General features: G+C 45.8%; 37 protein-coding genes and 2 pseudogenes (2 of these 39 only partly in view). 7 read left to right on the top strand and 32 right to left on the bottom strand.

Features of this window, described 5'->3' with window-relative positions; genetic code table 11:
• The 7 genes from glmU to I2494_RS08780 all read right to left on the bottom strand — a co-directional run.
• Positions 1-1,284: the 5' portion of a bifunctional UDP-N-acetylglucosamine diphosphorylase/glucosamine-1-phosphate N-acetyltransferase GlmU gene (gene glmU, locus I2494_RS08810; protein ID WP_218468323.1), read on the bottom strand. 87 nt of this gene lie to the left of the window's left edge; 1,284 of the gene's 1,371 nt are visible here — the first part of the coding sequence; its start codon is at positions 1,282-1,284; the stop codon falls past the left edge of the window.
• A 585-nt stretch (positions 1,285-1,869) separates the two neighbouring features.
• A complete protein-coding gene (locus I2494_RS08805; protein ID WP_218468322.1) occupies positions 1,870-3,126 on the bottom strand; it encodes a lipase/acyltransferase domain-containing protein in 1,257 nt (418 codons plus the stop codon).
• 1 nt (position 3,127) lies between these two features.
• Positions 3,128-4,546, bottom strand: a complete 1,419-nt coding sequence (gene amrS, locus I2494_RS08800; RefSeq protein WP_218468321.1) for an AmmeMemoRadiSam system radical SAM enzyme — start codon at positions 4,544-4,546, stop codon at positions 3,128-3,130.
• A 76-nt stretch (positions 4,547-4,622) separates the two neighbouring features.
• The gene (locus I2494_RS08795; protein WP_218468320.1) at positions 4,623-6,854 is read right to left on the bottom strand and encodes a penicillin acylase family protein; all 2,232 of its coding nucleotides are present in this window, start codon (positions 6,852-6,854) and stop codon (positions 4,623-4,625) included.
• Between the two features lie 10 nt (positions 6,855-6,864).
• On the bottom strand, positions 6,865-7,893 hold the full coding sequence (locus I2494_RS08790) for an NAD-dependent epimerase/dehydratase family protein (RefSeq protein ID WP_218468319.1): 1,029 nt from the start codon (positions 7,891-7,893) through the stop codon (positions 6,865-6,867).
• Complete coding sequence (locus I2494_RS08785) at positions 7,890-8,900, bottom strand: acyl-CoA reductase (RefSeq protein WP_228350901.1); 1,011 nt, start codon at positions 8,898-8,900, stop codon at positions 7,890-7,892. The genes I2494_RS08790 and I2494_RS08785 overlap by 4 nt, the downstream gene beginning before the upstream one ends.
• A gap of 65 nt (positions 8,901-8,965) precedes the next feature.
• A complete protein-coding gene (locus tag I2494_RS08780) occupies positions 8,966-10,024 on the bottom strand; it encodes a LuxE/PaaK family acyltransferase (RefSeq protein ID WP_228350900.1) in 1,059 nt (352 codons plus the stop codon).
• A 255-nt stretch (positions 10,025-10,279) separates the two neighbouring features.
• Here I2494_RS08780 and I2494_RS08775 point away from each other — a divergent pair, with 255 nt between their 5' ends.
• The 4 genes and pseudogenes from I2494_RS08775 (at position 10,280) to mglC (ending at position 14,164) form a co-directional block, all read left to right on the top strand.
• Complete coding sequence (locus I2494_RS08775; protein WP_218468317.1) at positions 10,280-11,173, top strand: LysR family transcriptional regulator; 894 nt, start codon at positions 10,280-10,282, stop codon at positions 11,171-11,173.
• Between the two features lie 613 nt (positions 11,174-11,786).
• Positions 11,787-12,155 (top strand): annotated as a pseudogene (locus I2494_RS20615) (substrate-binding domain-containing protein); the annotation flags it as partial.
• Positions 12,151-13,134: pseudogene (locus tag I2494_RS08770) on the top strand (ATP-binding cassette domain-containing protein); the annotation flags it as partial. The pseudogenes I2494_RS20615 and I2494_RS08770, both read left to right, overlap by 5 nt.
• A gap of 19 nt (positions 13,135-13,153) precedes the next feature.
• On the top strand, positions 13,154-14,164 hold the full coding sequence (gene mglC, locus I2494_RS08765; protein ID WP_130593464.1) for a galactose/methyl galactoside ABC transporter permease MglC: 1,011 nt from the start codon (positions 13,154-13,156) through the stop codon (positions 14,162-14,164).
• A 123-nt stretch (positions 14,165-14,287) separates the two neighbouring features.
• Here the strand turns inward: mglC and I2494_RS08760 are convergent, their stop codons facing one another.
• The 15 genes from I2494_RS08760 to asnC form a co-directional block, all read right to left on the bottom strand.
• Entirely contained in the window at positions 14,288-15,070 is a 783-nt protein-coding gene (locus I2494_RS08760) for a DUF4253 domain-containing protein (protein WP_218468314.1), read from the bottom strand.
• A gap of 22 nt (positions 15,071-15,092) precedes the next feature.
• Positions 15,093-15,812 (bottom strand): L,D-transpeptidase family protein, encoded by a 720-nt coding sequence (locus I2494_RS08755; RefSeq protein ID WP_218468313.1) that lies wholly within the window; start codon positions 15,810-15,812, stop codon positions 15,093-15,095.
• 110 nt (positions 15,813-15,922) lie between these two features.
• Positions 15,923-16,345, bottom strand: coding sequence for a F0F1 ATP synthase subunit epsilon (locus I2494_RS08750; RefSeq protein WP_130593467.1), 423 nt, complete (start codon positions 16,343-16,345; stop codon positions 15,923-15,925).
• Between the two features lie 19 nt (positions 16,346-16,364).
• Positions 16,365-17,744, bottom strand: a complete 1,380-nt coding sequence (gene atpD / locus I2494_RS08745; RefSeq protein ID WP_130593468.1) for a F0F1 ATP synthase subunit beta — start codon at positions 17,742-17,744, stop codon at positions 16,365-16,367.
• Positions 17,745-17,777: 33 nt separating this feature from the next.
• Entirely contained in the window at positions 17,778-18,641 is an 864-nt protein-coding gene (gene atpG / locus I2494_RS08740) for a F0F1 ATP synthase subunit gamma (RefSeq protein WP_130593469.1), read from the bottom strand.
• A 46-nt stretch (positions 18,642-18,687) separates the two neighbouring features.
• Positions 18,688-20,229: a F0F1 ATP synthase subunit alpha gene (gene atpA / locus I2494_RS08735; protein WP_218468312.1), complete on the bottom strand. Its 1,542-nt coding sequence runs from the start codon at positions 20,227-20,229 to the stop codon at positions 18,688-18,690.
• Between the two features lie 12 nt (positions 20,230-20,241).
• Entirely contained in the window at positions 20,242-20,775 is a 534-nt protein-coding gene (atpH, locus tag I2494_RS08730; protein WP_130593471.1) for a F0F1 ATP synthase subunit delta, read from the bottom strand.
• Positions 20,776-20,789: 14 nt separating this feature from the next.
• Positions 20,790-21,260, bottom strand: a complete 471-nt coding sequence (atpF, locus tag I2494_RS08725) for a F0F1 ATP synthase subunit B (RefSeq protein ID WP_108900913.1) — start codon at positions 21,258-21,260, stop codon at positions 20,790-20,792.
• Positions 21,261-21,313: 53 nt separating this feature from the next.
• Complete coding sequence (atpE, locus tag I2494_RS08720; protein ID WP_108900914.1) at positions 21,314-21,556, bottom strand: F0F1 ATP synthase subunit C; 243 nt, start codon at positions 21,554-21,556, stop codon at positions 21,314-21,316.
• A 47-nt stretch (positions 21,557-21,603) separates the two neighbouring features.
• On the bottom strand, positions 21,604-22,422 hold the full coding sequence (atpB, locus tag I2494_RS08715) for a F0F1 ATP synthase subunit A (RefSeq protein ID WP_130593472.1): 819 nt from the start codon (positions 22,420-22,422) through the stop codon (positions 21,604-21,606).
• A 25-nt stretch (positions 22,423-22,447) separates the two neighbouring features.
• Positions 22,448-22,831, bottom strand: a complete 384-nt coding sequence (gene atpI, locus I2494_RS08710) for a F0F1 ATP synthase subunit I (RefSeq protein ID WP_218468311.1) — start codon at positions 22,829-22,831, stop codon at positions 22,448-22,450.
• Between the two features lie 604 nt (positions 22,832-23,435).
• A complete protein-coding gene (gene rsmG, locus I2494_RS08705) occupies positions 23,436-24,014 on the bottom strand; it encodes a 16S rRNA (guanine(527)-N(7))-methyltransferase RsmG (protein WP_407657882.1) in 579 nt (192 codons plus the stop codon).
• 48 nt (positions 24,015-24,062) lie between these two features.
• Positions 24,063-25,952, bottom strand: coding sequence for a tRNA uridine-5-carboxymethylaminomethyl(34) synthesis enzyme MnmG (gene mnmG, locus I2494_RS08700; protein ID WP_218468309.1), 1,890 nt, complete (start codon positions 25,950-25,952; stop codon positions 24,063-24,065).
• A gap of 372 nt (positions 25,953-26,324) precedes the next feature.
• On the bottom strand, positions 26,325-26,774 hold the full coding sequence (mioC, locus tag I2494_RS08695; protein WP_218468308.1) for an FMN-binding protein MioC: 450 nt from the start codon (positions 26,772-26,774) through the stop codon (positions 26,325-26,327).
• 92 nt (positions 26,775-26,866) lie between these two features.
• The gene (gene asnC / locus I2494_RS08690) at positions 26,867-27,328 is read right to left on the bottom strand and encodes a transcriptional regulator AsnC (protein WP_130593477.1); all 462 of its coding nucleotides are present in this window, start codon (positions 27,326-27,328) and stop codon (positions 26,867-26,869) included.
• 154 nt (positions 27,329-27,482) lie between these two features.
• Here asnC and asnA point away from each other — a divergent pair, with 154 nt between their 5' ends.
• Positions 27,483-28,472 carry an aspartate--ammonia ligase gene (asnA, locus tag I2494_RS08685; protein ID WP_228350899.1) on the top strand — a complete coding sequence of 330 codons (990 nt, stop codon included), beginning with the start codon at positions 27,483-27,485 and terminating at the stop codon, positions 28,470-28,472.
• On the opposite strand, the gene viaA is transcribed toward asnA, so the two are convergent.
• Both viaA and ravA read right to left on the bottom strand, forming a co-directional pair.
• Complete coding sequence (gene viaA / locus I2494_RS08680; RefSeq protein ID WP_218468343.1) at positions 28,473-29,927, bottom strand: ATPase RavA stimulator ViaA; 1,455 nt, start codon at positions 29,925-29,927, stop codon at positions 28,473-28,475. It abuts the gene before it with no gap.
• Entirely contained in the window at positions 29,921-31,444 is a 1,524-nt protein-coding gene (gene ravA / locus I2494_RS08675; RefSeq protein WP_218468306.1) for an ATPase RavA, read from the bottom strand. The genes viaA and ravA overlap by 7 nt, the downstream gene beginning before the upstream one ends.
• Positions 31,445-31,656: 212 nt before the next feature.
• Between ravA and kup the strand changes: the two genes are divergently transcribed.
• Positions 31,657-33,525, top strand: a complete 1,869-nt coding sequence (gene kup / locus I2494_RS08670) for a low affinity potassium transporter Kup (protein WP_218468305.1) — start codon at positions 31,657-31,659, stop codon at positions 33,523-33,525.
• Positions 33,526-33,765: 240 nt separating this feature from the next.
• On the opposite strand, the gene mdtD is transcribed toward kup, so the two are convergent.
• The 4 genes from mdtD to yieH form a co-directional block, all read right to left on the bottom strand.
• Positions 33,766-35,157: a multidrug transporter subunit MdtD gene (gene mdtD / locus I2494_RS08665; RefSeq protein WP_218468304.1), complete on the bottom strand. Its 1,392-nt coding sequence runs from the start codon at positions 35,155-35,157 to the stop codon at positions 33,766-33,768.
• Between the two features lie 3 nt (positions 35,158-35,160).
• Positions 35,161-35,880: a FadR/GntR family transcriptional regulator gene (locus I2494_RS08660; protein WP_218468303.1), complete on the bottom strand. Its 720-nt coding sequence runs from the start codon at positions 35,878-35,880 to the stop codon at positions 35,161-35,163.
• Positions 35,881-36,171: 291 nt separating this feature from the next.
• A complete protein-coding gene (gene mdtG, locus I2494_RS08655; RefSeq protein ID WP_218468302.1) occupies positions 36,172-37,416 on the bottom strand; it encodes a multidrug efflux MFS transporter MdtG in 1,245 nt (414 codons plus the stop codon).
• Between the two features lie 114 nt (positions 37,417-37,530).
• Positions 37,531-38,199, bottom strand: coding sequence for a 6-phosphogluconate phosphatase (gene yieH, locus I2494_RS08650; RefSeq protein WP_218468301.1), 669 nt, complete (start codon positions 38,197-38,199; stop codon positions 37,531-37,533).
• 256 nt (positions 38,200-38,455) lie between these two features.
• Here yieH and I2494_RS08645 point away from each other — a divergent pair, with 256 nt between their 5' ends.
• Positions 38,456-39,790: an NCS2 family permease gene (locus tag I2494_RS08645; RefSeq protein ID WP_218468300.1), complete on the top strand. Its 1,335-nt coding sequence runs from the start codon at positions 38,456-38,458 to the stop codon at positions 39,788-39,790.
• Positions 39,791-39,858: 68 nt separating this feature from the next.
• Here I2494_RS08645 and I2494_RS08640 read toward each other — a convergent pair whose 3' ends face one another.
• From I2494_RS08640 to I2494_RS08625, 4 genes are all read right to left on the bottom strand, one after another.
• Entirely contained in the window at positions 39,859-40,842 is a 984-nt protein-coding gene (locus tag I2494_RS08640; RefSeq protein ID WP_218468299.1) for an OmpA family protein, read from the bottom strand.
• A 98-nt stretch (positions 40,843-40,940) separates the two neighbouring features.
• Positions 40,941-54,647: an Ig-like domain-containing protein gene (locus tag I2494_RS08635; protein WP_228350898.1), complete on the bottom strand. Its 13,707-nt coding sequence runs from the start codon at positions 54,645-54,647 to the stop codon at positions 40,941-40,943.
• Positions 54,648-55,305: 658 nt separating this feature from the next.
• On the bottom strand, positions 55,306-57,282 hold the full coding sequence (locus I2494_RS08630; RefSeq protein WP_218468297.1) for a hypothetical protein: 1,977 nt from the start codon (positions 57,280-57,282) through the stop codon (positions 55,306-55,308).
• 45 nt (positions 57,283-57,327) lie between these two features.
• Positions 57,328-57,671: the end of a hypothetical protein gene (locus tag I2494_RS08625; RefSeq protein WP_218468296.1), read on the bottom strand. 676 nt of this gene lie beyond the right edge of the window; 344 of the gene's 1,020 nt are visible here — the last part of the coding sequence; the start codon falls outside the window, past its right edge; the stop codon is at positions 57,328-57,330.

Raw genomic sequence — 57,671 nt, 5'->3', positions numbered from 1 at the left:
AGTAACAGTGGTACCGGCACCAATGGTGGCACCTTTAGCAACCGTAACCGGTGCAACCAGTTGGGTATCAGATCCAACAAACACATCATCACCAATAATGGTTTTAAACTTATTTGCACCATCATAGTTACAGGTAATAGTACCGGCACCGATATTAACCCGATCGCCAATATCCGCATCCCCAAGATAAGAGAGATGACCAGCTTTAGAGCCTTTACCCAAACGCGCTTTTTTCATCTCCACGAAGTTACCCACGTGGGCTTCATCTTCAAGCTGTGCTCCAGGGCGTAAGCGAGCGAATGGCCCCACAGTACAGCCAATGCCCATCTCAGAATCTTCAATGACGCTATAAGGGCTTATCACACTGTCATTACCAATAACGCAGTTTTTCAGCACACAGCCGCTTTCAATACGTACTCGATCCCCAAGCACTACGCGGCCTTCAATAATGACGTTAGTATCAATAACCACATCACGGCCGTGAATCAGTTCACCGCGTAAATCAAAACGAGAAGGGTCGTTTAGCATCACACCAGCCAACAGTAAGCGATCTGCCTGTTCTGCCTGATAGACGCGTTCCAGACGAGACAGTTGCAGGCGGTTGTTTACCCCTTCAACTTCACTCAGGCGAGAAGGGTGTACCGCTTCAATACGGTTGCCTTCTTCATATGCCAGTGCGATTACATCGGTGATGTAATATTCGCCCTGTGCATTATTATTATTCAGTTTGCCTAACCAACGCTTTAAATCTTTACCGCTGGCAACCAGAATACCGGTGTTTATCTCATTGATTTTATGCTGCTCTTCGCTGGCATCTTTGTGTTCAACAATACTCACTACCTGACCATCTTTACGGACTATACGGCCATATCCGGTAGGGTCATCCAGCTTAACGGTCAGCAGACCAATGCCGCCAACCGGCTTGGCAGCCACTAAACGACGCAGGGTATCTTCTGAAATAAGTGGCACATCGCCATATAGCATCAGGATATTTTCATCATCGGCGAAATAAGGCGCAGCCTGCTGCATAGCATGACCTGTACCCAACTGTTCTGCCTGTAATACCCAGTTAATTGGCTGATCGGACAGCGTTTTCTTTAGCAGGTCTCCACCGTGTCCGTAAACCAAATGAACCTGTTGGGCACCCAGTTTAGACGCGGTATCAATGACATGCTGCACCATTGGCTTACCGGCTAAAAGATGCAGTACCTTTGGAAGATCTGAATACATACGCGTACCCTTGCCGGCGGCAAGAATCGCTACGCTAAGTTGAGACATTGACATAAACAACCTGCTAAAAAATTGATTGGCGAAAGTAAACCTGTTTAGTAACAAAAATGCTACTTATTTTTCATCAAAAAATGCCGACAAGCCTTGTGGCACAAGGGTTGATGAAAAACACAGCTTTACCATAAAATAGCTGAAAAACTGTCGGCATTCGGAGACAGATTTTCGGCCGATATGAGTGAATAATAACGCGTTACTACTCGCGATAAACCACTTTTTTTTCAACGCGTATCAAGATGGTTAAAAAGTGAAGAAAAGAGTGAATTAGTCGATTATCGTTAAAGTAACAGGGGTGTATGAGTGGGGCAGGCAAACATGTCTATTTTAATTTTAGTGGATATTCCGGCCGTAAAACTGAGAGAATATAATTATTGTGCTCGGCCGGAAGAGCCATATCCTTAGATTTAGTGCGCATCGAGCCTACCCTTCCTGGGGTCAGTTATGAAACACCTTGCGGTGTTTCACCCTTCGGGCCAGCGCAAGCGCTGTTCAAACAGGCTTTGCCTGTTTGTCGTTGGCTTACACCAAGTCGACCCCAACGGAAAGGTCTCCCTCTGATTAACTATTGAGCGGTATGTGTTATTACCCCTGATATTTTTCTCTTTCTACCGCTAAATCAAACGCTAAAGACCGTAAGTTTGGCGTATGGTTGATTAATGCCCGATGGGTTCTGGCTTTGCTGATATAGACAAAACTCTCACCCCAGGGTTGATGATGGGCATCACGGATAACAGGCCCGCAACGTTGAGACAATAAACCGCTTAATGGCAGGTGATCGTCTCCCTGTTCCAGCACTTGTGAAGCCAGCTGTGGGATATCACGCTGAATAGTTTTGGTTTCAAAGTACCAGCGATGACCATCATAGACGGCGGCTTTTACTGCCGTATTGTTATCGCTTAAGAACCATACCTGAGGAATCGCTTGCTCCAGCGTTGAAAATCCTTCAATGCTGGCCGCCAGTTCGCGGGCTTTTTTCAAGTTTTGACCAAGTTGTTCTCTGGCACGCTGACAAACGGGAGAGATATCAACCCCCGATGCCCGATAAGGCCCCATGCGGTATTCCTGCCAGCATTCAGTGCTATAAATATCAAAATCGGTTAAAGGCTTACCCTGAATATCCACAACCGTTGGCCGGGAAGGCAACAACTGATAGGCGCTGGGGTAACTGGTAACATCGTCGGCAGAAAAACCATGGAACAGGCGGGTTCCCGGATAATAACCGGTCTCCATCATTGATAGTGCATGAAAAGTCCCCTGCCATGGCGGCCCAAAAGCATACCATTTAGCTATCATCTCGCGGTTTTCACTGGTGGTCGTTCGCAGCCAGTAACGAATAGCCAGATTAGCTATCGATTGTCCCATCAGGATAATTTTCTGATCGTCACCAAATCGTGCTCTTAACCGTGCAAACTCCGCATCCAGCCGCTCGGCCAGTGAGCAAAGGTCAGCACGCCAGTCATGAGCTATAAAGAACAGATCCTGCCCCTCTTTATAGCCCAATCCAGCCTGTAACACCTGCTTTAGCTCCGCGGTAACCAGGGTATGCACCAACCCCGGAACAATAGTGAACTCATGCAGATGTTCATTAGCAAATACTCTGGTGCGATGGGCTTCACTGTCCTCATATTCATAACCGGCATAATGTGGTTTATGGAAAAAGACTCCACGATAATCACCCCAAATCTGTGCCTGTTCCTGACGGTCATACAGTTTTGAACCTAAAATGCCGGACAGATAAATCACCGGCAAGTTTTTTACTTCGCCACCAAGTCCGGCCTTCCGTAGCTGATAAGCAATAGACTGCGACCGGGCATAAGAGTATCCCCAATTTAGCGGCATATCAGCGCCCCCGAATGGGTAAAAAGTTTAATGGGACATCTTCGCTGGCAAGGTGAGTTTGTTCAGCACCGGTAACCGGGAAGTGTGCCCGATCGTACACTTCAAATACCTGTAATTTGTTTTCTGCCGGATGATAAAGACGAATTCCTTCCGCTCTTTCATCGCTTTTAGACAACATAAAGCGAATACAGCCGTTAGTACCAATTTCTCCCACCGGTTGGCCGGATGCTGAAATAAACTGATAAAACAGTGCCGACTCTTGTTGCTGTTCTACGTGACAAGCCTGTATTGGCCCACGGAACATGTGAGTGGTGTTAACAAAGTTTTCCGTAATTTGATAAGTAACCGATTCAGACACAGAATCTTTCCATGGAAGCTGGATCGGTGAAGTTTTTCCACACTGAGGGCAGCAGCCATTTTGCAGAAACGAACGGGCAATCAAACCATTGCGTTGAACCCATAAAGCCTGACAGTCCGGGCAGTAAGAGTTAGTGCTGGTGGTATTGTAGGCATTACCCAAATAAACATAACGCATACCGTCAGCCATTGCCTGAAGACGAACCTGCTCAAGGAAAGATACTGAAGTACGTTCAACCTGGGTATAGCGAAAATCCGGGTGGAAGCGCACATAATGGAGAGGAATTTCTGCATCCAGATTATTTAACATCCAGTCAGAGACCTTGCGGCTTTCCGTTAAATTGTCATTTCGTCCGGTAACACACAGGTTGGAAACCTCCAGATGAGGGCCATTACCTCCCTGTCTTGCTGCATAAACCTGCTTAATACCATCCAGTATTGGCTGTAGACGACCGGCGGTATGTTTACGGTAAAAACTATCCTGCATTGATTTAAGAGAAATACTGAAGATATCCATCACTTCCAGCAGTTCATCAATACCTTTTTCACCAATATAGAAGGCACTCTTATACAGATTTTTTAACCCATGTTGACGCGCCAGTCTGGCGGTATCCATCACAAACTCGTGCCAGACAATAGGATCGTTATAAGTCCATGAAAGTACTTTGATATTATGCTTAAGGGCATAATTAACCACATCTTCCGGGCTGTAGTACATCACGTGGCTATCCTGTACGTAACGTGCCTGACTGGTAGTCCAGTTTTGGCAGAAATCACAGCGCAGCATACAACCAATATTGCCCAATGAAAGAATCTGCTCTCCCGGCGCATAGTGATAAACCGCTTCGGTCTCAATGCACTCCTGAGTCATGGGTACTGACTTACCATAGTTAAGCGTGACCAATGAACCATTTTCATTACGGCGCATACGGCAGGTTCCCGATCGCCCTTCGCTAATTTTGCATTCCCTCGGGCACAGTTCACACTGCACTCGATTTTCTGGCAAAGGCCGCCATAAACGGGCAGGGTGCCCACTTTTTTGCCACTCTTTTAAACCAGCCATACAATAATCCCTCTGATTGACACGACATACCGGCTAAACAGTTACCGGATACTCTATTGCTCTGTAATTAATGATGTTATTTAGAATTATTTTTTCTATCTGATACCGACATTGACCAGCGCTGCCCTTGTTGCCAGCGTTGTAGTGTTGGTGCCAATTGCCAGAAGAAGGGGCTTCCTTTTGCTGGTGTATTCATCATGTAACGTACCTCTCCCTGATCGCTTAAGTCACACAGCAGTTTGAATCCCGGCCCGAAGGTATAGGGTTTACTTTTTACCGGCCCCTCAGTCCCGGTTTGAGACTGGGTCAGAAAATCGGTATTTTGACGAGTCGCATGTATCGTTTCCCGGTTTCCACCCTGATAGGGATAACGACCGGTCAGTAAGTTCCTCAGCCATGCAGGGCGTTTAATACTATGCTGGAATTCCACCTCCGGAACGGCAGCATGTTGGGTGGCAGCCAGTGCACTGTAATAGGCATCCTGAACCAACTGGCTGGCTGAAGCCGCTTCATGACCCCAGTCAGTTAAGTGATATTGCAAAATGGTCAGCATATTCCAGCGGCAGCCTGGCCAAAAATCGGAGTACAACGCTCGTGAACCGCGCTTAAGCACTTTACGTAATAGTTTGTCCGCCAGATGCTGCATCCAACTATCAAACAGCTGTGACTGCGCTATCTCTTGGGTATCGCCATCCCAGTCAGATAGAGGGGTAGAAACAGACAGATGGGGAAGTAATACCGTTAAAGCACGCCGGGCAAACACATCAATTTTGTCGTCCTGAATGGTTTGCAGCGTATTAAGATCGTGTTGGCGCGTTTGTTCAATTAGTTCACTGACGCGCAATGCGCGACTTGGTGGATGCCAGCGGTTTGATAAGGCACATTTACCGCTAAATAGCGCTTCACTGTATTGATTGGCATAAACCGCATAGCCTTCCGGCGGATTATATTGAAACGGTAACGCTTCATAGGGAACATATCCCTGCCACTGATGGTCCGGGTTGGTAAGATTAAGGATTAAACTGCCAATCTCAGTTTTCCGTTTAGGGATAAATCCCATGGTTTGTAAACCAATATCGCCATGAATATCCGCATATCCCACCATCATGGGTGAATTATGCACATGAGCCAGACTGGAACGGAATGTTTCCCAATTATGGCATTTTGCCAGAGAATAAAAGCTAATATCACCTTCCGGGTGGTCAAGAGATGGCCAGCGCAAAAACAGGCCATAATCTCCTTTTTCTGATAGCAATCGGCCCTGAGAAAAACCGTAAGCGGTAAACTCATGAGTTTTACCCGATTTACACTGAATGGTTTGATTTTCCCGCTTGAGTGGCACCCAACCCTCTGTGGTTTCGACTTTTTCTTCTGCCAGATTAATTTTGCCCCAGAACAGATCCTGATTATCCGCCATGATACCTACCATACCCCAGGCAGCATGGTGATTACGGCCGACGATAATGCCCGGCACACCGGGAAAGTGAGAGCCGATGACATATAACCCTTCATCGCTTTCCAGTTTGCACATCAGGTTATAACCGGGATTGACGTGCCCCATATGTGGGTCAGCCGCTAATATAGGCTTGCCTGAAACCGTACGTTGCCCACCAATCGCGATAACATTCGATCCGGTATCCGGTGAAGCAAGCCCCAAATGCTGCATACCCAGCAGGCCATCTCTTAGTGCCTCTTCGACTTCAGCAAGGCGCTCACCCTCTTCATTCAAAGGTAATGGCGGTATTGGGTTTCCTTCCTGACTTACAGTAGTGAGCAATTGCTTATGCTGTTGGGGCGTTAAGCGACCAGATAAGCGGGTATGAAACAGCTCATATTGCCAGGCTGAATTAATGAAATACTTTAACTGAGCCAGTAAATAGGCATCCCTGACCTGAAAAGAAGCCGGACGATAGCGTAGCAACAGGCACTCAACCGGCAAGAGTTTCATATCCACCAGAGCCTGATTAATACCTGCCACATAGGCCTGAATATGTTGATACTGCTGGCCTTGCCAGGATGAAGGTTCTGCACCGGCATCAATTGATTCTGCCTGTTGTGCCAGTGAAACCAGCCCCAGACGACGTTGGAAAATATCGGTTCTTAGCGCGCCATTGCCCATAATTTCTGACAGTGTTCCTGTGGCTACCCGACGGGAAAGATCCAATTGCCACAGGCGCAAACGCGCTGCGCCATAACCCTGACCAAAAAACACCGCTTTATCGCTACTTCCCTGAACCGTCAGCTGCTGTGGATTTTCCAGCATTACCCTGACGTCCCCCCTGGGGCTTTTTAATTGGGTGGTCTTCATTATTTATCCCTTATTTTGTCGACCTGTTTTCCGCCGAAACTTCATCAGCCAGTGTCTGTATAAACGCGGTTAACTCCTGAACGGTATCCCCTTCAGACCAGTTAAGCTGGCGTTTAGCTTTATCAGAGCAATACATATAAGTGCTGCCATCCATAATGCGTAAGGCCTCCTGTGAAAGGGGCATTTGAGGCCCCAGAGAGGAAACTTTATCCATCAGCCAGGCCAGGGCACTTAAAGAGGATGCTGATTTAAAAGGTGGGATTTTGCGTTTACCAATTTCCGCCATTCGCGTAAACAACATCGGCATTGAGAAATCCTTTCCGGTAAACAGGAAATTTTGCCGCTGAATATCCGGGTTAAGTAACTGAATCAATCCATCACAAAGATGATCCACATGACAAAGTTGAAAACGGCTGGTGGTAGCGATTTGAAACGGGATCTTATCGCGAAAAAAAGCACGAATGGTTTGGCTTAATACACTGTTATCTCCCGGGCCAAAAACCCCGCCGGGAATAGCAATATTAACCGGTAAGCCTTGCTGCTGTTTTTGCTGCAAAAAGTAATGGGCAATTTGTTTGGTTTCTTCGTAATAGCAGCGAAAAACGCCATTATGCTGGTGAGTTTCATCCGGATAGCTTCCCTGAGTCTCCCCTAATGCTGCCGTCGTACTCATGTAAATCATTTGTGGAATAGAAGCCAGCTGTGCAGCATCAAACAGATCCAGCGTTGCTGTTACATTGGTGTGGTACATTGCCCGACGAGCAGAGGAAGAGGTAGGTAAACCAACCCGATAATCCGCAGCCATATGAATCAATGCCTGATGACCTTTTAACGCACTCCGGTAGCTTTCCGGCCGGGATAAATCACCGGTAATTAACGTAGTTTCTGGCGGCAACGCAGGACGACCGGGTATTTTCTGCCATGACGGTGACCGAACTAAAACGGTCAGCGCATAACCCTGTTGATACAGTTTTGATAGCAGATGAGAACCAATAAATCCGGTTCCGCCAGTAATAAAAATGCGTGGCCTGTTCATCATGAATAATCGTCCTTGTCGATAAAAGAGACCAATGATTGCAGAATAAAAAATCCGTCATGGGGGGCCAGCAACGAGCGGTCATGCATACGCCCTATCGGGCAATAGCGGGTAAAACCACTGTGCTGAAAGTCTGAAATATCTCCCCAATACCCTAACGTTTGCAGGCGACCTGGCCAGCGTGATTTTGCATTGGACAGGCTGATATCTACAGGAGACAAAATAAGCTGAAAGCCTTTAGGTAGCCATAAATCAGGGGAAAATTGACGACTCAGGGTAACTCCCCAGCCGCTGAATTCACTGTAATCAATTTTGCCCCAGCCCGGTGTCAGCTTTTGATACATCGCCAGCTCACGAGCTTTAGCTAACTGAGCAATTCGCTCATCTTCCTCCAGACGGGGCAGGCTATCTAAAGCATTCTGTAATTGCGGGTATAACTGTTCGGCAGCCTGCTCACTATCCAACAAAATAAAGCGGGGTGAACTACATACTTGCTGCAGAAACAGACAAACATCTGTCAGAATTTTTTCTACCGGCGGTAACTGATGGCCCAATATTGCCATCCCACTAATTTTTGGGCCAAGTTCAATTAAACGAATATGTGCAGGCGTTATCTTTCGATAATGCTGGATTAACGCTTCGCCACCTGCCAGTAAAATAGTATCAATTCCCTGTAATAGCTGCTCATCACTTTGCTGATGGCTTTGCCAGTCGCTGATTTGGCATTCATCATCTGATAAGTCTAAAGCCTGACGTAAAGACTCCAGCCAGCCTCGTGAGTGCCGGGCTTTGATTCTCATACGGCTACCAATCAGATAAGCCGCTAAAAAACCCTCCAGCGTACCCAAAGGGTCTTTTTCAGAAATCACCAACAGTAACCGACCAGGTGGACGCCAGTTTCTTCCCGCCAGCTCGCGCTCCATTTTCTGTTCCGGCAAATCGGTTGAACACCACAAATGAAGTCGGGACTGGCAAAATTGCTGGGTGGCCGGATCGGAAGAAAATTGCATATTCGACCGCATACAGCTGGCAATCCACGCTCTTGTTTTTATCAACCTTTCAGTCAATTGCTGTTTCATAAAGCTTCAGCAGCACAGGTCCCTTCCGGGGTTGTGGCTCTTCCTAAATAACGCAGGTAAGGTCGCGGTTGACCGCATGAACAGTGTTCACCCCACAAACCTAAATCCTGAGTTAATAAACGCTGAGCGGGCAATGAAGCAAAGAAAGGATTCTCAAGCTGAATAAGCCCCTGCTGGCCTGCGGCGGCAGAATTGCCATTCGCATCAATAATGGTAAAAGAGGAGTAAGCCGGAATATGGAAATGCCCTTCCTGACAGCTGATATAGTGCAACGGATGTTCCGTCATACCGTAAATATCCCGAATATCTACCAATGGTGCCTGTAAACATTGATTCAAACCGGCAACAATTTGCTGGCGATCCAGTTGTTGCGTCATGCCCTTCCAGCCGCCACCGGTTAATCCTCTAACTGGCGCTTGTAGCGTAAATGAAGTCGGGCGACTTAAGCACAGATGCTCAAAAAACACCGTCAGGCCAAAAATATAGATAGGTTCCGGCTCATTCGCCCAGCGCTGTAGCGTCTCCCAGGCTAATTGGCTATCAAAATGACCATCCGGCTGAACGGCAAATACACACTCCTTTACCGGCGCACAAGCGGTGAATTTCATAAAGGCCGTAGCATATCCGGCATGATCCCCTGAGTGAGGGTCCGGAGAAAGCAGAAGAAAGCGGGAAGGGGTTAATGACACCAAACCATTAGCAATAAACATTTGTGTCATTGCGCGCTGAATGCGGCTCATACTGGCTACATCAAAAAATACCTGAGTTTTTCCCTGCGTTCCGGTACCAGAGCTGGAGAGCCATTGCCCCGGTTCATCCATGGGAGTCGCCAGATTAAGGGTTTTAAACAATCCAACTGGGATAACCGGTGATGATTGCTCTTCGCAGAGTTGCGCATAGGTGGGATTATGTAAGCAGTGCCAGTTGTCTATTTGCTGCATTGCCGCACTAAATATCTGCTGTTGCGCTAGCGAACTTAACGCATAAGGCGTTGGTAAATCAGCCAATGTATCTACAGCGGTCAGTGACTCAGCTTTTTCCATATAATCAGACATCTCTGTTTCCCTAATTAATCAGTAAAATATTGGCTGAACAATACTTTTACCACGCTATCCCTGTATTATTTTTTAACATAATCAATGAATTTTTAGTTTAAAAAATAATAGAAATCCACTCTTTATCTATTATTCAGAACAATAACCATTGGGAAAGTTCCCGGCTGAATGGGTATAACATAAATATATGATGCCTGTTTCCCACAAAAATCTGCTTAAATACTAAATATCATTGATCGGGAATCAATAATCACCATGAAAACCACACTGGAAGAACTTCTGGCATTTGTTACCGTTGTCGACAGTAATTCTATTACTCATGCGGCCAGTAAACTGAATCAAACGGTTTCAGGTATTAGCCGGGCACTGGGCAGACTGGAAGAAAAACTGGAAACTTCACTGTTAAATCGCACGACGCGGCGACTGGCATTAACGGAAGAAGGCCAGGCATTTTTAGTGCACGCCCGAAAGATTTTAGCCTCTGTCGATGAAGCGGAAGATCAAATGGCAATACGCCGCCAACAGCCTTCTGGCTTGCTTCGGGTCAATGCGGCTTCACCTTTTATGATACATACCATCGTGCCAATTATTGGTGAGTTCCGTCGCCTTTATCCGCAAATTGAACTGGAATTAAATACTAATGACCACTTCATCGATTTGCTGGAACATAAGACCGATATCGCTATCCGTATTGGTGAATTACGTGACTCAACCCTGCATGCCCGTTATTTAGGCTCCAGCCAGAGGCGCGCTCTGGCAAGTCCTGAGTATCTAAAAACCCATCCGGCAATCACCTGTACAGAAGATTTAACCTCCCACCAGCTGCTGGGTTTTACCCAAGTAGATAAGTTAAATGAATGGCCCTTCAGCGATGATAATGGTCATCTGTTACATATAACACCAAACCTGACCGCCTCCAGTGGGGAAACATTAAGACAGTTGGCTTTATCCGGAGAAGGTATTGTTTGCCTGTCTGATTTTATGACCCATAAAGACAGAATGCAGGGAGATCTAATAGAGATACTACCGCAGCAAACGGTCAAGGTCATGCAACCCATTAACGCGGTCTATTATCGTAATACCCAGCTGTCTGCCAGAATCACCTGTTTTTTAGATTTCTTAAGTAATCGAATAAAAATAATGCTTTAAATAAACGTTTTAATATAAATACCCACCTTAATAATTAAACCAAAATAACGTCATAAACTGACATTATTTTCAGATTGATGACAACACCTGATTTATTGAGTTTTGTGTTTTAAAATTGCCAATTGTCGGGAGGGGCTCCCGTGGGGGTTGACTTGGCGTAAGCCAACGACAAACAGGCAAAGCCTGTTTGAACAGTGCTTGCACTGGCCCGAAAGGTGTTTCATAACTGCCCGTAGGTAGACCAGGCTCGACACGCGCTAAAGCCAAGTACAGATGACCTTCCGGTCGAGCACAACGTTAATATAAGCATTTTAGATTTTACGACCGGAATATTCATTGATGCCAATTTATCTGGTTTGTCAGCACCCTAAAAATAACACCATAAACTGACGTTATTTTTTTATATGAAATTAATCACAATTTAATAACATTTCATGGCATTCCTTTAAGACTCTACTACGATTAATTTAACATCAATAACCCCTACCGGTAGTTATCGTGTTGTTTTGTAAAAAATATTAACACGGCAGCTTATTAGTAACTTTGTTACTAATAAGCTGCCGTGTGTTAACAATTCAAACCTAAACTAAAATAGTTAAGCATGGAGATTTTCATGAAAAAAACGCTATTAGCCACGATTGTGTTTGGTACCTGTATGGCCGTCTCTGCAGCTACGCTGGCAGCCACAAAAATTGGGGTTACGATTTATAAATACGATGACAACTTTATGTCCGTTGTTCGTAAAGCGATTGAGAAAGAGTCTGCCGGCAATAAAGACGTCGCGCTGTTAATGAATGACTCACAGAATGACCAATCCAAACAAAATGACCAGATTGATGTTCTGATTGCGAAAGGGGTTAAAGCTCTGGCAATTAACCTGGTTGATCCAGCGGCTGCTCAGGTAGTGATTGATAAAGCACGCGGCGACTCCATTCCGGTAGTGTTCTTCAATAAAGAGCCGTCAAAAACCGCATTGGATAACCGAAAAAGAAGTGAGTCATCTGTTTAGTATTATTCGTAAATTAAAAGATCGCGGCTGCGGTATTGTTTATATCTCCCACAAAATGGAAGAGATATTCCAGCTATGCGATGAAATAACCGTACTCCGTGATGGGCAATGGGTCACCACTCGCCCTCTTGAAGGGTTAGCAATGAATGACATTATTTCTATGATGGTAGGTCGTTCATTAACTCAACGCTTTCCGGAAAAAACCAATGATATTGGTGATGTGATTCTTGAAGTTAAAAATCTGACTTCCAAAAAACAACCTTCGGTTCAGGATGTCTCTTTTTCTCTGCGTAAAGGAGAAATATTAGGCATTGCTGGCTTAGTGGGTGCAAAACGCACTGATATTGTGGAAATACTATTTGGTATTCGTGAAAGAAGCGCCGGCCAAATTATTCTGAATGGAAAAGAGATAAAGAATAACAACGCTAATGAAGCTATTAGCCATGGTTTTGCTTTAGTAACGGAAGAACGCCGATCGACAGGTATTTACGCCCATTTGGATATTGGATTTAACTCTTTAATTTCCAATATGAAAACCTACAAAAACTCAGTTGGTTTATTAAATAATAACCGAATGAAAAGTGATACTCAGTGGGTTATCGATTCAATGCGGGTAAAAACCCCTGGCCATAAAACAGCGATTGGTTCTCTCTCTGGTGGTAACCAGCAAAAAGTTATTATTGGTCGCTGGCTACTAACCCGACCTGAAATTTTATTATTGGATGAGCCTACCCGGGGAATTGACGTAGGTGCCAAATTTGAAATTTATCAATTAATTATTGAGCTGGCAAAAAAAGAGAAGGGAATCATTATTATTTCTTCTGAGATGCCCGAACTATTAGGTATTACTGACCGTATTCTGGTTATGAGCAATGGCCGTCTGGCGGGTATTGTTAATACTAAAGAAACGTCTCAGAGTGAAATTCTGCAACTGGCTTCTAAATATCTATAAGTTATAGGATCGGCATATTATGAGTACCAAAAATAAAGGCTCTGTTGTGAATTTCATGAAAGAGAACGGTATTTATATCGTTCTCTTTGTGCTGCTTGGCATTATTATTATTCAGGATACTTCGTTCCTTAGTTTGCTTAACCTGAGTAATATTCTTACCCAATCTTCAGTACGAATTATTATTGCTCTTGGGGTTGCCGGGTTGATTGTAACCCAGGGAACTGACCTGTCAGCGGGGCGTCAGGTGGGTTTAGCTGCCGTAATTGCCGCTACTTTGCTGCAATCTATGAGTAACGTAAATAAAGTATTCCCGGGTTTAGGTGAAATTCCTATTCCGGTAGTGATTCTGATTGTTTGCGCTATTGGTGCAATCATTGGGCTAATCAATGGATTAATTATTGCCTATCTCAATGTGACACCGTTTATTACCACCTTAGGTACCATGATTATCGTTTATGGTATTAACTCCCTTTATTATGACTTTGTTGGTGCTTCACCTATTGCCGGTTTCGACCCACGCTTTTCTACTTTTGCTCAGGGGTTTATTCGGTTTGGCGATTTTAAGCTGTCGTATATAACCTTCTACGCCGCTATTGCTATCGGATTCGTCTGGATTTTGTGGAACAAAACTCGCTTTGGTAAAAACATATTTGCCATCGGCGGTAACCCTGAAGCGGCAAAAGTCTCTGGTGTTAACGTAACTCTGAATCTGATTATGGTGTATGCCCTGTCCGGTGTTTTCTATGCTTTTGGCGGTATGCTGGAAGCAGGGCGTATTGGTAGCGCCACCAATAACCTGGGCTTTATGTATGAGCTGGATGCTATCGCAGCCTGTGTGGTTGGTGGTGTGTCGTTTAGCGGCGGTGTGGGAACGGTTGCCGGGGTAGTAACCGGGGTACTGATTTTTACCGTTATCAACTATGGCCTGACGTATATCGGGGTGAACCCTTACTGGCAGTATATTATTAAGGGCAGCATTATTATCTTTGCGGTAGCGTTGGATTCGTTGAAGTATGCGAAGAAGAAATAATATCTATAGGTTGATAAATTAGCTTTAGTGGATATTCCGGCCGTAAATACCAGGTGATTATATTACTCTGGTACTCGGCCGGAAACTTAACTTCAGAGTGTATCGGCTCCAAGTATTTTCACATCAGTCCGTATATTTAACCCAAAGTAACTTACCATCTGAAATCATCTGACTAAACAGCGCTTCCATTTTTTCTTTTTCACTATCCGCTACATGGTATAACAACAATAAATCTTCACAGAGATGATTTAACTGTACTTCTGTTAATGGCTGTTTCCTGATAAAGCCTAAATAGGAAGCACCAATACCAATAAGCTCTAAGCCATATTGTTGTTGAAAGCGTTTTGCCAATATAAAGTTTTCTGCCGGTGATAAATCACAACTAAAATAACCATTAGGAAATGCATATAAGGTTTCATAACTATGATTTACCGGTACAACTAATGCAGATACCGGACAATCAAAAATAGAAAAGGGATCTGTTTGATATTCAATCCACTCTTCTAAATTCTCATCCGTTAATGTTAATCCTTTTTCACAAACCTGTTCAAAGGTAACGTCTTTTATTAAACGTTGAAAATTATGCTGACAAATAAACATCTCAGATGGGGTATCTAAATACCCAAGATACTCACCTTCGTCAAAACATTCAGCTGGTAGCCCGGATAAATCCAAACCATCGCTATCGGCTAAATCATAAGTCATTCTGGCATGGCCTGAGGTATAGCAAGCCTGAGATACATCATCCAGTGTTAGTAGAATTCGTTGATTACTGTATTCCTGACTTTTTTGATGATAAAAATCTATCAAACTATCCAGGCTTTCAATCTCATCAATTCGATACTCATTACAGAGACCTCCTGAAGGATTATGTGCCTCATCATGGCCTAAAAATTTAATCTTCATCTACTATGTCCCTTTATAGTTATCAGCCAGCTTTCACCAGATACTGCTTCCCACTCACCTCAACTAACGGCACCCTGTGGCTAGTTTCAAAAAAATCGTACGCCGGCTTGAGCGTTTGCCAAAAATCAATATATTCCGAATCCTGATACTGATTCATTTTATTTTGCGTCATGGCAAACGGAAAAATATGGATGGGAACCACCTTCTGCCCACCGGCAAAAGCCTGTTCAACCAGTCCATATATCTCAGTGATGATAGGGTCAGTCATGGCATAGCAGCCGGCTGAGGCACAACCACCATGTACCATAAGAAAATCACCGGTATAGCCATTAGCCCTATCAAAAGCATTAGGGTAACCAATATTAAAAGAGAGGTGATAATTGCTATTGGGATTGAGTAACCCTTTAGTTGTTGAGTAGAAACCTTCGGGGCTTTTATAGTCCCCTTGCTTCTTTTTAGGCCCTAATCCGCCGGAATAGGTGCAGATAACATAGCTTTTATACAGCTCATAAGGTTTATTGTCTGAACTAAACCACAGCTCAAATTTATCTTCTGCTTTAATAATTCGGATATACAGACGATCGCCAAACTTAATCTGCTTTTCTGGTTCAGGTGGACGGGGATGAATAGTTCCATCATCCGGGCCAGGGTCTTCAGAGGGACGGCTGGTAAGATTCTGATAAATCAGCAGGCTGACGATCACAATCAGCACCAGAATAATAATGAAAAGCACATTTCTCATTTAATAACGTCCATATTATCTTTGTAACTTTCTATCCATAGTAAAAAAGCCAATCTGTAAACAGATTGGCTTTTTATAACGCACATAGCAATCACAATACTGGGTGCTGATTACATCATTTTCTTGGTCAATTCGATAACGCGCAGTTTTGCAATGGCTTTACTCAGCTCTGCAGATGCCTGTGCATAATCGATGTCACCATGCGAATTACGGATGTGTTCTTCCGCTTTACGCTTGGATTCCATTGCCCGAGCTTCATCAAGATCCTGTCCGCGGATAGCCGTATCAGATAAAACGGTAACGATGGTCGGTTGAACCTCAAGAATACCACCAGAAAGGTAGATAAACTCTTCATCACCGTTTAGCTTAACGATACGAATCAGGCCCGGCTTGATGGCAGTGAGCAGCGGCGTATGCTGAGGATAAATCCCCAGTTCACCTTCGCTACCCGTCACCTGGATTCTTTGTACTTCGCCAGAAAACATATTATTTTCCGCACTCACTACGTCCAGATGGAAAGTTGATACAGCCATGTAGCCCTCCTATTGCAGCTTACAGTTTCTTGGCTTTTTCCACAGCTTCGTCAATGGAGCCAACCATGTAGAACGCCTGCTCAGGCAGATGATCGTATTCACCGTTCATAATACCGTTGAAGCCACGGATAGTGTCTTTCAGCGATACGTACTTACCAGAAGAACCGGTAAATACTTCTGCAACGAAGAATGGCTGAGACAGGAAGCGCTGAATCTTACGAGCACGAGATACCACCAGCTTGTCACTTTCTGACAGCTCGTCCATACCCAGAATCGCAATGATGTCTTTCAGTTCCTGATAACGTTGCAGAATTGACTGAACGCCACGGGCACAATCATAGTGCTCCTGACCAACCACTAATGGATCCAGCTGGCGGCTGGTTGAATCAAGTGGGTCAACCGCAGGGTAAATACCCAGAGAAGCGATTTGACGACTTAATACTACCGTTGCGTCCAGGTGGGCGAAGGTGGTTGCAGGTGATGGGTCAGTCAAGTCATCCGCAGGTACGTATACAGCCTGTACCGAGGTGATTGAACCGGTTTTAGTGGATGTAATACGTTCTTGCAGTACACCCATCTCTTCTGCCAGCGTTGGCTGATAACCTACCGCTGATGGCATACGACCTAACAGTGCGGATACTTCCGTACCGGCCAGGGTATAGCGATAGATGTTATCGATAAATAACAGAACGTCACGGCCTTCATCACGGAATTTTTCCGCCATGGTTAAGCCGGTTAATGCAACGCGCAGACGGTTTCCTGGTGGCTCGTTCATTTGGCCATAAACCAGAGATACCTTATCCAGTACGTTTGATTCGGTCATTTCATGATAGAAGTCGTTACCTTCACGAGTACGTTCACCTACACCCGCAAATACAGAGTAACCTGAGTGCTCAGTCGCAATGTTACGAATCAGCTCCATCATGTTTACGGTTTTACCTACACCCGCACCACCGAACAGACCAACTTTACCACCTTTAGCAAACGGACAAATCAGGTCGATAACCTTGATACCCGTTTCCAGCAGTTCAGTTGCACCTGACAGATCTTCATAACTTGGTGCTTCACGGTGAATAGCCCAACGGACTTCTTCACCAATATCGCCTTTCATATCGATAGGCTCACCAAGTACGTTCATGATACGACCCAGAGTCGCAACACCAACAGGTACTTCGATAGGGTGCTCTAAATCTAATACTTTCAGACCGCGGCTTAAGCCATCAGATGTACCCATTGCGATACAACGGACTACACCACCACCGAGCTGTTGTTGAACTTCCAGCACCAGCTTGGCATCGATCTGAACTTCAAGCGCGTCGTACACCTTTGGTACGGCGTCTTGAGGGAATTCGACGTCCACTACGGCGCCGATAACCTGGATAATCTTTCCAGTAGCCATCTTGAATCCTCTACGTAATTCCTAAACCAAGCCCTAGACCGCCGAAGCTCCCGAGACAATCTCGGTAAGTTCCTGAGTGATGCTGGCCTGACGCGCTTTGTTATAAACCAACTGAAGCTCTTTAATCAGCTCGCCACCGTTATCGGTTGCGGCTTTCATCGCTACCATTCGCGCGGCCTGCTCGCTTGCCAGGTTCTCAACTACACTTTGATAAACCTGCGATTCGACATAACGACGCAGCAAGGTATCCAGCAGCGACTTCGGATCGGGCTCATATAGATAATCCCAGGACTTATTTTTGATTTCTTCGTCATCTGACGGCGGCAGCGGTAACAGCTGTCTGATTTCTGGCGATTGCGACATGGTGTTAACAAACTTGTTGTTAGCAACATACAGTCTGTCTAAACGACCTTCATCATAGGCCTGCAGCATAACTTTTACCGGACCTATCAGTTCAGATACCGATGGGCTATCTCCCATACCGGTAACCTGAGCCACAATATTGCCACCCACCGATGAAAAGAAAGAGGCACCTTTAGAGCCGATTAGCGCTAAATCAACGCTAACGCCTTTATCATTCCACTCTTTCATTTCGGCCAGTAATCTTTTGAATAAGTTAATATTCAATCCACCACACAGACCACGGTCAGTAGACACAACCAGATAACCAACGCGCTTAACGTCACGTTCATCCAGATAAGGGTGCTTATACTCAAGATTACCTAACGCAAGGTGACCAATCACTTTGCGCATCATCTCAGCATAAGGACGGCTTGCCGCCATGCGTTCTTGCGATTTACGCATTTTAGACGCGGCAACCATCTCCATCGCTTTGGTGATCTTTTGCGTATTTTGTACGCTGCCGATCTTACTACGTATTTCTTTTGCGCCGGCCATTTAAGCTTCTCCTCACTACCTTACGGCCCCTGAAGGCCGTTTGGTATTACCAAGACTGGGTTGCCTTGAAGGTATCGAGAATAGCTTTAAAGCCTGCCTCGATCTCATCATTGTAACCACCGGTTTGGTTGATTTGCTGTAAAAGTTCAGCGTGGTCACGCTCAGCATAGGCTAATAAAGCCGCTTCAAAGCTACCAACCTTCTCTAACGTAACATCTTCCAGATAACCGCGTTCAGCAGCGAAAAGCACCAGAGACTGGTTAGCAACTGACATTGGGTCATACTGTTTCTGTTTCAGTAATTCGGTAACTTTTTGACCATGGCTCAGCTGTTTACGTGTTGCATCATCCAAATCAGAAGCGAACTGGGAGAATGCCGCCAGCTCACGATACTGTGCCAGAGCGGTACGGATACCACCGGACAGTTTCTTCATGATTTTAGTTTGTGCTGCACCACCAACCCGCGATACGGAAATACCTGGGTTAACCGCCGGGCGAATACCCGCGTTAAACAGGTTAGATTCCAGGAAGATCTGGCCGTCGGTAATGGAGATTACGTTAGTCGGAACGAACGCAGAAACGTCACCCGCCTGAGTTTCGATGATCGGTAACGCAGTTAATGAACCGGTTTTACCTTTCACTTCGCCTTTGGTAAAGGCTTCAACGTAGTCTTCGTTAACGCGAGCAGCACGCTCCAGTAAACGAGAGTGGAGATAGAATACGTCACCAGGGAATGCTTCACGACCTGGTGGACGACGCAGCAGCAGAGAGATCTGACGATATGCAACAGCCTGCTTAGACAGGTCATCATAAATAATCAGAGCATCTTCACCGCGATCGCGGAAATATTCACCCATTGCACATCCGGCATATGGCGCCAGATATTGCAGTGCGGCAGATTCAGATGCTGAAGCAACCACAACGATAGTGTTGGCTAATGCATTATGTTCTTCTAACTTACGCACTACGTTGGCGATAGTTGAAGCTTTCTGGCCGATAGCCACATAAATACATTTAATACCAGAATCACGCTGGTTGATGATGGCATCGATCGCCAGAGCAGTTTTACCGGTCTGACGGTCACCGATAATCAGCTCACGCTGACCACGGCCGATTGGAATCATGGAGTCAACAGACTTATAACCGGTCTGAACCGGCTGGTCTACCGATTGACGCTCGATAACGCCCGGAGCGATAGCTTCTACAGCAGAGAAACCATCATGCTCAACCGGACCTTTACCGTCGATTGGCGCACCCAGGGTGTTAACAACACGACCAAGCAGACCACGACCGACCGGAACCTCAAGAATACGGCCAGTACACTTAACTTTCATGCCTTCGGCAAGGTCAGTGTATGGGCCCATAACTACCGCACCAACGGAGTCACGCTCAAGGTTAAGTGCAATCGCATAGCGGCTACCTGGCAGCGCGATCATCTCGCCCTGCATTACATCGGCTAAACCGTGAATACGGATAATTCCGTCACTGACGGAAACAATAGTACCTTCGTTGTGAGCTTCACTCACAACATTGAACTGAGCAATGCGTTGCTTGATCAGTTCGCTGATTTCTGTGGAATTCAGTTGCATGCTCCAGTCCCCTTAAGACTGCAAGACGTCTGTTAGACGTTCAAGACGACCACGTATACTGTCGTCTATCACCATGTCACCCGCATGGATGACAAAACCGGCTATAACAGACTTATCAATTTTGCAATTTAGCTTAACTTTGCGTGACAAACGTTTTTCCATCGCGGTGGCAATTTTTGCCAACTGGGCATCATTCAATGGAGCAGCGGCAGTAACATCCACTTCAATGGTTGACTCCTGCTCTGAACGCAATTGAATAAACTGTTCTAACACGTCAGGAAGCACGATTAAACGTCCATTTTCGGCCATGACCTTTATCAGGTTTTGACCACTTTCGTTGAGCTGTTCACCACAAATGGTAATAAACGTGCTGGCTAAATGTTCCGGCGCTAACGCCCCGGACAGTAAATCAGCAACTTGCTCATTACGGCTAACTTCAGCAGCAAATGTCAGCATTTGTTGCCAGTTATCCAGGTCGTTCTGCTCAACGGCAAAGTCAAAAGCTGCTTTGGCGTAGGGGCGAGCTACAGTAATAAATTCAGACATCTGCCCCTCCCTCCTTACAGTTCAGCGACCAGTTTATCAACGATGTCGCTATTAGCAGCTTCATCCACGGAACGTTCGATAATTTTCTCAGCACCAGCAATCGCCAGCATAGCCACTTGCTTACGCAATTCTTCACGCGCTCTTTTGCGTTCTGCGTCTATTTCAGCCTGAGCCTGAGCAAGAATACGAGAACGTTCTTGTTCAGCTTCAACTTTAGCTTCGTCGACTATTTGAGCTTTACGCTTATTTGCCTGCTCAATAATTACCTGAGCATCAGCTTTAGCTTGAGCTAACTGGTCGGTCACATTGGCTTGCGCTAAATCCAAATCTTTTTTAGCTCGTTCTGCAGAAGCTAAACCGTCAGCAATCTCTTTTTGACGTTTTTCGATGGCAGAGATAATCGGCGGCCATACGAACCTCATACAGAACCAGACAAACAGGACAAACGCTATCGCCTGGCCGAGGATTGTTGCATTAATATTCACAGCACAATGCCTCTTGTTAATTTAACAGTTTGGTGTGGTTTCAATGTTCAATGTTAACCGGCAACGGCGAACATAACATACAGGCCCAGACCAACAGCGATCATCGGAATGGCGTCAACCAGACCCATAACGATGAAGAACTGTGTACGTAATAATGGGATAAGATCTGGTTGGCGAGCAGCACCTTCCAGGAATTTACCACCCAAAATGCCGATACCGATAGCAGCACCGATCGCTGCAAGGCCCATCATTACAGCAGCAGCCATGTACAGCAGATCCATGTTTAGGTTTTCCATGACAGTCTCCAGTTTATTTCAGTTAAAACTTAGCAGGGTTGTTAATATTAATGTTCTTCAGAAGCCATCGACAGATAGACAATCGTCAGAACCATAAAGATAAAGGCCTGTAACGTAATGATCAGTATGTGGAATATTGCCCATGGGACATTAAGTAACCACTGTGACCACCAAGGAAGCAGACCAGCAATTAGGATGAAAATTAACTCACCCGCATACATGTTTCCGAACAGTCGCAGACCGAGGGAAACAGGTTTGGACAGCAAGCTAACGCCTTCCAAAATTAGGTTAACTGGAATAAACGCCCAGTGATTGAACGGCTGCATGGTTAGTTCTTTAACAAAACCCGATACGCCTTTCATTTTGATGCTGTAGAACAGAATCAGAATGAATACGCCCAGCGCCATTGAGAGAGTAACGCTCACGTCCGCAGTTGGTACCACGCGTAAAGCAGGTAAACCAAGAACGTGTTCTCCGATGTAAGGAAGTAAATCGATTGGCAATAAATCCATGGTATTCATCAGGAAAACCCAGACGAATACGGTAAGCGCCAGTGGAGCAATCAGCTTACTTTTGCCGTGGTACATGTCTTTAACCGTACCATTAACAAAATCAATAATCAGCTCAACCGCACACTGAAGTTTACCCGGAACACCGCTGCTGGCCTTAACCGCAACACGGCGGAAAATAAACAGAAACAGTACCCCAAGAACAATGGAAAAAAACATCGAGTCGATGTTAATCGCCCAAAAGCCTGGCGTATCACCATGCTTAACGAGCTCCATCGTACGCAGATCCATTTGAAGGTTATTCAAATGGTGGCCGATATATTCCTGTGGAGTAGAGATTTCCCCTGATGCAGACATGATGCCTCTCACTCTTTATTATCAATTAGTTACGAAAAATATTTATTATAGCCGGCGCCACTACTTGCACTATCAACACAGCCAAATAAGTCACGCAAAGAGGCAAAAACGCCGCCTTAAACACAACCAACGCGATGACAAGCAGCGCAATGGTTAAAATAATTTTTACTATCTCACCGATAAAAAATGACCAGGCCAGTTTACCCTGATCCCGATCGCTATCCTGATGCCGCCATGTTAACAATAAAAACACCGCGTTAGGCAAACATCCAGATAAACCACCCAAAAAAGCAGAAATAGCCCATTTTTGGCTGCTAAGACAAAAAACCACGCTAAGTATAATAACAATGGCAAATTGTGCTAACAAAAGTCTGCGGGCTGTGACTGAATCATAGAGCGCTACAGACATGGCATATACTCTCTTTGAGCGTTAGCTTTCTCTCTACTAAAAAAGTAGAAACCGAGTAGTGTATAAAACTGTCTTTATCGACCAGAGTCAAGCCGGAAAAAACCAGAGAATTATACGGACAAACGCGGTTGATTCTATATTTAAGTAACAAAAAAGTGAACAAATGATTAAATTCCCAAATGTTCACTTTTTGGCATTTTTAACGAAAGCGCGGCCTATTATTACTAATAATGTTAAATATGTTTTGATTAATTATCCTTTTGTGAAGCTAATCACATAAATAATTTTAGTTTCTCAACTTAATTAAATATTACATATCTTACTAATTCTTATTGATTTTATATAAAATCAAAGACCTGAAAGGATTCAACAAAAATTTAATGGTCATAATGGCCAAATTCCTTACTTTTGACTTTCTGCTAACAAACTCAATGGAAACAGATTAAAGATATGGATAAGAATTTGTGAATAACAGGTTAAAATCAAACACATTAGAAACTAATAATAGCCTCAAAATGTAAAATATTTTTATCTTTTAAAATAAATCTGCAAGAGCACTTTTTACTCATTAAAAGCATAAATACCTAATTTGAGTGATTAAGATTTAGCCACTAATGATAACCAGATGACGTTCCCCATCCAGTTCAGGTACATCTAAAGCAACGATTTCTTGCACATGGAAGCCTTCAGGTACTTGCGACAACTCTTCTTCAGAGATAATCCCTTTAAGTGCATAAAATTTGCCATGCTCTTTCGATGGTAAGTGGTGACACCACTTCAGCATGTCCTGAAGTGAAGCAAAAGCCCGGCTGATAACCCCATCAAACCCTTCAGGTATGGAATACTCCTCCACACGACTCTGAACGGGTGTGACGTTAGTAATATTCAGCTCATGCATCACCTGACGAATAAAGCGAATACGCTTACCTAAGCTATCCAGCAGCGTAAATTGAGCATCAGGGCGAACGATGGCTAATGGAATTCCGGGCAAACCAGGTCCGGTACCTACATCGATAAAACGCTCTCCCTGAAGGTGGGGGTTAACGACAATACTGTCCATGATATGGCGGATCAGCATCTGTTGAGGATCCCTGACAGAAGTGAGGTTGTAAGCCTTATTCCATTTGTGCAATAAGCCCACATAGCCCAGAAGTTGTTCTTTCTGAAGCTGAGTCAGTTCCATTCCTGCTGCTTTAAGCAGCTTATCAAATTGGTTTTGCAAAACTTATCCTTAAGCGCTACGACGCAGCATACCTTGTTTTTTTAGCCAAATCAGTAAGATGGAAATAGCAGCCGGTGTAATACCTGAAATGCGTGATGCCTGACCAATAGAACTTGGTTTGTGATCGTTAAGCTTGATACTCACTTCGTTAGATAGCCCAGGAACCTGACGATAGTCCAGATCCGGCGGCAGGATCGCGTTTTCATTCCGCAGGTGTTTTTCTATTTCTCCCTGCTGACGAGCGATATAGCCTTCGTATTTAACCTGAATTTCTACCTGCTCAGCGGCTTGCTCATCGGATAATCCTGGTGCAAACAGTGACAATGTAGACAGAGTCGCATAATCAACTTCAGGACGTTTTAGCAGCTCTTCGCCGGTAGCTTCTTTAGACAACGGTGATTTCAGTAGAGTATTAATCTCTTCAACCCGATCCATATTTGGATGAACCAGAATGCTTCTCAGACGCTGGCGTTCCTGTTCAATGCTCTCTTGCTTAGTAACGAAGTGTTCCCAACGTTGATCGTCAACCAGACCCATTTCCCGTCCGATTTCAGTTAAGCGTAGATCCGCATTGTCTTCACGCAGCATCAGGCGATATTCCGCTCTTGAGGTAAACATACGGTAAGGCTCTTTGGTACCGAGAGTGCATAAATCGTCAACCAGAACACCAATGTAAGCCTGATCGCGACGTGGTGACCATCCTTCCTTCTCTGCCGAGAAACGACCGGCATTAAGGCCAGCTAATAGCCCCTGAGCGGCAGCTTCTTCATAACCGGTTGTGCCGTTAATCTGACCGGCAAAGAACAAGCCCTGAATGAATTTACTTTCCAGCGTTGGTTTGAGATCCCGTGGATCGAAGAAATCATACTCGATAGCATAACCGGGACGAACGATCGTTGCGTTCTCCATACCCACCATGGATCGAACGATCTTCATCTGGACGTCAAACGGTAAACTGGTTGAGATCCCGTTAGGATAGACTTCATTGCTGGTTAAGCCTTCTGGTTCCAGGAAGATCTGATGTGCATTACGATCGGCAAAACGCATCACTTTATCTTCGATAGAAGGGCAATAACGCGGCCCGATCCCTTCGATGATCCCGGTATACATTGGGCTACGATCCAAATTATTGCGGATCACATCATGAGTTTGCTCATTGGTGTAAGTGATGTAACACGGGATCTGTGTTGGATGTTCACTGGCATTTCCCATAAACGAAAATACCGGTAGTGGGGTATCGCCGTGTTGTTGCTGCAGAATATCAAAATTGATGGTTCTGGCATCGATTCTTGGTGGAGTTCCGGTTTTTAAACGGCTTACTCGCAGAGGAAGTTCACGCAGACGTTGAGATAAGCCAATGGAAGGCGGATCGCCTGCTCTGCCACCGCTGTAGTTTTCAAGCCCAATGTGAATTTTGCCATCCAGGAAAGTTCCTACTGTCAGTACAACAGCTTTGGCCCTGAATTTTAAACCCATTTTAGTCACCACGCCGGTGACTTTATCGTTTTCAACGATGAGATCTTCTGCTGGCTGTTGGAAGATCATTAAATTTGGTTGGTTTTCCAGCGCGGATCTTACGGCTTGTTTGTACAAAGCACGATCTGCCTGAGCCCTGGTTGCTCTTACAGCTGGGCCTTTGCTGGCATTTAATATTCTGAATTGAATCCCTGCTTTATCAATAGCATGAGCCATTAATCCGCCTAAAGCATCCACTTCTTTAACCAGATGGCCTTTACCAATACCACCAATGGCTGGGTTACAGGACATTTGCCCCAGCGTATCGATATTGTGGGTTAATAAAAGTGTTTGTTGCCCCATACGAGCAGCAGCCATAGCGGCTTCAGTTCCGGCATGACCACCACCTACAACGATGACGTCAAAGGAATCTGGATAAAACATGGTATTACACCTCGGGATGTTCGGATGATCGAATACAAATGATCTTGAGTCAGCGATTCTACTTGAGTTTAAAGCTTAGTCCAACTGGCTTGGATCTTGGTTAATTAAAGAAAGATCTTTTTATTTAGAGATCTTCTTATTGGATCTACTACTAGGATCCTCTGATGTTGTGGATAAGCAATAATTCGTCTTTGGGATCAATTTATTAAATGGATCCTTTTACTGTGGATGATCGGTGATCCTGAACAGTATAAGCTGAGCATAATAGTGGTAGTTATCCACAAGCACACCGACCATTCAAGTTGTTAGTTGGATAACTACAGGTTAACAGCTGCTTTTAACTATACTTATACACAACTGACCGCGCATTATTTAATCGTTTTTGACTAAATTAATCCAGCTTTCGATCCAAATTCCTGCTGGATCCTCTGGAATTTCATGTTCAGTGACGTCAATTTCCAGTCGATCGCCGATCCGTTTTGCTCCACGATCCTGCAGAATACGATCTACAGTTTTAATACCGCCACAGAAAGTGTCATATTCTTTACTGCCTAAACCAACTGCACCAAATCTGACTTGAGTAAGATCCGGCTTCTGTTGTTCTATTTGTTCAAATAGAGGCTGTAGGTTATCGGGTATTTCACCTGCACCATGGGTTGATGTCACTATTAACCAGATGCCTTCAGGCGTTAGTTCATCCAGTTCAGCACCATGCAGGACTTCTGTCGTAAAACCCGCTTCGGTGAGTTTTTCTTCCAGATGCTCAGCAACATATTCAGCACTACCTAAAGTACTGCCGCTAATCAGCGTTATATCAGGCATACCCATCCTTAATTATTCAGTTTCGCGCGTATTGTACGCTGTGAAACAGCTGGGATCTACCTGTGGATAATGTGGGTATAATAAAATAGTGCTTATGGTCTGATAGTCCTCATAATCGGGTTCTGAAGGGAGATTAGCGTTTCTGTCGATTGAATTTCATCGATGGTCTGGATCTTGTTGATAAGTACCTGCTGTAATCCATCGATAGATTTGGTCATGACTTTAATAAAGATGCTGTAGTGACCCGTGGTGTAATAGGCTTCAACTACTTCTTCAAGGTTTTCAAGTTTGGCCAGAGCTGATGGATAATCTTTGGCGCTTTTTAAAATAATGCCAATAAAGCAGCAAACGTCATAACCCAGCTGCTTTGGGCTGATCTCAACCTGAGTCCCTAAAATGATCCCTGACTGTTTCATTTTTTCCACTCGCACATGAATGGTTCCCGGGCTGACGTTAAAATTTTTTGCCAACTCAGCATAAGGAACCCGGGCATTTTTCATTAATTCGTTCAGTATGCTGCGGTCTAGATTATCGATCTGGTAATTATCGGCCATTTTTAACACTCTTTTTTGATGAATTGTTATTAAATTAGCTTTAAAAATGAATAATTGAAACCACTATGGCATTATTTATTAATGAATATTGAATATAGGTGTCATTCTGTTGCTTAATACTCATCAACGACATCACAGTATTGAGATAACCACAATGAAAAAGTCCTTTATTCAAAAACAGCAACAAATCACGTTTGTTAAATCTTTCCTTTCTCGCCAGTTAGAGCAAAAGCTTGGTCTGGTTGAGATTCAGGCACCGATATTAAGCCGCGTTGGTGATGGTACTCAGGACAACCTGTCCGGCTGTGAAAAAGCGGTTCAGGTAAAAGTGAAAGCCATTCCAGGCGCTACTTTTGAAGTGGTTCATTCATTAGCTAAATGGAAACGTCAAACGCTGGGTCGTTTTGGTTTTGTGCCTGGTGAAGGTATCTATACCAACATGAAAGCCCTGCGCCCTGATGAAGATCGCCTGAGTCCAATCCATTCCGTGTATGTGGATCAATGGGATTGGGAGCGTGTGATGTCTGATTCTGAGCGCAATACGGATTACCTGAAACAAACGGTTCGCTCTATTTACTCAGCGATCAAAGAAACGGAAGCTGCTGTAGCGAAGGAATTTGGTTATAAACCTTTCCTGCCGGCTGAAATTAAGTTTATTCACAGTGAAGAACTGTTACAGCGTTATCCGGATCTGGATGCTAAAGGACGTGAACGTGCAATTGCGAAAGAATTTGGCGCAGTTTTTCTGATTGGTATTGGTGGTAAGTTATCTCACGGTGAAGCACACGATATGCGTGCGCCAGATTATGATGACTGGACAACGCCGGGTGCTGATGGTGAAGGCCTGAACGGGGATATTTTAGTCTGGAACCCGGTACTGGAAGATGCATTTGAACTCTCTTCTATGGGAATCCGTGTGGATGCAGAAACCCTGAAGCGTCAGCTGTCATTAACTAACGATGAAGGCCGTCTGGCTCTGGAATGGCATCAGGCGTTATTACGTGGAGAAATGCCACAAACCATCGGTGGTGGTATTGGTCAGTCCCGTGTAGTTATGTTGCTGCTACAACAAAAGCATATTGGTCAGGTACAGTGTGGTGTGTGGACGCCGGAACTGCGTGAAAGCGTAGAATGCATGCTGTAATTAATCAGCACGCCAGCGGCGACGTAACCGCTGGCCAAGTCCGGTATCAAAACGCCAAACGTGATCGAAGATTTTCATAATGTTTGGTTTACCGTGTTTAGACATAGCCACCGCGTGAAAACGGTGGTTATGTTTTTTTTGTTTATTTTTTATCTGACTGATTAAATTTTCTGGTAAACGTTGTGCAATAAAATCAGAGACGATCACTACATCGGCATCGATCCAATCCTGCTGGTTTAGCTTTTCTACCGTTTCGGATAAGCAGGCTGCCAGATCGGTACCACCTCTAAAGCGCTGGCTTAGAAAACGAATGGCTTCACTGATACCCGTTGATGATGTCAGCTCGTAATGCACCACTTCGGTAGAGAAAAGTAAGATATAGCAGCGCCGATTGTCAGCCATAGCTATGCGTAATAACGCCAGACAAAATGCTTTGGCACACTGTTCATTAAAGCCGCCCATCGATCCTGACGTATCAACACAAACAATAAATGGCCCTCTGGGAAGCTGTTCATTGATGGTTTTAGAAATAGCCCTTACTTTTACTTGTTCGCGCCACACATCGCCTTTTAGCTGATAGGTCAGCAGTTGCTGCTCTAAAAAACGCCGGTAAAATTCTATTTCCAGTTCATCAATATTCAACAGCACCATTTCAGTAGGTAGCATTCTGACGATATCGCTGCTTTGGAAGATACCATTAACACTTTCAGGCAATGTTGCCGGCTCTCTGACCATGACACGATACTTTTCATATTGAGTATCTTTACGATCGACAGAGGTGGGTTGATAGCTTCTGCCCAATTGCTCAGCCAGCTTTTGTAATTCGGGCTGTTGCGCCAGAAACTTACCGTATTCAATTAACGTGTTGCAGTCAGAACGGTATTTTTCTCCGCGGCTCATATCCCACAGGTGACCAGAACTCCGATCGTTTTCCACCAAAAAGGGCTCCAGCGCGCTGTTAATGGCCAGACGATCCTGAAGTTGAGAGATTAACTGCTCCCAGTCACCTTCAATTAGTGATTTATGTAATGTGGTAACCTGAACTGAAAGGCTTTTTCGCCACTGATGCAGAAAAAGGCTGCGAAAGCTCTCATTGCGATGCTCAGCAGTGGCTGAAAGCTTTTTAGCTCGCTCAAAGAAAGGGGAATGGAGTACCTCAAGCTGTTGAATAACATCATCCAACTGTTCAAAGAACAGTGTGTTTTCTGAAGAGATACTTTGTTTATAGAGCGCAAATTCTGCAGAAATAGCTGCAGGTACCTCTGATTGCTGCAACTTATCCTGAAGTTTTATCTTCCAGCCAGAAACCTCTTTGTTAAATGCATTTCTGATTTTGGGATACTTTTCAAAAAAGATAGCCAGCTGAGGCGCAGCCAACAGGCCTATAAGCAATTCTTCGATTATTTCGCTTTCACTGATAGAAAGTAATAATTCGATAGTTTGCAGGCTCATAATGACGGTTCAGCCCCGGAAAAACGCTGTTTTTGTTTGCTGATTTCTTCATGTACCGAAAACAGACTGGCTTCAATCTTTTCCAGCCACTGCTTATTAATAAACAGGCAGGGTTGAGCATCGGTAAAATATTTACGCTGCTGGTTTAGTCTGGACTGAGTATTTTCCAGCCGTTGAACTAACTCTTCTGTTGGTTGGATATGAAAGTTTTTGTCTGACAGCGACAGAATAGAAGGGGATAAACTTAAATCCCGGATAATGAGTTGTAAATTATCATCAACGGTCATATCCAAAGATTGTGAAAAACCAATACCGTTAAGTTTACCTTTTGGCGATTCACCTTTGGTTAACCATAATTCAATTTGCTGTTTTTCAATAACAATGTGTGTTACTTCAATACCGTGTAATTTTAACGGTGTTTGTAATAATAATGTTATCTTAGGGTCAGTGATATTTGCGGGTAATACATAGGTTTGTTTACGGTTAAACAGAGTAGTTTTGCGTTCTAACTTTAAAGATAACTGATTAGATTGCTGTTGTTTGTATTTTAGCCAGTCAGCGTTAATTTGTTGAATTTGTAATGTAATACTTTGCTGATGAAATGCTTTTTCAGTCATTAACAGCTCAATTTGATGTTCTACCAGCGATAAAGAATTAATGTCGTGCCACAGGCAATCTTTTAATAAGATAAGATCGACAGGGCTTATGGCATCTCTGTCACTAAAAAATGCGCTGGCTTGTAACAGTCGAATGGCTTTTTTCCAACGGCGGTCAGATATATAAGGGCCATTATTCAAAGCATTGAGGTTTTGGCGCAGTAAATAGATGAGTTCAAATACCTCATCAGGTAATTTTATCTGATTAATTTGTTGTTGCCATTCAACATACTCTTCATCACTGATGCTTAATGATTCAATGGCAGAATTGAGCTTTTCACTGCTTTGATGATTAATCATCGATAAAAAGTTAGCTTTATCCTGAATATTATTTAGCGATAAACGGATTAACATCCTGTCATACAAAGCTTCAAGGCTGTTATCTTCTTCAGGCAGTTCGTTAGAAGCAGTGACTAATAATCGCAATGGCATAGCAACTTCGGTATCACCATTGCGAAAATGTCTTTCGTTTATTGCCGTTAGTAATGTATTCAGGATTGCCGGGCCTGCTTTCCATATTTCATCTAAGAAAACTATTTCAGCTTCAGGTAGATAGTTTTTAGTTAATCTAATATATCGACCATCTTCTTTTAATGCCTGAATAGATAATGGCCCAAATACTTCTTCCGGCGTTGAAAAACGCGTCATCAAATATTCAAAAGCATTGGCCTGTTTAAATGAGTATTTTAATCGGCGAGCTATCATACTTTTGGCAATACCCGGTGGCCCTAACAGGAAGACACTTTCCCCACACAGCGCGGCTAACAGACAAAGTCTTATGACATGTTGGCGTTCATAAAGATCGGTTTCAAGGATACTGCTTAAACGGGTTATTCGTTCCGACAGGTATTTAGATTTAAGCATGATGAAAACAACTGAATAATAATTAGTTAAAAAATTATAGCAGATCAATGATTAGTAATACTTTTACTTTCCAACTAAAATAGAGCTATCAGGGAAAATTAAAAGTCGTTATGAAATATATTATTGGTATCTGCTTTATATAAAGCAGATATTGATCATTATGCCTTTGGTTCTCCAACCACCGTATTAAAACGCGGATACAAGAAGCACTTATGAGTACAGATAATAAACGCTCGTTGCCGGCAACCATGTTAGCCACAATAGGTGTGGTTTATGGTGATATAGGTACCAGTCCTCTTTATACCTTAAGGGAATGTTTCTCAGGCTATTACGGATTTAGCGTTGAACCAGATGTCATTTTTGGTTTCCTGTCATTAATCTTCTGGATGCTTATTTTGGTGGTATCCCTTAAGTACCTGAGTTTTGTTATGCGGGCGGATAACGCCGGTGAAGGTGGGATTCTGACGTTAATGTCTCTGGCAGGCAGGTATGCCAGTGATAAAAAAACCGCATTTGTGGTCATTATCGGGCTGATTGGTGGCAGCTTCTTTTATGGTGAAGTCGTCATTACCCCGGCAGTTTCCGTGATGTCTGCACTGGAAGGGCTGGAGATTCTGGCACCTTCACTTGATGCTTATATTGTTCCTTGTGCGGTGGTGGTTTTAACCATTCTTTTTTGTATTCAGAAACACGGAACCAGCGGTATCAGTAAAGTATTTGCTCCGGTGATGCTGCTTTGGTTTTTTGTTATTGGTTTATTGGGGGTTCGCAGCGTCATCGCCAGTCCGGAAGTGCTGTATGCGCTTAATCCTTCCTGGGCGATCGGCTTTTTCCTTGAATATAAGGCATTATCATTTTTTGCTCTTGGCGCTGTCGTTCTGGCGATTACCGGTGTGGAAGCGTTGTACGCAGATATGGGGCACTTTGGCAAAATGCCCATTCGCTATGCCTGGTTTACCGTAGTATTGCCTTGTCTGGTTCTGAACTACTTTGGCCAGGGAGCTTTGTTGTTAAGAAGTCCGGAAGCGATAAAGAACCCTTTCTTCCTGTTGGCTCCGGATTGGGCGTTAATTCCACTGTTGATTTTGGCCGCACTGGCTACGGTTATTGCCTCTCAGGCGGTTATCTCAGGTGTTTTCTCTCTGACCCGACAGGCGGTGCATTTAGGTTATTTACCACCGATGAAAATTTTGCACACCTCTGATATGGAGGCCGGGCAAATTTATATTCCGGTGATTAACTGGCTGTTATATATCGCTGTAGTACTGGTGATAGTGACTTTCAAACATTCCAGTAATCTTGCTGCCGCTTACGGTATAGCCGTAACCGGAACGATGGTAATCACCTCGATCCTCTCTTGTATTGTGGCTAATCAAAACTGGCACTGGCCGCGTATTGCGACCGTAACTATTCTGGCTGTTTTACTGTGCGTTGATATTCCACTGTTCTCAGCTAACGCCGTTAAGGTGTTCTCCGGTGGTTGGTTACCGTTGTTGCTGGGGCTGTGTATGTTTATTGTGATGACTTCCTGGAAAAGTGAGCGGTTTCGGCTGCTGCGCCGTATACATGAGCATGGTAACTCTCTGGAAGCGTTGATTGCTTCGCTGGAAAAGAATCCGCCTACGCGAGTGAAGGGAACGGCAGTGTTTATGATCCGCACAACCAACGTTATTCCATTCTCTTTGCTACATAATTTAACCCATAACAAAGTGTTGCATGAGAGAGTGATATTAATGACGATAAAAACCGTCGATACGCCTTATGTACACAACGTTCAGCGGGTGACGATTGAGCAGCTTTCACCGTCGTTTTGGCGGGTCGTCTCCAGTTATGGCTATAAAGAAACGCCAAATGTTGAAAATATCTTTTATTTGTGTGGCCTGGAAGGACTGTCGTTTAGCATGGAGGAAACGTCATTCTTCCTTTCTCATGAGTCAGTGAAACTAAGTAAACGTCCATGGTATTTAAAAATCAGAGGGCAGCTGTTTCTGGCACTTAATCGTAATGCGCTGCGGGCTCCGGATCAGTTTAAGATACCGCCGAACAGGGTGATTGAGTTGGGGACGCAGATAGATATATAGAACGTGGGTTTTGTTATAGATATTTAATCAGCTTTTGTGAATGTTCCGGCCGTGATAACTATGTGGTTATATGAGCATTGTGCTCGGCCGGAAAACCATCAGTACTTAAGTTGGGAGTGCGTCGGGCCTAGTCCGCTTAGGGGCGCTCCGGCAGCTAAAGCTGCTACGACCCCAACAGCGGCCTCTCCCGACGATTAGCTTTGTTAAAACAAAATATTCTTGTAGATATATTTTTGTCTATTACCCCTTCCTTCCCGTTATCAAATTATCTCCATCGCCAGGTTTTAGCATGATAAATACCAGCGAGGATAAGAAGGTGATAACGCCCATGGTGATGAAGGTGTAGTGGAAGTGGTCGATGGTGTTTCCGCTGGAGAAGGTTTCGTAAGCGTGAAGTACCGTTGCACTGACCGCGACGCCAAAGCTGATGGATAGCTGTTGGGTTACTGCCATCAGGCTATTACCGGAACTGGCAGTTTTGTCGGTTAAATCGCCCAGCGTGATGGTATTCATGGCGGTAAACTGTATAGACATCACCATTCCCATAAGAAACAGTGGAATAATCAGCATCCAGAGCGGCTCTGCCGGATCTTGTAAGGAGAATTGAGCGATCATTGCGCCAATTAGCAGAGTCACGCCAATCAGAGTGTTGCGGTAACCAAACTTATTCAGCACTTTTGTGACTATCGATTTAGCCAGCAATGAGCCAATAGCCGTTGGTGCCATCATACAACCCGCTATCAGCGCTGAATAACCAAACCCTATTTGCAGCATTAGCGGCATCAGAAACGGAACGCTTCCGGTTCCCAAACGTGAAACGATGCTGCCCAGAATGCCGACAGAGAAAGTACGGATCTTAAATAGTGATAAGTGAAACAGCGGGTATCGATATCTAAGTGCATGCCATACATACAGGAAGAGTAGAATAATTCCTGAAATAAAGATCAATATGGCGAGCTGAGTTGAAACAATACGTTCGCTAAACAGTGATAATCCACTGAGTAACATCACCAGACTTAAGCCAAACAGCAAAAAACCTAAAATATCGAATTTACGGCCAGGAACGGTAAAGTCAGGCATATATTTACGGGCATAAAACATTCCTACTAATCCGATAGGAATATTTATCAGGAATATCCAGTGCCAGGTGGCGTAGGTAACTAGCCATCCTCCCAGTAATGGGCCAATAATAGGGCCGATCAGCCCGGGTATGGTGACAAAATTTAATACGGGTAATAGTTCACTGCGTGGATAGGCTCGTAACAGTGCAAGGCGGGCAACGGGCATCATCATAGCTCCACCCACACCCTGAATAATTCGTGAGATAACCAGCATTGATAGTGAATGTGACAGGGCACAAGACAATGAGCCAAGCACAAACAGTAAAACGGAAATCATAAAAACTTTGCGGGTACCAAAGCGATCGGCTAACCAACCGCTAATGGGAATCAACATGGCAACGGTGAGTGTATAGCTAATAATGACCGACTGCATTGCCAGAGGGGAATGATTAAGGCTTTTAGCAATAGCTGGAATTGCCGTATTTAATATGGTGGCGTCCAGAGCCTGCATAAAGAACGCGGTAGCAGCAATCCAGGGGAGACCCGCTACGCTACGTGCTGATTGAGTCATTCATTATCCTGCGGTTGATTCAATATTGTAGATCTTAATATCCTTTTCTAATAATTCCTGCGTGGCCTTGAGTGCTTCTGCACTGTCCTTTTTTAGAATAGCATCAACAATGGATTGATGGTGTTCCAGCTTGATAACTTCATTATTAGTAACCGATCGGAAGTAGGTTTGATATACCGAACTGAACAGGCTGGAGAAAGAGGTTAAAAGCGGATTACAGCTGGCATTGTAGATAAGCTTATGAAATTCCGTATCTACCTGTATCCATTTTTCAGCGTCGAAATCTTTATGTAATGAACGCATTTCTGCCATTAGGAGGGAAAGTTGATAACGCTGTTCATTGCTGGCGTTGATTGCAGCCAGAGCGGCTGCCTGAGGTTCTAATGCCCGACGTAATACCACAAAGTGTTGAGTGACTTCAAAAAAGTTATCTTTGCTAATCCACCATGAAAGCAGATCTTTATCGAGAAAATTCCAGTAATACTTAGGCATAACTCGCGTACCAATCCGCGGTCGGGCAAGTAACATTCCTTTAGCGGTAAGCATTTTTACGGCTTCTCTGATAGCAGTTCTGCTAACGCTATAAATTTCACACAGTTCATTTTCGCCCGGCAGTATGCTTTCTGCTGCAAATTCGCCAGACAAAATGCGGTGCGCTATCTTTTCTGCAACCAGGTAAGACAGATTTCGATGGGCAGCCTGCTGCTGAACATTAAATTGCATTATGTTAAGTATCCTTTGGCGGTTATCAATGTAAACTATTTGATTTTTAATAATTATTATTTATCGTTATTTAACGAATAACGTCTCATTTTATCCCATAAAGGGCGATAAAATAACAAACTCTTCGCCATATTATGATCACACGCAATCGATAACGTATTTAATCCAGTTAAATAAATAAGATAGGAATTATCTATCCGGGCGAATTGCGGATAAATTTTTCAGTATTTAGGATAAACAACAAATCTCTGACAATCGTTCTGGCAAATGAAACACCTTTTTGGATATGAATTACTCTTCCGATGGGGGCTCATGTACTTTTCTTGCCAGAAACCAGTAAGAATAGATGGCATTAAACAATACCACTATAGCAGTAACGATAAATACTGCACGAAATCCAAGAGTTGCTGCAACGCTGGAACCCAGTAATGGGCCACTAACGTTGCCGATATCACGAAATGATTGGTTATAACTAAATATTCGGCCAGCTACCTGATTGCTGCAATTATAAATTAATAACGTTTGTACCGCGGGTAATAGCGCACCATCAGCAACCCCAAGCAGAAAACGTAATACAGCCAATTGCCATGGATTTTGTACAAATGCCATGGGGAGCAGCACCAGAATGGAAAAAATCAGCATGGCTATCAGAATACGCTCCGGCCCGATGCGATCGCCTAATTTGCCTAATCGTGGTGCACTCAACAAGGCTGCAAATCCGGGAACGGAAGCAATAAATCCACTGATAAAGGCCAGATTCTCAATATTATTCGATATTTCCCGCACATACAGGGTCAGAATTGGGGCGATAGAGCCGGTAGCTACCTGAATAATCATGGTAGTCACAAATAACCCCAATACTAATTTTGGTTTTTTTAATGAAGCAAAAACTTGTCGCCCACTCAGCATATCCTTCTTGTGGACACGGGTGAACTGCTCTTTAACGGCATACCAGGTAAGCAGGAAGCAAATAAACAGTACGCTGGCAGTAATAAAGAACACCGGGCGCAGGCCATAACGGTCAGCCAGAAAACCACCAATCAGTGGCCCTAACAGCGCACCGCTGACGGCGCCGGTTGACAGTGTTCCCAGAGCCCATCCGCTGCGATTACGGGGAACCTGAGTGGCGATCAGCGCATTAGCATTGGGTACAAATCCGCCCAACACCCCTAACATTGCGCGTAACCCAAGGAACTGCCAGATATTTTGAGCAAGCCCCATTAACACCATAATGATTGCCATACCGAGTGCTGAGCGAAGCAGCATCAGTTTTCGACCACGACGATCCGCTAACCCGCCCCAAAAAGGGGAAGCCAGAGCAGAAAATAGAAAGGTGATACTGAAAACCAGACCTGACCATAAATTTAGTTCACGGTGGCCAGTTATACCGAGTTGTTCAACATATAAGGGTAAGAAAGGCATCACCAGACTAAAGGCTGCGCCGGTGAGAAAACATCCAATCCAAACCACCATCAGGTTTCTCTGCCAGTTAACTGGTGAAGAAAGTTCTATCGTGTCGGGATCGTCTGTTGGCATGTTTGACCTGCATAAGGTGGCAATATGGTGAGTGTTTTATACACAGTCTCAGAATGCCACTAATACCGCCCTTTTAAAACTGGAATTCAGCTAAAACAGGGCGGCAAATCAATTTTACGACTGATAAATATTCCAGCCTCTTTCTTTCCATAACTCCGGTAATTCACTCATATTATAGAATGTGGTGACCAGAGGGTGATCGATTGGCTGGTTGTGTGGATCGGCACAGTAGTAAAATACCGGGATACCGGCAGCAATACCCGCATGAGCACCTGCGACGGAGTCCTCAACTAAAATACATTTTTCCAATGGAATCTCGAGGCTATCACAGGCAAATGCCAGCAATGCCGGGTCGGGTTTCCAACGCTGGATATCAAAAGCGCTATATAAATGGTCGCCAAAGAAATCAATCAGTTTGGTTAGCCCCAGAGAGTGTTGCATTTTACTCACCGGCCCATTAGAAACAACGGCCATAGGAACAGTAATCCCTTCCAGCAAAGGGCGGATCCCTTCTATGGGCTTCAGGCTCAGTTCGAACAACCGTGCCATATCCTGCCGATATTCTTTCTCCAGTTTTTCATCAGGTTGATCGAGACCATAAGTCTCTCTGACTTGAGCAAACACCTTATAAAGATTGGTTCCTTTAAACTGTTTTATGCATTCTTCTGTGGAAAGGGGAATGCCATAGCTCTTAAAAACGTTAGAAAAAGATTCACAACATAAAATCTCGCTGTCTACTAAGGTGCCATCACTATCAAACAGCACGCATTCAACCGGTTGCATAATTTATTCCTTTACAAGTGACCAATGTGTTTCATGCCATGTGGCATTGTATATATTAAAACAGTGTTTCAAAAAATGATAGATCTTTGTTTATTTTGAATTTTTTGATACTTATCATATTGTTTGTAGTACAAAATGACCCATCATAACCAGAACTTAATGATAAAAACTTAAATAAATCATGTAATCGATTGCGTATTTTGGTATATGTAGCGGCTTAGTTTTCCATTACTTCATCTTTTTCCCGGATATCAAAATGAACAAACCAGTTTCTGGACCTGCTAATGGGCAAGGATTACTAGAGCGCATATTTCAGTTAAATCAACATGGTACAACCATAAGAACTGAGATTGTAGCTGGCTTCACCACCTTTTTAACTATGGTTTATATCGTTTTTGTTAACCCTCAGATTTTAGGGGTAGCAGGAATGGATACCGAAGCCGTTTTCGTTACCACCTGTCTGGTTGCTGCATTTGGTAGCATCTTTATGGGGGTTTTAGCTAATTTGCCGGTTGCTCTGGCTCCCGCTATGGGGCTAAACGCCTTTTTTGCCTTTGTGGTTGTCGGGGCGATGGGTCATTCATGGCAAGTTGCGATGGGCGCCATTTTCTGGGGTTCTTTTGGTTTTCTGTTACTGACTCTGTTCCGAATTCGTTATTGGATGATCTCCAGTATTCCGGTTAGTTTACGGGTTGGTATTACCAGCGGTATTGGTTTGTTTATCGGTATGATGGCGCTGAAAAACGCCGGTATTATTGTGCCTAATCCAGATACTTTAGTAGCAATAGGTAATCTGACCTCTCTGAACGTTGCATTGGGTATTTTAGGTTTCTTTATTATTGCCGTTCTGGCAGCTAAAAATATTCATGCCGCAGTACTGATTTCCATTGTGGTTACTACGGGTATTGGCCTGCTGGTGGGTGATGTCACCTATCAGGGGGTATTCTCCACACCACCAAGTATTGCCAGTATTGTTGGTCAGGTAGATGTAAAAGGGGCACTGGATATTGGTTTAGCCGGAATTATCTTCTCTTTTATGCTGATCAACCTGTTTGACTCTTCCGGTACGTTAATTGCGGTAACTGACAAAGCTGGACTGGCGGATGAAAACGGTAAGTTCCCGCGTATGAAGCAGGCACTGATGGTAGACAGTATTACCTCTACCGCCGGGGCTTATTTCGGAACATCTTCTATCTCTACTTATATTGAAAGTTCTTCCGGTGTTTCTGTCGGTGGCAGAACCGGGCTGACGGCAGTAGTGGTAGGTTTATTATTCCTGTTAGTTATTTTCCTGTCACCGTTAGCTAAGATGGTTCAGCCTTATGCGGTTGCCGGTGCGCTGATTTATGTGGGGGTTTTAATGACCTCCAGCTTGTCTCGCGTGAAGTGGAACGATTTAACAGAAGCAACGCCGGCCTTTATTACTGCGGTCATGATGCCGTTTACTTTCTCCATTACCGAAGGGATTGCTTTAGGTTTTATCTCTTATTGTGTGATGAAAGCGGGCGTTGGCCGCTGGAGAGAAATTAGCCCTTGTGTACTGATTGTTGCTTTACTGTTTTTGATTAAGATTATTTTTGTCGATCATTAATATTAAGTCGATGAAAAAAAACCGGCCTGAATTTCAGGCCGGTTTTTTATTAGATACATTAACGGATTTTATTCCGCACTATCATTAGTTTGAATCAAAGCATCGACCCGACGGTTTGCCCGGTTACAGTAGTTGCGTTCTTTGCTCTCCAGGCTGTCACAGTTCACCGTTGGGTTATTGGCACCCTCACCGCTGGTAAACAGTAATGAACCTGATACACCATAAGAAATCAGCAGTTTTTTCACGGTTTCTGCACGTTGTTCTGATAGTTTCTGGTTAAATTCTGGCGTACCTATTGGGTCTGCGTGACCGACAATATCTACCCGTTGAATTTGAGGCAGGCTATTAATATGTTTTGCCATATTTTTAACTATCTCTACACCACCGGCTTCGATATCCGACACTTTGTTACCGGCAAAGTTAAACAGTACGTTACCTAACTGGGACATACCACCGACATATTCGCAAGGTTTAACCGCGGAAGCCCGGTTAATGGTGGCGCTGCTTTTATAGCCAAACAGTTGGCTTTCTGCTGCGACACGGGTTACCGGCACCGGTGTACCGTTATCTTTATCCGAGTTAGTTTCAACAAAGTAGGTTTTTCCACCCATGAGCTGAGTGATGGTTCTTGGTACTTCTTTCCCTTTATAGTGAGGTGCATCATTTTGATAAGCCTCAATAATATGCTTACCCGGAAGAAGACAGAATACGCTAAATTGCCCTTCTCTTAATGCGCCCTGAAATTCGCGATCCACATAGATATCGGCCACGCCAATGGTGTTATTACTGGATTTTTTAGGGTTATAAAACACCACCTGGGATAATGAATTACCAATCTTGCCAACAGGCAGATACTGCAAACCGGTATGTTTCATAATGACAGCCGGGCCGGATGTGGATGCCACAGGGCTTGTTGATGCATCGACAGCATCAAACATCATGGCGTCATTATCAGCCACAGGGTTGGCCATAACGTTAAAAGCGAATAGTGCGGAAATGAATCCGACGGCTGATTTGCGACACAATAATGAACATCTATTTACGTGTGACATTTTATTATCCTTAAACATAACTATTTCTGAATGAATTACTAAATATTAGGCAATACTTTCTGAAGTGACCGTCAGATGACGGTCACTTCAGTGTTTAATTACATGATGATTGGGCTAACGGTTTCTTCGACCAGAATCTCGATGCCAGAAGAGCTCATGCCCCATACGTTGTAGGTATGACCGTCATGTTGATAATTGCTTTGCGACATGGTCCACTGGCCGTCACCGCTTTCTAACTTCAGGGTGCTGCCTTCTTCACCATTAACGATAATCGCTTTATCACCACTGTGGATTGCCAGTTCTTCTGAACCCAGGCGCAGAACATCATCCAGAGAAACAGTCATGGTGTTATGACCATTACCCATATCGAAGATCTCTACTGAGCTCAGGTTATCTTTCAGCGCACTCAGGTTTAGCAGTAAGTCATGTCCTGCCAGAACCAGAGTATCAATACCTTCATCACCAGAAATAGAACCGAAGTCTGTTGAGGTTATATTGATAACATCGTTACCTGCTCCGCCCATAACCTGATCGCCAGTACTGATGTTGTTAAAGGTATCGTTGCCCAGACCACCCATCAGAATGTCTGCTTTATCGGTTCCGAACAGCATGTCGTCACCGGCAGTAAACATCTGAGAAATAGACATCAGTGATTGCTGAGTAGTTGATAACAGTGAATGTGTACCGGAAGATCCACTGGTCAACGTATCATCACCGACTTCTATCTGGTTGTTGGACAGCAGCGTCACCAGATCTGTGCTCACCCCTTTCAGTGTTAACAGTTCCTCAAAGCCATAGGCACCACCTTTACCATCACGGTCAATGCTGATGATGGTATCGCCACCAACCTGTTCCACTTTCAGATAATTCAGTATTCCCTGAGAAGCTGAATCCAGTTTCATAACCCCTTCATCCATAAAGCAGGATAATGGGCCGGAGTAGTTCAATATATCGCTCAGGTCGATCAGGTCAGCATTTTTATTGGTCAGCAGGTTGCCTACCGTGAAGCCATATACTGTGTCATGACCATTACCGCCAGTACTGTCGCTACCCTTACCAGCTTGTACCTTGTACATCAGCGTATCATTACCACCGTTTGTCAGGTGGAAGGTGTCATTACCACCCCGACCTTCGAACAGGTTATTTGCTGCGTTATCGGTGAATGTATCGTCTTTATCGGTACCAATCAGGCCTTCGATACTGACCAGCTTGTCATTACCCTGTCCGGTTGCAACGCCGGTCTTCAGGTCTGCGGTAATAGCGGAAGCGGAACGGCTGTAATCAACAATGTCCATACCTTCAGTTTCACTCCAGACTTGCTGACCGCTCATAACACGGTTCCAACCGCCACCACCCGTGTAGGTATCGTCTCCGGCTGAGCCGAAGAAGGTATCGTTATAGCCGGTACCGATAATACCGCCAGTACCTGTCGTGTTATTAACTGCATCAGTACTTTCTGCTGTCAGTACGTAAGCATCGTGTGACTTACCGGTAGTCAGACCACCCCAGTTCACATTAACCGTATTGTTGGTATAACCACCAATGCTGGAAGATGCGCCTACATGGTCGGTGACGCCATTGGTGATACGCAGCAGTTGCACTGAGTACACTTCATTTGGATCTAATCCGAAGAAGCTGACCAGACCCATACTGTTGCTGGAACCAGACGCCTGCGGGTTAATCAGCTGGGTGGCTACACAGTTACCTTTGGAGTCATACAATTTAACGGTGTTACTGTAGAAGGTATTGATGCCGTTACCGTCAACAATACGGATCTGTAAGCTGGTACCGTCTGCCGCGATATTGGTGTTTTTCACCAACAGCGTTGGAGCAGAATCAGTGCTGGATACTACACCGGCATCACTACCTGAGCGGTATAACACGATATCCATCGAGCCATCCCAGTCGTAGTCCAGCGCTACAGCACCGGTAATATTGTCAAACTTAGTCGAACCCGTCAGGCTGGTCGCGTTCGCACCCCAGGCATTGGTACCGTTGTTGGTATACAACGTTGGGCTACCGTTCACGCCGGAACGTGGAATTTCGATAATGTCCACTTTACCGTCATGGTTCCAGTCTACCGCCAGTGATGTACCACCGGTTAACTTGTCACCAAACCACAGAGCCTGACTATCGGTCGCCATTAACTTACCGGTACCATCGTTCAAGTAAATACGGCTTTCATCGCTGTTAGCGCCGCCTTTCGTACCGCGACTTAAGAACAGATCCAGCCAGCCGTCGCCGTTAAAGTCAGCATAGGTCATGGAGATGGACAGGTTGCCGTAGTCATCCGCACCATCATTAGTAAACACGTTGGCATAGTAACCAACAGTACCGAAATTGGTTTTTCCTGTACCCGTCAGTTCGTTATACAGAATACCCAGACCTCGAGAGCCGTTACCCGCGTTGTTTCCGGCACCGTTGTAGTCAACGTGTGCAGTAATATCCACGGTACCGTTGTTGTCGATATCCACCGCGCCCACTTCGTGCATGATACTCATCGCAGCCGGAATAGCGCCGCCCGGGTGACCGTTAGCAAAGCCGGATGCTTTTTCGTAAGACAACACACCCTGGTCATTTTTCAGGAATGAAATGGAGTCTGACTCGGAGTCAGCTAATACAAAGTCCAGATAGCCATCACCTTCACGGTCATAGGCAATTACGCCACCCAAGTGGTTCAGCGTTCCCTGATCCACAGCCTTCGGTGAGAAAGAGCCGTCAGCGTTTTGCATCCAGTAGGCGGTATAACCGCCATTTTGATATGAGCTGACCTGTGACATTACATCGGTGTAGCCATCGCGGTTAATATCTGCAAACACAGCGGAGTTGATGTAACGACTATAAGAGCTACTGTCGACATCATACCCGGCACCGTTTGCCTTCATTGGTTGCGCCAGATAGGTAGAATCATAGTGTTCTAAATCTGTTGCTGTATACACACGACCGGCGTTAGCGGTAGTGGTACCTGAAGTGCCGCGTACGCTCTGGAAGAATGACCATAAACCGTCCTGGCTGATGGTTACGGCGGCAGAGTTAAGGCCGCGACCATCGGAGTCAGTTGTACCACCCCATGATTGAGCAATCAGTAAGCTACCTTCACCGTCGGTTACCCCGACGCTGGTGCTGGCGCCCATACTTGAATGGTTACCTGCTTCATCCCACACCATAAACGCCAGGTTATGTGCTCCGGCAGGTAAGGATGTAGTCAGACTCCAGCTGCCGTCTGCATTTGCTTTAGCAAAGCCCAGTACCTGATCCAGACCTTCCTGATAGCTACCGTTGCCGTTTTCATCACTAACCAGTGCAACAATAGTACCCGCTTCAACAGTACCGTAATGGCTGCTGTCGAAAGTGAATGAATCTTTGGTGCTGACAGCCTTGGCAATATCCGGAGCGCCAACAAGTGCATCAGGTACGGTCAGATCAATCACGACTTTGTAGTTTTCAGCGAATGATGTGTTTTTACCTACGTTACCCGCGTTATCAATAACCTGTAGCTTGTAGTTGTATGTGGTGTCGACTGACACTTCAGGCAACACGTAGCTCCAGTTATTACCGGTCATGGTGAGCGTCTGCCAGGTCGTGCCATTATCCAGCGAGATCTGTAGCTTTTCACCGGTTAACAGCGCAGTACTTAAGGTACCGCTTACGGTTACGTTATTGTCACGGGTAACCATATCGGTATTGGTCACTGTTGCACTGTGGCTGAAGACGTCACCGCTCGCCAGACCATGGCTGGTATCGGTAGAAATCTTCGCCGTTGTGTTCAGACCAGTCATATCACGGCCTTCCAGCGCGATAGTTAACGCATGGTTATCTGTGCTACCAATGTTACCGGCTGTATCCACTACGCGGGCTTTGATGGTGTAATCCCCGGCGTCCAGCTCAGTACTTTGCAGGTCAACAGTCCAGCCGGTATCGGTCAGTGTTGTTGCCTTAGTCCAGGTTTTGCCATTATCCAGTGTGATTTCTACGGTTTCATCAGACAGCAGGGCTTTATCCAGCGTACCGCTAATTAACAACGTATTATCGTTGGTAATAAAGTCAGTGCTTGAGCCACCACGGTCATCAGAAATCTCAGTAATAGTGACTTTAGCGTCTGATACAAAGGTATCCAGAATAATAGTGTATGGCTTACATGGGTCGGTGAGGTTACCCACCGGATCCATTTCTACAGCGGTGAATTTATTTTCACCCTGAGCCAGTGCTTCAGCTGGTTTCAGACTCCAGTTACCTTCTGCATCCACTGTTGTGCTGCCGATGACATGTTTATCAACGCTGTCAGTGGTGTATACAGTGATAATGTCACCGGCCGTACCGGTACCGCTGATGGTTGGACGCGTGTCGTCGGTAGTATCACCGGATTTAACGTTACCTGTGACAATACCTGTTTGGTCATCCACACCGGTGATAGCCAGTTTGCTGGCATCCGGGGCTGTGAAGTCCATAGTCAGTACAAAGTCATCGGACGGCTGGCTGACGTTACCCGCTTTATCAGTGGCAGTAACATGGAACGTATGTTTACCTTCTGCCAGAGCATCGGTAGTGAAAGTCCACTTGCCGTTGCTGTCTGCGGTGGTGGTGCCCAGCAGGGTCTCACCGTCGTATACGTTAACCGTACTGTTCTTCTCGGCAGAACCGTTCAGGGTTGGCGTAGCGTCATCGGTGGCGCTGTTGCTGGTTAATGTACCCTGAATTTCGCCCACGTTATCTTCCGCTGAATCGATGGTTGGTGTGGTTGGTGCCACGGTATCCACGGTAAAGATGAAGGCGGTGGTTGGTTCACTAACGTTACCGGCTTTGTCGGTGGCAGTCGCGGTTACGCTGTGTGCCCCTTCGCTCAGATCGGCGGCCGGTGTGAAGCTCCAGTTACCTTCGGCATCTGCTGTGGTTGAACCCAGCAGGGTTTCACCGTCGTATACCTTGATGGTGCTGCCGGCTTTAGCGTCACCAATGATTTCCGGACGGGTATCGTCGGTAATATCGTTAGCTTTGATATCGCCGGTAATGTCGCCGACGTTATCCACCAGTTTAGTGATAGTTACGGTGACAACACTGGTATCAATGGTGATATGTACAACCGCGGAAGCTTCACCGGTATTACCGGCAGCGTCAGTTACCGTGGTAGTGAACTGATAATCACCGTCTGCCAGCGTATCCGGCGTAAATGTCCAGTTACCGCTGGCATCGGCTTTGGCCGAGCCAATGACATCGTCACCGTTATGGATGATAACCATACCGTTGGCTTCCGCCTGACCGCTGAAGGTCGGGGTATTGTCATCGGTGGTATCGCCGTCTTTCAGTGCACCAGTCACGGCACCCACGTTGTCGGTGATCGCCAGGTCGGTGGCGGCAGCCGGTGCGGTAAAGTCAATATCCAGCACAAAGTCGTTGGATGGCTGGCTGACATTACCCGCTTTGTCAGTGGCGGTAACATGGAACGTATGCTCGCCTTCAGTCAGGGCATCGGTAGTGAAAGTCCACTTGCCGTTGCTGTCTGCGGTGGTGGTGCCCAGCAGGGTCTCACCGTCGTATACGTTAACCGTACTGTTCTTCTCGGCAGAACCGTTCAGGGTTGGCGTAGCGTCATCGGTGGCGCTGTTGCTGGTTAATGTACCCTGAATTTCGCCCACGTTATCTTCCGCTGAATCGATGGTTGGTGTGGTTGGTGCCACGGTATCCACGGTAAAGATGAAGGCGGTGGTTGGTTCACTAACGTTACCGGCTTTGTCGGTGGCAGTCGCGGTTACGCTGTGTGCCCCTTCGCTCAGATCGGCGGCCGGTGTGAAGCTCCAGTTACCTTCGGCATCTGCTGTGGTTGAACCCAGCAGGGTTTCACCGTCGTATACCTTGATGGTGCTGCCGGCTTTAGCGTCACCAATGATTTCCGGACGGGTATCGTCGGTAATATCGTTAGCTTTGATATCGCCGGTAATGTCGCCGACGTTATCCACCAGTTTAGTGATAGTTACGGTGACAACACTGGTATCAATGGTGATATGTACAACCGCGGAAGCTTCACCGGTATTACCGGCAGCGTCAGTTACCGTGGTAGTGAACTGATAATCACCGTCTGCCAGCGTATCCGGCGTAAATGTCCAGTTACCGCTGGCATCGGCTTTGGCCGAGCCAATGACATCGTCACCGTTATGGATGATAACCATACCGTTGGCTTCCGCCTGACCGCTGAAGGTCGGGGTATTGTCATCGGTGGTATCGCCGTCTTTCAGTGCACCAGTCACGGCACCCACGTTGTCGGTGATCGCCAGGTCGGTGGCGGCAGCCGGTGCGGTAAAGTCAATATCCAGCACAAAGTCGTTGGATGGCTGGCTGACATTACCCGCTTTGTCAGTGGCGGTAACATGGAACGTATGCTCGCCTTCAGTCAGGGCATCGGTAGTGAAAGTCCACTTGCCGTTGCTGTCTGCGGTGGTGCTGCCCAGCAGGGTCTCACCTTCATACACATTAACCGTACTGTTTTTCTCGGCGGTACCGCTCAGTGCCGGTGTGGTGTCATCGGTAGAACTGTTGCTGGTTAATGTACCCTGTACATCACCCACGTTATCTTCCGCTGAATCGATGGTCGGTGTGGTTGGAGCCACAGTGTCCACGGTAAAGGTGAAGGCGGTGGTTGGCTCACTAACGTTACCGGCTTTGTCGGTGGCCGTAGCCGTAATGCTGTGCGCCCCTTCGCTCAGGTTGGTGGCTGGGGTAAAGCTCCAGTTACCTTCGGCATCTGCTGTGGTTGAACCCAGCAGGGTTTCACCGTCGTACACATTAATAGTGCTGTCGGCTTTGCCTTCACCGATGATTTCCGGACGGGTATCGTCGGTAATATCGTTAGCTTTGATATCGCCAGTGATATCACCGACGTTATCCACCAGTTTAGTGATAGTTACGGTGACTACACTGGTATCAATGGTGATATGCACAACTGCGGAAGCTTCACCGGTATTACCGGCAGCGTCAGTTACCGTGGTAGTGAACTGATAATCACCGTCTGCCAGCGTATCCGGCGTAAATGTCCAGTCACCGCTGGCATCGGCTTTAACTGAGCCAATGACATCGTCACCGTTATAGATGATAACCATACCGTTGGCTTCTGCCTGACCGCTGAAGGTCGGGGTGTTGTCATCGGTAGTATCGCCGTCTTTCAGTGCGCCAGTCACGGCACCCACATTGTCGGTGATCGCCAGATCGGTGGCGGCAGCCGGTGCGGTAAAGTCAATATCCAGCACAAAGTCGTCAGATGGCTGGCTAACGTTGCCAGCCTTGTCAGTGGCGGTAACATGGAACGTATGCTCACCTTCAGTCAGGGCATCGGTAGTGAAAGTCCACTTGCCGTTGCTGTCCGCGGTGGTGGTACCCAGCAGGGTCTCACCATCATATACGTTAACCGTACTGTTTTTCTCGGCAGTACCGTTCAGTGCCGGTGTGGTGTCATCGGTAGAACTGTTGCTGGTTAATGTACCTTGCACATCACCCACGTTATCTTCCGCTGAATCGATGGTCGGTGTGGTTGGTGCCACAGTGTCCACGGTAAAGGTGAAGGCGGTGGTTGGTTCGCTAACGTTACCGGCTTTGTCGGTGGCAGTAGCGGTTATGCTGTGTGCCCCTTCGCTCAGATCGGCGGCCGGTGTGAAGCTCCAGTTACCTTCAGAATCTATTGTGGTGGAGCCCAGCAGGGTTTCACCGTCATATACCTTGATGGTGCTGCCGGCTTTACCTTCACCACTGGCATCGGCTTTGGCCGAGCCAATCACCTCATCACCGTTATAGATGATAACCATACCGTTGGCTTCTGCCTGACCACTGAAGGTCGGGGTGTTGTCATCGGTAATATCGCCGTCTTTCAGCGCACCGGTAACAGCACCGACGTTATCGATGATGCTTACATTAGCCAGATCTGGCGCAATGGTATCAACAGTAAACTCAATCACATCAGACGGGGCGCTTTCGTTACCCGCTTCGTCTTTCTCGATAACGGTAATGCTGTGTTCGCCTTCAGCCAGATCGGTTTCCGGTGTCCATTCCCATTTGCCGTCTGCATCGATCACGGTTGAACCGATAACCTCATCACCATCCTTGATGATGATAATGTCGCCGGCGTCGCCTTCGCCGTTAAAGGTTGGCGTGGCGTCGTCAGTCTTGCTGCCCGGCTCGATAGCGCCGGTAGTATCGCCCACATTGTCGGTCGCAGTTGGTGCTTCCGGTTTGGCCGGTGCGATGGTGTCTACGGTAAACTCAATCGCGTCAGACGGCGCGCTTTCGTTACCCGCTTCGTCTTTCTCGATAACGGTAATGCTGTGGTCGCCTTCGCTCAGGTCAGTTTCCGGTGTCCATTCCCACTTGCCGTCTTCATCAACGATAACGGAACCAATGATTTCATCGCCATCCTTGATGATGATAATGTCGCCGGCGTCGCCTTCGCCGTTAAAGGTTGGTGTGGCGTCGTCGGTCTTGCTGCCCGGTTCGATAGCGCCGGTGGTGTCGCCCACGTTGTCGGTGGCAGTTGGTGCTTCCGGTTTGGCCGGTGCGATGGTGTCAACAGTAAACTCAATCGCATCAGACGGGGCGCTTTCGTTACCCGCTTCGTCTTTCTCGATAACGGTAATGCTGTGGTCACCTTCGCTCAGGTCGGTTTCCGGTGTCCATTCCCATTTGCCGTCTTCATCAACGATAACTGAGCCAATGATTTCATCGCCATCCTTGATGATGATGGTGTCACCGGCATCGCCTTCACCGTTAAAGGTTGGTGTGGCGTCGTCGGTTTTACTGCCCGGCTCGATAGCGCCGGTGGTGTCGCCCACATTGTCGGTGGCGGTAGGTGCTTCCGGCTTGGATGGGGCAATGGTATCCACGGTAAATTCGATTGCATCAGACGGCGCGCTTTCGTTGCCCGCTTCGTCTTTCTCGATAACGGTAATGCTGTGGTCGCCTTCGCTCAGATCAGTTTCCGGTGTCCATTCCCACTTGCCGTCTTCATCAACGATAACAGAGCCAATGATTTCATCGCCATCCTTGATGATGATGGTATCGCCGGCATCGCCTTCGCCGTTAAAGGTTGGTGTTGCATCGTCGGTTTTGCTGCCCGGTTCGATAGCGCCGGTAGTCTCACCTACGTTATCAGTGGCGGTAGGTGCTTCCGGTTTGGATGGGGCAATGGTATCCACGGTAAATTCGATTGCATCAGACGGTGCGCTTTCGTTGCCCGCTTCGTCTTTCTCGATAACGGTAATGCTGTGATCGCCTTCGCTCAGGTCGGTTTCCGGTGTCCATTCCCACTTGCCGTCTTCATCAACGATAACTGAGCCAATGATTTCATCGCCATCCTTGATGATGATGGTATCGCCGGCATCACCTTCGCCGTTAAAGGTTGGTGTTGCATCGTCAGTCTTGCTGCCCGGCTCGATAGCGCCGGTGGTATCACCCACGTTGTCGGTGGCGGTAGGTGCTTCCGGCTTGGATGGGGCAATGGTATCCACGGTAAATTCGATTGCATCAGACGGTGCGCTTTCGTTGCCAGCTTCGTCTTTCTCGATAACGGTAATGCTGTGGTCACCTTCGCTCAGGTCAGTTTCCGGTGTCCATTCCCATTTGCCGTCAGCGTCTACTACAGTAGAGCCGATAACCTCATCACCGTCTTTAATGATGATAGTGTCGCCGGCGTCGCCTTCGCCGTTAAAGGTTGGGGTGGCGTCGTCGGTTTTGCTGCCCGGCTCGATAGCGCCGGTGGTGTCGCCCACGTTATCAGTGGCGGTTGGTGCTTCCGGTTTGGCCGGTGCAACAGTGTCCACGGTAAAGGTGAAGGCGGTGGTTGGTACGCTAACGTTACCGGCTTTACCTGTCGCGGTGGCTGTAATACTGTGCTCACCTTCACTCAGGTCAGTAGCCGGCGTGAAGCTCCAGTGGCCTTCGTTGTCCACGGTGGTGGAGCCCAGCAGGGTTTCACCGTCATACAGGTGAATGATGCTGTCGGCTTTAGCGTCACCGATAATTTCCGGACGGGCATCGTCGGTCACGCCATTGGTTTTGATATCACCGACGTTATCCACCAGTTTAGTGATGGTCACTTCAATCGCGCTGGTATCAATGGTGATATGCACAACCGCGGAAGCTTCACCGGTATTACCGGCTTCGTCAGTTACCGTGGTGGTGAACTGATAATCACCGTCTGCCAGCGTATCCGGCGTAAATGTCCAGTCACCGCTGGCATCGGCTTTGGCCGAGCCAATCACCTCATCACCGTTATAGATGATAACCATACCGTTGGCTTCTGCCTGACCACTGAAGGTCGGGGTATTGTCATCGGTAATATCGCCGTCTTTCAGCGCACCGGTAACAGCACCGACGTTATCGATGATGCTTACATTAGCCAGATCTGGCGCAATGGTATCAACAGTAAACTCAATCGCATCAGACGGGGCGCTTTCGTTACCTGCTTCGTCTTTCTCGATAATGGTAATGCTGTGGTCACCTTCGCTCAGGTCGGTTTCCGGTGTCCATTCCCATTTACCGTCTTCATCAACGATAACTGAGCCAATGATTTCATCGCCATCCTTGATGATGATGGTGTCGCCGGCATCGCCTTCGCCGTTAAAGGTCGGGGTGGCGTCGTCAGTCTTGCTGCCCGGCTCGATAGCGCCGGTGGTATCACCCACGTTATCGGTAGCAGTTGGTGCTTCCGGCTTGGATGGGGCAATGGTGTCCACGGTAAATTCAATTGCATCAGACGGCGCGCTTTCGTTGCCCGCTTCGTCTTTCTCGATAACGGTAATGCTGTGGTCACCTTCGCTCAGGTCGGTTTCCGGCGTCCATTCCCACTTGCCGTCTGCGTCCACTACGGTTGAACCGATAACCTCATCACCATCCTTGATGATGATAATGTCGCCGGCGTCGCCTTCACCGTTAAAGGTTGGTGTTGCATCGTCAGTCTTGCTGCCCGGCTCGATAGCGCCGGTGGTGTCGCCCACATTGTCAGTCGCGGTTGGTGCTTCCGGTTTGGTCGGTGCAACAGTATCAACAGTAAATTCAATTGCATCAGACGGTGCGCTTTCGTTACCCGCTTCGTCTTTCTCGATAACGGTAATGCTGTGATCGCCTTCACTCAGCTCGGTTTCCGGTGTCCATTCCCACTTGCCGTCTTCATCAACGATAACGGAACCAATGATTTCATCGCCATCCTTGATGATGATGGTGTCACCGGCATCGCCTTCACCGTTAAAGGTTGGCGTGGCGTCGTCGGTTTTGCTGCCCGGCTCGATAGCGCCGGTGGTGTCGCCCACATTGTCGGTGGCAGTTGGTGCTTCCGGCTTGGATGGGGCAATGGTGTCTACGGTAAACTCAATCGCGTCAGACGGTGCGCTTTCGTTGCCCGCTTCGTCTTTCTCGATAACGGTAATGCTGTGATCGCCTTCACTCAGGTCGGTTTCCGGCGTCCATTCCCATTTGCCGTCTTCATCAACGATAACGGAACCAATGATTTCATCGCCATCCTTGATGATGATGGTATCGCCGGCATCGCCTTCGCCGTTAAAGGTCGGGGTGGCGTCGTCGGTTTTGCTGCCCGGTTCGATAGCGCCGGTGGTGTCGCCCACGTTGTCAGTCGCGATAGGTGCTTCCGGTTTGGCCGGGGCAATGGTGTCGACAGTAAACTCAATCGCGTCAGACGGCGCGCTTTCGTTACCCGCTTCGTCTTTCTCGATAATGGTAATGCTGTGATCGCCTTCGCTCAGGTCAGTTTCCGGCGTCCATTCCCATTTGCCGTCAGCGTCCACTACGGTTGAACCGATAACCTCATCACCATCCTTGATGATGATAATGTCGCCGGCGTCGCCTTCACCGTTAAAGGTTGGTGTTGCATCGTCAGTCTTGCTGCCCGGCTCGATAGCGCCGGTGGTGTCGCCCACGTTGTCGGTGGCGGTTGGTGCTTCCGGTTTGGTCGGTGCGATAGTGTCGACAGTAAACTCAATCGCATCAGACGGGGCGCTTTCGTTGCCTGCTTCGTCTTTCTCGATAACGGTAATGCTGTGGTCGCCTTCGCTCAGGTCGGTTTCCGGCGTCCATTCCCATTTACCGTCTTCATCAACGATAACGGAACCAATGATTTCATCACCATCCTTGATGATGATGGTATCGCCGGCATCGCCTTCACCGTTAAAGGTTGGCGTGGCGTCGTCAGTCTTGCTGCCCGGCTCGATAGCACCGGTGGTATCACCCACATTGTCGGTGGCGGTTGGTGCTTCCGGTTTGGCCGGTGCGATAGTGTCGACAGTAAACTCAATCGCATCAGACGGGGCGCTTTCGTTACCCGCTTCGTCTTTCTCGATAACGGTAATGCTGTGATCGCCTTCTGCCAGGTCGGTTTCCGGTGTCCATTCCCACTTGCCGTCTTCATCAACGATAACGGAACCAATGATTTCATCGCCATCCTTGATGATGATGGTATCGCCGGCGTCGCCTTCGCCGTTAAAGGTTGGCGTGGCATCGTCGGTTTTGCTGCCCGGTTCGATAGCGCCGGTGGTATCACCCACGTTGTCGGTGGCGGTTGGTACTTCTGGTTTGGCCGGGGCGGTGGTATCCGAATCAGCTACGATTGGAACTGAAGTGTCAATATTAAAGTCAAACGTTGGTGAAAGAGGACTAACATTACCTGCTTTATCTGTTTCAGTAATAGTGACTTGATAATGACCATCGGCTAAATCTGTTTCCGGTGTCCAGGTCCAGTTTCCGTTACTGTCAATAATAGCTTCACCCGCTTCTTCACCATTAATGAAAATAGTGACGGTATTACCTGGCTCACCGGTACCGGTGATTTCAGGGCGAGCATCATCAGTGGTTGCACCGTTGGCAATAGGGCCTTGTATATCGCCTACATTATCAATGATATCGCCAAACAGTGGTCTTAGTGGGGCAATGGTATCAACGATAAATGAGAAGTCATCCGATGGTGCGCTGGTTGAGCCTGATGGTTCGGTTTGAGTAACGGTAATCTTATGATCGCCATCTTTTAGTGCAGTTTCAGGTTTGAAGTTCCAGGTGCCGTCAGCATTTACAATTGCAGTACCGATAGCGATACCATTGTCGTAAATAGTGATGGTATTACCCGCTTCTCCAGTACCATAGATGGTTGGATTTTTTTCATCAGTAGAAGAGCCGTAACTGATAGGGCCAGTAATGGTACCGGTCATATCTGTGGCGCCACTTAATGTTGGTACTGCAGCAATTTTGGGTTCAACGACAGGTGCTTCAGGAAGCGCCTCTGGAAGCGCTTCCGGTGTAGATGAATCTTTATGATGGTGTTTGTTATGGTTGTTAATTACACCACCAGCGATCCCGGCTACGACTGCGCCCAGGAACCATGGCCACAAAGCCATCAAGTCGTTATCGTCGTCAGTTTCGGTATTGGCAAATAAATAGGAGCCATCACCCAATGATGTCCCCGCCAGCGCTGCTGGTGCCAGGCTTCCATCTTCAAGTAAATAACCTTCAGCAGAGCCATCCGTTACCATATAAGCATACAGTTGACCGTCTTCTGCCATACCCAGTAAGGCTTGGTCATTGCCTGTTGCATAGTAATCTTCGATAACAATTGCCGGGTTTGAATCACCTTCAAGAATGATATTTAGGTTATCACCATGGCGCTGGAGCGTTATGTTCTCTGGTGCAAAGTTATCATCTTCATTTTTCAGGACATATTTACTTCCTGGCTGGATTTTTATCTTGATAGTTTTTTGAGCGTTAAGAGAAATAACTTGAGAGGTACTGTTTCCTGAATTCACTAATAAACTGGCGTTCTTACTCATGTGGATAGCTCCGTTAGACTGTGTTCGTTTACCCGAATTTAGTGTTTATCTAATATTGATGTGTTGTTACCATCTTTTAGATACAGCAAACGCGAACAACATATTTGTTTGTCGCGTCATTCATCCGGGGTGTGGGGATATAATAGTTGTGTTGTTTTTTATTTTCGCTGCCCGATAATGGATAGGGGCGTTTTACGAGGTGTTTTATAAATTTATTTTAATAGTGTTGTTTTTATGATTTATTTGGTGTTATTTTTTATTAATGTAAATTATTTTGATGAGAAATTATTTTATTATTTATTGATTTTTATGTGATTTATTTTTTAATCTTTAAGTTTAATTAAATTTAAAATTTATTGAGATATAAATCATTAATTATTATCTATGTGTTGTTTATGTGATGAGTTTAATGTGGGTGTCTTTTAATGGATAGGTATACTTTTATTGGTAAATAACAAATTAAACTGTCTGATATTGGACAGTATATAAATCAATTTATAAAGAATTGGTGAAATAAATAGAGGTTTGTTGTCAATTTATAGTACAGCAAGATGATAATAATACTGAGTATCTCAAACAGTTAGGATCGGAGCAGGTGAAGGGTAAGTAATACCAGGAAACATATGCGCTTCCTGGTATTACTTAATGGCTAAAACGGTTAATGAGCCTGATTAGCCGGAGGGGAGGATGCTTTCGTTTGGTTTTCTTCACCGGTAGCCTCATGAGCTTTCTGATAGGCTGTCAGAAACACGTTGAAGAATCCATTTGTTGGATACCATTTATCATCCTTTTTGATGACTGGCATATCTATATGTAATTCCAGCTCTTTATTCTTATTTTCGTCATCGAGTAGCCGACCAGTCAAACCATCGTTATAGCCAACGGAAAGTGAGCATATATAGTAGGGGTCTTTAGTTACCTGACATTCACCAAGGGGCTTGATCCATGTTACTTTTTCCGGCATGGAGACCATATATTGACTGGTTTTACCCCCGCTAATAATTTTATCTAACTGCATAAGACCTGCCAGAAAAGCGATTTTTATGTTCTGCTCTTTTTCATGCAACATATTGTAATAGGCATTTTCGCCGTTCACTTTTCTTATGATTCTGGCGCTATCTTCAATGTTAACCGTGAAATCGTCTTTACTGGTTGGTGCTATCTGATAGCTAAATTCTTCGATAATATCAGTAGCTGTTTTATCTTTGCCTGTTGCTTTGTAAGTTACTGACGCAGTACAACTATGCACGCGAGACTCGTCATCATAAGCCGTTTGGCTCATCCCGGTGAGTGAATTCAGTCGATAAATAATTGGCTTACCTAAAATTTTCTGGAGTCTGTTGTGATTGGGTGGTGATTTTGCATCATCAATAGCATTAAAGCTTTGATTTAACTGTTGAGCGATTTTTATATTATTGCATTCCGGTGCAGAAGACGGCATGAGGTAAGCGATCAATATTGCAGCTGCAACCCCAAGAATCAGTAACTTTTTAAGGCATCCTCCGTTGCTTTTTTTAACGGTAACCGGTGCCGGTGTTATTGACGGTGGTAGTTTGACCGTACTTTTAGGAGGAGCGATATATTGTTTGGGTTTAGGTGATTTCTTCTTTTTCTTTTGTGGTGCGTTAGTTGGTGATTTCTTTACCAGTTCGCGCTTTTCAAGCCACGCCAGTAACTCATCACTGTCTTTAAAATGAATATCGGGATATTGGGAAAGTGCCGTCTTGGCTTTTTTTATCGTGCGTTCATTAATAATGCCGGAATAGTACAACAGCATTAGCATCTCCAGCACATCACTATCGGCAGACGATATTTCGTCGTGTTCGATATTTAGTGATTCTGGCTGCCAATCGTTATTATTTCCTGATCCTGTTGGGATTTCTTCAATGACTATTTCGGCGTTAGATACGATCTCTTCAGGGACAATTTGTTCAGAAATATCCTCTGACTGCCTTTCGTCAACGGTATCTTGTTCAGGGATATCTTCAGTCAGGCTTTCTTCAATGGAGTCTTGTTCAGACGTATCTTCAGTCAGGCTTTCGTCAACGGTATCTTGTTCAGACGTATCTTCAGTCAGGCTTTCGTCAACGGCATCTTGTTCAGGGATATCTTCAGTCAGGTTTTCGTCAACGGTATCTTGTTCAGGGATATCTTCAGTCAGGCTTTCGTCAACGGCATCTTGTTCAGGCGTATCTTCAGTCAGGCTTTCGTCAACGGTATCTTGTTCAGGCGTATCTTCAGTCAGGCTTTCGTCAACGGCATCTTGTTCAGGCGTATCTTCAGTCAGGCTTTCTTCAATGGAATCTTGTTCAGGCGTATCTTCAGTCAGGTTCTCTTCAACGGAGTCTTGTTCAGCGGGCACTTTTTCACTGCTGATTTCGTTACTGGAAGGCTCAGGGCTAACATTCTCATTAATGTTTTGGGTTACTTGCTCTATAGCAGCTTCATTTGTTACCGGGCGTTCGCTGATAATGCGATTTTCCAGTAGCCAGTCAATAGCACCATCCTGAGAGTCAAAGCTAACATTGGAGATAAACTGCAGGTAAAGTTTTGCCCGACTTAGTTGGTCTTCTGTGATCAGGTTTTGTTCATACAGTCGGGTAAGTAACTCCGTCCGTTGAGTGTTATCTGACATTTCTGATTTTTCCTGTAATTTTTATTCGTTTTCTGACCAGTAAGGCTACTCATCATATCCATGAAAGCTGGAAATAGTCATGGTGACATCACTTTTCACATCGTTACCGGGTTTCAGTTGGTAAGAAATAGACTCCCCATCGGAAGGCACAATACGCATGTTGCACAGGCGGAAAGCATTAGGCTTATTGGTCTGAATAATTTTTCCTGCTGAAAGTTGAGGCACTTTGTCATAAGGATGCTTCTCCTGATAATGTTTTGTTAGCGCCCTTAAAACGCTCTGCACAATCATTGGGTGATCGCAATTTGCTGCGACGACTACGCGTTCTGAGGTGGGTACAGTGGATTGCTCAGAGTGGACTGATGGGGTTGCTGACGCAGGAGGGATAT

This window comes from Limnobaculum allomyrinae, from assembly GCF_016649425.1.
Classification (GTDB): domain Bacteria; phylum Pseudomonadota; class Gammaproteobacteria; order Enterobacterales; family Enterobacteriaceae; genus Limnobaculum; species Limnobaculum allomyrinae.
This window is presented reverse-complemented; position numbering and strand designations above follow the sequence as displayed.

Coding starts and splice junctions, on each gene's coding strand:
- I2494_RS08785 (WP_228350901.1), bottom strand. CDS start 8,900: ATGCAATTTTCTTCCGATCCGGCCACCCAGCAATTTTGCCAGTCCCGA.
- mioC (WP_218468308.1), bottom strand. CDS start 26,774: ATGCCTGATATAACGCTGATTAGCGGCAGTACTTTAGGTAGTGCTGAA.
- I2494_RS08750 (WP_130593467.1), bottom strand. CDS start 16,345: ATGGCTGTATCAACTTTCCATCTGGACGTAGTGAGTGCGGAAAATAAT.
- I2494_RS08640 (WP_218468299.1), bottom strand. CDS start 40,842: ATGTCACACGTAAATAGATGTTCATTATTGTGTCGCAAATCAGCCGTC.
- atpG (WP_130593469.1), bottom strand. CDS start 18,641: ATGGCCGGCGCAAAAGAAATACGTAGTAAGATCGGCAGCGTACAAAAT.
- atpE (WP_108900914.1), bottom strand. CDS start 21,556: ATGGAAAACCTAAACATGGATCTGCTGTACATGGCTGCTGCTGTAATG.
- mdtG (WP_218468302.1), bottom strand. CDS start 37,416: ATGCCAACAGACGATCCCGACACGATAGAACTTTCTTCACCAGTTAAC.
- I2494_RS08635 (WP_228350898.1), bottom strand. CDS start 54,647: ATGAGTAAGAACGCCAGTTTATTAGTGAATTCAGGAAACAGTACCTCT.
- I2494_RS08630 (WP_218468297.1), bottom strand. CDS start 57,282: ATGTCAGATAACACTCAACGGACGGAGTTACTTACCCGACTGTATGAA.
- asnA (WP_228350899.1), top strand. CDS start 27,483: ATGAAAAAGTCCTTTATTCAAAAACAGCAACAAATCACGTTTGTTAAA.
- rsmG (WP_407657882.1), bottom strand. CDS start 24,014: ATGGAACTGACTCAGCTTCAGAAAGAACAACTTCTGGGCTATGTGGGC.
- kup (WP_218468305.1), top strand. CDS start 31,657: ATGAGTACAGATAATAAACGCTCGTTGCCGGCAACCATGTTAGCCACA.
- I2494_RS08795 (WP_218468320.1), bottom strand. CDS start 6,854: ATGAAGACCACCCAATTAAAAAGCCCCAGGGGGGACGTCAGGGTAATG.
- atpI (WP_218468311.1), bottom strand. CDS start 22,831: ATGTCTGTAGCGCTCTATGATTCAGTCACAGCCCGCAGACTTTTGTTA.
- I2494_RS08645 (WP_218468300.1), top strand. CDS start 38,456: ATGAACAAACCAGTTTCTGGACCTGCTAATGGGCAAGGATTACTAGAG.
- I2494_RS08790 (WP_218468319.1), bottom strand. CDS start 7,893: ATGATGAACAGGCCACGCATTTTTATTACTGGCGGAACCGGATTTATT.
- atpA (WP_218468312.1), bottom strand. CDS start 20,229: ATGCAACTGAATTCCACAGAAATCAGCGAACTGATCAAGCAACGCATT.
- mnmG (WP_218468309.1), bottom strand. CDS start 25,952: ATGTTTTATCCAGATTCCTTTGACGTCATCGTTGTAGGTGGTGGTCAT.
- I2494_RS08805 (WP_218468322.1), bottom strand. CDS start 3,126: ATGCCGCTAAATTGGGGATACTCTTATGCCCGGTCGCAGTCTATTGCT.
- atpD (WP_130593468.1), bottom strand. CDS start 17,744: ATGGCTACTGGAAAGATTATCCAGGTTATCGGCGCCGTAGTGGACGTC.
- I2494_RS08775 (WP_218468317.1), top strand. CDS start 10,280: ATGAAAACCACACTGGAAGAACTTCTGGCATTTGTTACCGTTGTCGAC.
- yieH (WP_218468301.1), bottom strand. CDS start 38,199: ATGCAACCGGTTGAATGCGTGCTGTTTGATAGTGATGGCACCTTAGTA.
- mdtD (WP_218468304.1), bottom strand. CDS start 35,157: ATGACTCAATCAGCACGTAGCGTAGCGGGTCTCCCCTGGATTGCTGCT.
- I2494_RS08760 (WP_218468314.1), bottom strand. CDS start 15,070: ATGAAGATTAAATTTTTAGGCCATGATGAGGCACATAATCCTTCAGGA.
- I2494_RS08780 (WP_228350900.1), bottom strand. CDS start 10,024: ATGTCTGATTATATGGAAAAAGCTGAGTCACTGACCGCTGTAGATACA.
- asnC (WP_130593477.1), bottom strand. CDS start 27,328: ATGGCCGATAATTACCAGATCGATAATCTAGACCGCAGCATACTGAAC.
- mglC (WP_130593464.1), top strand. CDS start 13,154: ATGAGTACCAAAAATAAAGGCTCTGTTGTGAATTTCATGAAAGAGAAC.
- amrS (WP_218468321.1), bottom strand. CDS start 4,546: ATGGCTGGTTTAAAAGAGTGGCAAAAAAGTGGGCACCCTGCCCGTTTA.
- atpH (WP_130593471.1), bottom strand. CDS start 20,775: ATGTCTGAATTTATTACTGTAGCTCGCCCCTACGCCAAAGCAGCTTTT.
- ravA (WP_218468306.1), bottom strand. CDS start 31,444: ATGCTTAAATCTAAATACCTGTCGGAACGAATAACCCGTTTAAGCAGT.
- I2494_RS08660 (WP_218468303.1), bottom strand. CDS start 35,880: ATGCAATTTAATGTTCAGCAGCAGGCTGCCCATCGAAATCTGTCTTAC.
- I2494_RS08755 (WP_218468313.1), bottom strand. CDS start 15,812: ATGAGAAATGTGCTTTTCATTATTATTCTGGTGCTGATTGTGATCGTC.
- atpB (WP_130593472.1), bottom strand. CDS start 22,422: ATGTCTGCATCAGGGGAAATCTCTACTCCACAGGAATATATCGGCCAC.